Origin of the sequence: Roseofilum sp. SBFL, assembly GCF_017746885.1 — a bacterium.
In the GTDB taxonomy this organism is placed as follows: Bacteria; Cyanobacteriota; Cyanobacteriia; order Cyanobacteriales; family Desertifilaceae; genus Roseofilum.
In genome coordinates this window covers 1-43,372 of the sequence record NZ_JAGHZH010000133.1, presented here as the reverse complement: position 1 = coordinate 43,372, position 43,372 = coordinate 1, and the positions used below count along the sequence as shown (strand labels likewise).

Annotated in this window: 28 protein-coding genes; 14 read left to right on the top strand and 14 right to left on the bottom strand. The window is 44.8% G+C overall.

The window, feature by feature from the left end; all coding sequences use genetic code 11:
- Window positions 1–333: 333 nt before the first annotated feature.
- The 6 genes from J7545_RS14270 to aroA all read right to left on the bottom strand — a co-directional run bounded on the left by J7545_RS14270 (window position 334) and on the right by aroA (window position 9,381).
- Window positions 334–819, bottom strand: a complete 486-nt coding sequence (locus tag J7545_RS14270; protein WP_318698510.1) for an AAA family ATPase — start codon at window positions 817–819, stop codon at window positions 334–336.
- A 47-nt stretch (window positions 820–866) separates the two neighbouring features.
- Entirely contained in the window at window positions 867–2,171 is a 1,305-nt protein-coding gene (locus J7545_RS14265; RefSeq protein WP_318698511.1) for a glucose-1-phosphate adenylyltransferase, read from the bottom strand.
- A 170-nt stretch (window positions 2,172–2,341) separates the two neighbouring features.
- Window positions 2,342–3,229 carry an ABC transporter permease gene (locus J7545_RS14260; RefSeq protein WP_413038656.1) on the bottom strand — a complete coding sequence of 296 codons (888 nt, stop codon included), beginning with the start codon at window positions 3,227–3,229 and terminating at the stop codon, window positions 2,342–2,344.
- A 47-nt stretch (window positions 3,230–3,276) separates the two neighbouring features.
- Window positions 3,277–4,287, bottom strand: coding sequence for an ABC transporter substrate-binding protein (locus tag J7545_RS14255; RefSeq protein ID WP_318698513.1), 1,011 nt, complete (start codon window positions 4,285–4,287; stop codon window positions 3,277–3,279).
- Window positions 4,288–4,364: 77 nt separating this feature from the next.
- Window positions 4,365–7,823: a PAS domain S-box protein gene (locus J7545_RS14250; protein WP_318698514.1), complete on the bottom strand. Its 3,459-nt coding sequence runs from the start codon at window positions 7,821–7,823 to the stop codon at window positions 4,365–4,367.
- Window positions 7,824–8,028: 205 nt separating this feature from the next.
- Window positions 8,029–9,381 (bottom strand): 3-phosphoshikimate 1-carboxyvinyltransferase, encoded by a 1,353-nt coding sequence (gene aroA, locus J7545_RS14245; RefSeq protein WP_318698515.1) that lies wholly within the window; start codon window positions 9,379–9,381, stop codon window positions 8,029–8,031.
- A gap of 120 nt (window positions 9,382–9,501) precedes the next feature.
- Here aroA and J7545_RS14240 point away from each other — a divergent pair, with 120 nt between their 5' ends.
- Both J7545_RS14240 and J7545_RS14235 read left to right on the top strand, forming a co-directional pair.
- Complete coding sequence (locus J7545_RS14240) at window positions 9,502–9,981, top strand: hypothetical protein (RefSeq protein WP_271936785.1); 480 nt, start codon at window positions 9,502–9,504, stop codon at window positions 9,979–9,981.
- A gap of 26 nt (window positions 9,982–10,007) precedes the next feature.
- On the top strand, window positions 10,008–10,340 hold the full coding sequence (locus J7545_RS14235; protein ID WP_318698516.1) for a (2Fe-2S) ferredoxin domain-containing protein: 333 nt from the start codon (window positions 10,008–10,010) through the stop codon (window positions 10,338–10,340).
- Here J7545_RS14235 and J7545_RS14230 read toward each other — a convergent pair.
- On the bottom strand, window positions 10,328–10,675 hold the full coding sequence (locus tag J7545_RS14230; RefSeq protein WP_318698517.1) for a glutathione S-transferase family protein: 348 nt from the start codon (window positions 10,673–10,675) through the stop codon (window positions 10,328–10,330). The genes J7545_RS14235 and J7545_RS14230 overlap by 13 nt on opposite strands.
- Window positions 10,676–10,708: 33 nt before the next feature.
- The gene (locus J7545_RS14225; protein ID WP_318698518.1) at window positions 10,709–11,536 is read right to left on the bottom strand and encodes a metallophosphoesterase; all 828 of its coding nucleotides are present in this window, start codon (window positions 11,534–11,536) and stop codon (window positions 10,709–10,711) included.
- A gap of 340 nt (window positions 11,537–11,876) precedes the next feature.
- Here J7545_RS14225 and J7545_RS14220 point away from each other — a divergent pair, with 340 nt between their 5' ends.
- Window positions 11,877–13,175: a DUF917 family protein gene (locus tag J7545_RS14220; protein ID WP_318698519.1), complete on the top strand. Its 1,299-nt coding sequence runs from the start codon at window positions 11,877–11,879 to the stop codon at window positions 13,173–13,175.
- Between the two features lie 335 nt (window positions 13,176–13,510).
- Window positions 13,511–18,865 carry an AAA family ATPase gene (locus tag J7545_RS14215; protein WP_318719733.1) on the top strand — a complete coding sequence of 1,785 codons (5,355 nt, stop codon included), beginning with the start codon at window positions 13,511–13,513 and terminating at the stop codon, window positions 18,863–18,865.
- A 41-nt stretch (window positions 18,866–18,906) separates the two neighbouring features.
- Here J7545_RS14215 and J7545_RS14210 read toward each other — a convergent pair whose 3' ends face one another.
- A complete protein-coding gene (locus tag J7545_RS14210; RefSeq protein ID WP_271936770.1) occupies window positions 18,907–19,581 on the bottom strand; it encodes a response regulator transcription factor in 675 nt (224 codons plus the stop codon).
- Window positions 19,582–19,717: 136 nt separating this feature from the next.
- Window positions 19,718–20,707 carry a DMT family transporter gene (locus tag J7545_RS14205; protein ID WP_318698521.1) on the bottom strand — a complete coding sequence of 330 codons (990 nt, stop codon included), beginning with the start codon at window positions 20,705–20,707 and terminating at the stop codon, window positions 19,718–19,720.
- 439 nt (window positions 20,708–21,146) lie between these two features.
- Between J7545_RS14205 and J7545_RS14200 the strand changes: the two genes are divergently transcribed.
- Together J7545_RS14200 and J7545_RS14195 are read left to right on the top strand one after the other, a co-directional pair.
- The gene (locus tag J7545_RS14200; protein WP_318698522.1) at window positions 21,147–22,724 is read left to right on the top strand and encodes a serine/threonine phosphatase; all 1,578 of its coding nucleotides are present in this window, start codon (window positions 21,147–21,149) and stop codon (window positions 22,722–22,724) included.
- 41 nt (window positions 22,725–22,765) lie between these two features.
- Window positions 22,766–24,001, top strand: a complete 1,236-nt coding sequence (locus J7545_RS14195; RefSeq protein WP_318698523.1) for a protein kinase domain-containing protein — start codon at window positions 22,766–22,768, stop codon at window positions 23,999–24,001.
- 61 nt (window positions 24,002–24,062) lie between these two features.
- Here J7545_RS14195 and J7545_RS14190 read toward each other — a convergent pair whose 3' ends face one another.
- From J7545_RS14190 to J7545_RS14180, 3 genes are all read right to left on the bottom strand, one after another.
- Window positions 24,063–24,278, bottom strand: coding sequence for a DUF4327 family protein (locus J7545_RS14190; RefSeq protein WP_271936764.1), 216 nt, complete (start codon window positions 24,276–24,278; stop codon window positions 24,063–24,065).
- Between the two features lie 299 nt (window positions 24,279–24,577).
- Window positions 24,578–26,497: a glutamine--fructose-6-phosphate transaminase (isomerizing) gene (glmS, locus tag J7545_RS14185; protein WP_318698524.1), complete on the bottom strand. Its 1,920-nt coding sequence runs from the start codon at window positions 26,495–26,497 to the stop codon at window positions 24,578–24,580.
- 387 nt (window positions 26,498–26,884) lie between these two features.
- Window positions 26,885–28,015: a site-2 protease family protein gene (locus J7545_RS14180; RefSeq protein WP_318698525.1), complete on the bottom strand. Its 1,131-nt coding sequence runs from the start codon at window positions 28,013–28,015 to the stop codon at window positions 26,885–26,887.
- 309 nt (window positions 28,016–28,324) lie between these two features.
- Between J7545_RS14180 and J7545_RS14175 the strand changes: the two genes are divergently transcribed.
- Window positions 28,325–28,840, top strand: coding sequence for a 2TM domain-containing protein (locus J7545_RS14175; RefSeq protein WP_318698526.1), 516 nt, complete (start codon window positions 28,325–28,327; stop codon window positions 28,838–28,840).
- A 38-nt stretch (window positions 28,841–28,878) separates the two neighbouring features.
- Here the strand turns inward: J7545_RS14175 and J7545_RS14170 are convergent, their stop codons facing one another.
- The gene (locus J7545_RS14170; protein ID WP_318698527.1) at window positions 28,879–29,418 is read right to left on the bottom strand and encodes a GIY-YIG nuclease family protein; all 540 of its coding nucleotides are present in this window, start codon (window positions 29,416–29,418) and stop codon (window positions 28,879–28,881) included.
- Window positions 29,419–29,554: 136 nt separating this feature from the next.
- On the opposite strand from J7545_RS14170, the gene J7545_RS14165 reads away from it, so the two are divergent.
- The 7 genes from J7545_RS14165 to J7545_RS14135 all read left to right on the top strand — a co-directional run.
- Complete coding sequence (locus J7545_RS14165; protein WP_318698528.1) at window positions 29,555–30,019, top strand: GUN4 domain-containing protein; 465 nt, start codon at window positions 29,555–29,557, stop codon at window positions 30,017–30,019.
- Between the two features lie 10 nt (window positions 30,020–30,029).
- A complete protein-coding gene (locus J7545_RS14160) occupies window positions 30,030–32,528 on the top strand; it encodes a GH116 family glycosyl hydrolase (protein ID WP_318719732.1) in 2,499 nt (832 codons plus the stop codon).
- A gap of 104 nt (window positions 32,529–32,632) precedes the next feature.
- Window positions 32,633–35,380 carry a zinc-dependent metalloprotease gene (locus J7545_RS14155; RefSeq protein ID WP_318700131.1) on the top strand — a complete coding sequence of 916 codons (2,748 nt, stop codon included), beginning with the start codon at window positions 32,633–32,635 and terminating at the stop codon, window positions 35,378–35,380.
- 483 nt (window positions 35,381–35,863) lie between these two features.
- Window positions 35,864–37,558, top strand: coding sequence for a methyl-accepting chemotaxis protein (locus J7545_RS14150; protein WP_318700132.1), 1,695 nt, complete (start codon window positions 35,864–35,866; stop codon window positions 37,556–37,558).
- Window positions 37,559–37,629: 71 nt separating this feature from the next.
- Entirely contained in the window at window positions 37,630–39,471 is a 1,842-nt protein-coding gene (locus tag J7545_RS14145; RefSeq protein WP_318719730.1) for a serine/threonine-protein kinase, read from the top strand.
- A 17-nt stretch (window positions 39,472–39,488) separates the two neighbouring features.
- On the top strand, window positions 39,489–40,532 hold the full coding sequence (locus J7545_RS14140) for an SGNH/GDSL hydrolase family protein (RefSeq protein ID WP_318700134.1): 1,044 nt from the start codon (window positions 39,489–39,491) through the stop codon (window positions 40,530–40,532).
- 130 nt (window positions 40,533–40,662) lie between these two features.
- Window positions 40,663–43,372 (top strand): Ig-like domain-containing protein (locus tag J7545_RS14135; protein WP_318719729.1); only part of this gene is annotated, 2,710 nt, incomplete at its 3' end.

The following is a 43,372-nucleotide window of genomic DNA, read 5'->3' as shown; positions in this document are numbered from 1 at the left end:
CAACAAAATCGTTGCTTCGGCAGAGCGAGCTACATGTTTCCGAAGTGTTAACTCTCCATCCATCGTCTACTCTACTCTTCAGCTCTTTACCTTCCCTCTTATTCTAGCCCTCTTTCGGCAGAGTGACAAAAGAGGGGTATAACGCTTTGCGCTAGGGAATAGGGTTTTATTAAAGCGATGCCAGAAAATGTATTGTTGTTGTTGTTTTATATCCAGGAATCTGATTTACGCTGACGAAACTTTTCCCTTCTCCTGTACCCTTTTTCATCGAAGAGGGGTATCAAATCCCAAAAATTACACGACACACCAATCTGTGTATCTCCCTCTCAATCATCATAGGGGTTCCCTCCTGGGTTGATAAAAAATCAAATGATTCATCCCCTCACTCAGACTCGGAGGCGCACCCCAGAGCTGGCGGTACATCGTCAAGATTACCTCTTCAGGAACTTGGCGATCGCGCGATCGATTTCTCGCCAAACACTCCTGTAACCGGGTTCTCATCCAAATCCCGGTAATCGAAGAAAACCCCAACTCACGGCCAAGCCGAATCACGTCGTGGCGGTTGGCTCGTTTCGCATTCGTTGCATCATAAATCGTTGGCGCTCCTTCGAGCAGAGCTGATTGAAGCTGCAACCTGACCTGATTCCAGATTAATCCCCAATCCCCTTGAACTGCCGGATTTCCAAACAATTGCCGCCGAATAGCATCAGTAGAAACCAGTCGATAGGTCGGCCAAGCCGCCATCAACTGGTGAGCTAGGGTAGACTTCCCGCTACCTGGAAGACCAATTAATAAAATCAGTCGGCAGGAGTTCGTCATAATCCTTGATTAAAAGAGGATCTCCATTACCCTAAATCTTGAGTGGACTAAATCACTGTACCATCGGGAATAGTGGCATTTTTAATAATTACCACCACTCCACCACGAATTAAAAAGCCTAGCTTTTCAGTCTCTTGATTGTTTCCTTCTTCCACCTGGTCTTTATTAATAATTTTGACATTGCGACCAATGCGAGCATTCTTATCAATAATTGCCCCTCGGATTGTGCTTCCTTCGCCAATTCCCACTGGAACCTTTCCTTTCTGAATCCCGGAGTGGCGTTCAGCAAACGGTTCGTAGAAGTCTGAACCCATCAGCATGGAATCTTGGATAACACAATCAGCTTCTACGCGCGATCTCACACCCAAAACCGAATGATGGATAGTACAATTCTTGAGAATACAGCCTTCTGCAACAATCGATTGAGTCACCTTCGCATCCAACAGTTTAGAGGGAGGTAAGAACCGGGAACGGCTATAAATCGGGGTGGTTTCATTATAGAAACTAAACGGTGGAGTCGGTTGTTCCGTTAGTGCCAGGTTTGCGTCATAAAACGCCTTAATGGTTCCGATATCTTCCCAATAATCATTGAACAGGTAGGCCTGCACTCTGTAATTCTGAGCCGCCGCAAAAGGTAGAACTTCCTTACCAAAATCTTTTTGCGTCGGATTTTCCGTGAGCAGTTTACCCATCAAATCTTTGTTGAAGACATAAATACCCATGGAGGCAATATAGGGCTTTTGTTTCGCTTCTTCTGGAGAAAGACCCAAAATGGTCGTATCCACCGCCATTTTTTTCAGATCATCTCCCTTGGGTTTCTCACTGAAATCAATGATTCGTCCCGTCTCATCGATTTTCATTAACCCAAAATCAGAGGCGCGTTCCTCATCAATAGGAACTACCGACAGGGTAATATCTGCCTGGCTTTCCCGGTGGTAGTTGATGAAGTCCCGATAATCCATACGGTACAGATGATCCCCCGATAGGATCAAATATTCATCAACTTCCCATTCTTGCATTAACCATAGATATTTACGCACGGCATCGGCCGTTCCTTCAAACCAACTGTCACGGTCATTAGCCGTCTGTTGAGCTGCCAGAATTTCTACAAAGCCTTCCGAGAAGCTAGAAAAGCTATAAGCGCGAGTCACATGGCGGTTTAGGGAAGCGGAGTTGAATTGAGTCAGAACATAGATTTTGAAAATCTCGGAGTTGATACAGTTACTGACGGGAATATCAATCAACCGGTATTTACCAGCTAAAGGTACGGCTGGTTTAGCCCGTAGTTTGGTCAAAGGGTACAGTCTGGTTCCTGCACCTCCTCCGAGAATAATCCCTAAGACATTTTTCACGAAAAAACCCTCTTATATCAAAAACCAATAACTTTCCTAGTCCAGTGTCTGACTGAACCGGGCAGTTGGCAAGGGGGATCGCCCAGGAGCTTGAGTTAAGGAACGGTTATGTGAGTAGGGGGAGGATGGGGAGATGGGGAATTGAAGAACTTTGAATTATTGCGATTCCCTTAATTTTTAAGGGTTAATTTTTTAAGGGGGGTTTGGGGTAGGATGAGGGCGATCGCGACTAATAAGGCCGTAACTAGATTTAAGTCTTGGGCCTGAAGTCCCATAAAATTGGCATTCAGGGCAACAGCGATCGCTAAACGATACGCCAGTGCGCCTAAAATGACGCTTAATGTGCCTTGAAAGATGGTTTTCCCAGGGATAAAGGTTTCGCCAATAATCACGGCGGCTAATCCAAGGACAATGGTTCCTACTCCCAGGGTGACATCAGCAAATCCATAAATTTGGGCAAAGAGTGCCCCCGCCAGAGCCACCAGGGCATTACTTAAGGCCATACCCACAATAATCATCATTCCGGGATCGACCCCTTGAGCGCGAGCCATGGTTGAGTTGGCACCAGTTGCCCGCAATGCCAAGCCCCATTGGGTTGCTAAGAGGGCATCTAGGCTAACTTTGAGCAAAATGACAATGATGACCAAAATGATGGGAATGACCACTTGACGGGGCACAGAGAGGCTATTCAGGGGACTAAAGAGGGTGGTTTCCCCCAAAAGGGGAACATTGGGGCGACCCATGATCCGCAGATTGAGGGAATAGAGGGCGATCATGGTGAGAATGCTAGAGAGCAGATTGAGGATCTTGAATTGTACGGTTAGCCAGGCAGTGCAAGCTCCTGAAAGTGCCCCAGCAGCGATCGCCACTGCTGTGGCAATGATAGGATGCATTCCATTCACAATTAAGGTGGCAGCTACAGCACCTCCAAGGGGAAAACTGCCATCGACGGTTAAATCGGGAAAGTCAAGGACACGAAAAGATAGATACACGCCTAAACCGACGAGACTATAGAGTAAACCCAGTTCAATGGCTCCTAAAAGGGCAGTCATAAGCAACAATTAATAATTAACAATTAACAATTATTCCCCATCCCCCCATTCCCCTAATCTACTACCGCATCGGCGCGATCGAGGACTGACGTGGGAAGAGTTACACCCATGGATTCGGCAGCTTTGGGGTTAACATACAGTTTTAGGGTATCGACAGATTCTACAGAGATATTACCAGGGGATTCTCCTTCCAGAATGCGGATAACTTGTTTGCCAGTTTGTCGGCCAACATCATAATAATCAAAGCCTAAGCTGGCGATCGTTCCCCGCTCTACCGAATCAGTATCTCCAGAATAAATACCAATTTTATTATCAATCCCCACTTGAATCACTGATTCTAGAGCCGAAACCACCGTATTATCCGTGGGGACATAAATTACATCGGCTTTCCCAACCAAATTTTGGGCAGCGGTGACTACACCACTGGAATTGGCAACGGTGGCTTCTTCGACGGATAATCCTTTAATTTGGGCTTGGTCTTTGAGTAAATTGACTAAGGAGACGGCGTTGGCTTCTCCAGCATTATAAATTACACCAATCGTCTTCAGATTAGGATTAATTTCTTGCATTAGGGACACATGGCGATCGATCGGAGATAGGTCGCTCACTCCAGTGACTAGACCACCGGGTCGATCGAGTTTTTCCACTAATTTAGCTGCGACTGGATCGGTGACAGCACTGAAAATCACGGGAATATCGGTACTGGCAGCAACGGCGGCTTGGGCGGATGGAGTGGCGATCGCCACAATGACATCCGGTTTTTCTGCTACAAACGCAGATGCAATTTGGGCGGCAGTTGCCGGTGAGCCTTGGGCGCTCTCCCACTTCCAGGTTAGGGTTCCTCCAGCCGTATATCCGGCTGCTTTTAACTCATCCTGTATGCCATCACGGGTAGCATCTAGAGCCGGATGTTCTACAATCTGAGTGACCGCCACAAAGGGCATGGTTTCCGAAGCAGGAGGAGCAGAGGAGTCTTGAGGGGTTTGGGGAGTACATCCCCAGTTCAGGGCAACGAACAGCGTTGTACTGAGTAAACTTGCAAAGGAGTTCCATCGTAGAGTCATAGGAGAATAGGGAATTAAGAAATTAAGGAATTAGGGAATAGGGAAAACCCGGTTTTACCGACTCCCTATTCCCTACTCTAATGGGAAACAGCAGGAATTTGAATCACAAAGGTTGCGCCCTGACCCAATTCAGAAACACAACTAAGTTGTCCTTGATGTTTTTCCACAATAATTTGATAACTAATGGCTAGTCCTAAGCCGGTTCCTTTACCCACAGGTTTAGTCGTAAAGAAGGGGTCAAACAACCGTTGACAAACTTTTTCACCAATTCCTGGCCCATTATCCTTTAGTTTAACTACGGCTTGGTTATTGTCGATCAATTCGGTCGTAATTGTAATTTTGGGTTCAGCTATATTAGACTCTTCCAATGCATCAATGGCATTACTGAACAAGTTCATAAACACTTGATTGAGTTGTCCCGGATAGCAGAAAATTTGGGGTAATTTACCATAATGTTTGATTACTTCTACCCCTGGGCGATCGCCTTTGGCTTTTAATCGATTTTGGAGAATCATTAAGGTGCTATCAATGCCTTCATGGAGATCGACCTTTTTCATTTCTGCTTCATCCAATCGGGAGAAGTTACGCAGAGATAGGACAATTTCCCGAATCCGTTCTGCTCCCACTTGCATCGAGTCTAGGAGTCGGGGTAAATCTTCACTGATAAATTCTAGATCGATCGCTTCAATTTCTTCTTCTATCTGTTCTGGTGGATCGCGAAAGGTTTCCTGATAGAGTTGTAAGAGTCCGAGAATATCAGCCGTATAATCTCTTGCCGGAACTAAATTACCATAAATAAAGTTGACGGGATTATTAATTTCATGGGCAACACCGGCTACCATTTGACCAAGACTCGAGAGTTTTTCGCTTTGAATCAGTTGGGATTGGGTGCGTTGCAGTTGTCTGAGGGTTTCTTCGAGTTCTTTGGCTTTGCGATCGGCGTTTTCCGCCGCTACAGTCGCCTGACGATAGAGTTCAGCTTGGCTAATCGCGATCGCCAACTGATCCGTGACAGTTTGTAATAATTCCACCTCATCCTCCGTCCATCGACGGGGGCCATCAAAATGGGCACAACTGACACATCCTAACTCACCATAAGCCGTTTTAATTGGTAAAAAGAGGATCGCCCGATATCCTCGGCTTTCATAAAGCTGATGAATTCCTGGATCTTCATGACTGAAGATATCATCCACTTGAAGCATTTCTAGATTAAGCAAATTATTCAACAGCGGATCGTCAGCCGCTACAGGAAAACACCCCAATGCGGTTGGTAAAGTTTCCGTTTTTGCTTCTTTGACCACATTCACATATCCATAGGGAGAAAATTCTGGAGTTTGTAGTTCGTCTTCTCCCTGGGACTGATACCAACTAAATAAACACTGATCCACCTGTAACAAATTCTGAATTTCCACCACCGCTATTTCCAAAATCTGGTCAAGATTCAAAGAATTACGGACTTGAGAAGCCAAACGGTTAATCAACTCCTCCCGTTGGGCCATTTCTCGATAGCGAGTCTCACTTTTACGAATAGCTTCTTCAGAGCGCTTACGCTGAGTAATATTCTGTATTAAAGCCATACCCGCCATAATGTATCCGTCATCATTTCTGACCGGTAGGGTCTGGATTGAATAACAGTTTTCCCCCAAAGAAATCTCAAACTGTTCCGTTTCTCCCGCTAACGCATTTTGGTAATGATATTCCATCAACTGACTGACTGATTGAGGAAAGATATCTGCGGGAGTTTCCCCTTCCAATTTTTCTTTAGCTAATCGCAACTGCCCTAATTCTCGGCCTTCTGCCAGGGTAAACCGGAGGTTAAGATCGAACAAGACGACTGCACCATCCGGAAAATTTTGAGCCAAGGTGCGATAGAGTTCCTCGCTTTTTCGCAAGGCCATCTCAGTTTCAAAGCGATAAGTAATATCATTATTAATTTCTAACAGGGCGGCTGGGTTCCCCTGTCTATCTCGCTGAAGCGTCCATCGACTGGCAACGGTTACTGGAGTTCCATCGCGCTTGCTTTGTTGTAATTCTCCTTCCCAATACCCTTGTTCTTGTAAAATGTGGTGAATGGTCGGTAAAGGGATACTAAATTCCGTTTGTAAGAGACTATGAATATTCTGATTAATCGCTTGCTGTTTTGTCCAACCATAGAGTTTATGGGCCCCATGATTCCAATATTTAATCGTTCCTTCTAAGCCCAGGATCATAATGGAATCATTGGCTAAATCCAGCATTTGTACATGCTGGCGTAGGGACTGTTCCACTTGTTGACGTTCTTCAACTTCCGCCGCTAGTTCAGCGGTTCTTTGTTCAACTCGATCTTCTAATGTATCTCGATATTGCTCTAATTTTCCCTCTGATTCTTTGCGACGGGTAATATCACGGGCAACCCAAACCACAGTATCCATATCTAAAGGTGAGACTTTTGCCGCTAACCAAAAAATTTGGTCATTTAGGGTCATCGAGTATTCTACATCAATCGTTTTTTGGGTTTCTAAGGAACGACGAAGATTGGCAAGTAGGCGATGGACATTTTCATCAGGCATGAGATCGTTAATTTTCATGCCATAGAGTTCAAGCCGGTCTTGAGTAAAGAGGTTGCAGTTGGTTGGAGCAATTTCTAGGATGTGACCTTCTCGATCGAGGACGAGGATCAAATCGGTCATGGCTTTAAACAGGGCCCTTAACTGGGTTTCCTGTTGCAGAAGGCTTAGTTCTGCCTGTTTGCGTTCAGTAACTTCAATAAATAGGCCATCTAGGAGCAGTTCATGGGGAGTAAAGTTATAGGGGAGATCGTCTAAAAATTGTTGTTCTAGCGAGTTTTGAGTATCTGGGGGGGAAGTGGAGCAAGCGAGCCATTTAATTTGACCTGATGTGGTAATAATTCGGCCTTCCCAAGACCAAGCCGATTGGTTTTGAATCGCTGTTGTGATAGAAGCTTTGTATTCTGATAAATCGTCAGGATGGATTAATTCCTGAAACAAAAGGGGATGTTGCTCGAGAGCATCTGGATCGAGCTCGCAGATTTTGCTGCAGCCTGGACTAACATAAGTGAATTGGATGGGGTGTTGGGGTTTAAGAAGGAGTTGACAGATAATTCCAGGGACATTAGCTGTAAGTTTGTTAAACCGATTCTCAATTTTCATCCAAGCCGCCTCTGCTCGTTTACGTTTGGTAATATTTTGGGTGAACATGATGAGACCATTAATTTCTCCGGAAGAATTATGCCAGGGTCGAATATCCCATTCGACCCATTGCAGTTTGCCATCTTCTCCGAAAAAATAATGTTCTTCACACCCTTCATAGTTTCCTAATAAGCATTCTGTATGAATGGGTTTCCATTGCTCTGGGCAATGGGGAAAGGTGTCATAGAAGGTGAGGTTGTTTAGGGGGATATCCCTAAGACCATATTCACTCAGCCAGCGATCGCTGGTGAGTAAATAACGCATTTCTTGGTCGAACAAAGCCACAGCGGCAGGGGTTTGTTCAACAAATACTTTGAATAACTCTAGAGTAGAATTTGAACTGTCCATTCGCGAGCAGCGACACATTAGGTTATCCAGAGCTTAACTGAAAAACCCCGTGGTTGAAAATAGCTGATATTCAGGAAATCTCTGGGATGGATTTTAAACTGGGGCTTTAAGGCAACATGAATTAGGGTTACTATAGTGCATTCTATCTTAGGATAGTTGATAGTGAATAGTTGAGAGTTGGCAGACTTGCAATCTTCTTGATCGACTATCCCTCAATTAACAGTCTTTCTAGGGTAGGGGTAAAGCTGGGGTAGGAAATGGCGGCTGCTTGGGCGCGATGAATGGTGGTTTTTCCTTGGGCATTGAGGGCGGCGATCGCCAAACTCATGGCGATCCGATGGTCGGTATGGCTGTCAACTTCAGCCCCTTTAAGGGGGGTAGAGCCAATAATTTCTAAGCCGTCGGGGTGTTCGGTAATGTTAGCTCCCATACGGCTCAGTTCGGAGGCCATAACGGCCAGGCGATCGCTTTCTTTAACTCGTAATTCTGCCGCGTCTTTAATCGCGGTTTTTCCTTCGGCAAAGGCAGCAGCGACCGCTAAGATGGGAATTTCGTCAATTAAGCGGGGAATTAAGTCTCCGCCAAATTCGCATCCGTGCAGACGGCTCGATTTTACTCGTAAATCGGCTACGGGTTCACCCGTCACTATTCTTTGATTGAGAAATTCAATATCGGCTCCCATTTGCTCTAAGACTTCTAATACTCCAGTGCGGGTAGGATTGATACCCACATTTTCAATCATCAGGTCGCTATCAGGAAGGATCGCTCCTGCAACTAACCAAAAGGCTGCCGAACTAATATCTCCAGGAACAATAATCGATTGACCGGATAATTGAGCTGGTCCTACAACAGTAACCGAATGGGTTTGCGGGTCTCTTTTCACCGTTGCGCCAAAGGCGGCTAACATCCGTTCGCTATGGTCTCTAGATAGGGCGGGTTCGGTGACCCTGGTTTCTCCTTCTGCCATCAGTCCTGCCAGGAGAATACAGGATTTGACCTGGGCTGAGGCAATGGGGGAATGGTAATGAATGGGTTGGAGTTGGGTTCCTTGCACAGCTAGAGGGGCAAGGGTGTGGTTTTTGCGTCCCCAAATTTGAGCGCCCATTTGTTTTAGGGGGTTAATCACTCTGGACATAGGGCGCGATCGCAAGGAACCATCTCCCGTTACACTAAACAAGCGGTCTTTATGGGAGGCTAAAATTCCCAACATCAGGCGCATTGTGGTTCCAGAGTTGCCACAATCTAAAATATCAGTTGGCTCCTGTAGTGCTCCGAGTCCTAAACCGTTAACTTTAACTTCTTCGGAGTTAAGTTTTGTAATATTTACGCCCATAGCTCGAAAACAGGCGGCGGTACTCTGGGGGTCTTCTCCAATGAGCAATCCGGCGATCGTTGTTTCTCCTTGGGCTAAACTCCCTAACATCAGCGATCGATGGGAAATCGATTTATCTCCAGGCACTTGAATCTTGCCCTGTAGCGCTACCCCAGTTTTTGGGGGTTGAACGATCAAATCTTCATCAGGGCCAATTAAATTTAAGGTAACGATCGGGGCGGTCATGGAGATAAACTAAAAATAAGTGAAAATTAAGACTCTGTAGCGCAATCATACCCTATGGTGTTACAGGCTGGTAGGGGTTCACTTCTAAATCTGTCAATTGTTGTTCTCTCTTCATGTGATATGCTCAAAAATCACCGCAAACCTGTTAGTCTGTCTTTTTCCTCGACGGATCTTCCTATTTATTCGTTTGTCGAAACTGCCGCTACGTTATACCGTAAAGATCGAGACCGCTTTCATCTGTTACTCAATGAACCAGGACTCTACGACCGTAACCCAGAAATCGATCCAACCATTCCCTTAGCCGGGCCGCCGCGATTATTATGGTTAGAAATTTCTGCTCATCGGGTAGTGATGACGATGCAGGGGAATGGCAAATTGAGTTATCGCCATTTCTGGGAACAAGGCATGTATGGATTATCTCGATATTGGCTCTCTGGAGAATCAGCCCATGAGGTAGGACAGATGCGCTTACGCAATTTTACTCACAGTTTGATTTTAACGGGGTATTCCCAACCTGAACACTTGAGAATTGAGTATGAACTGTGGTGCGAGCGCCTCAATTTAGGTCAATATGTCTTATCCTTGGATATTCATCATTAAATTCATCATTAAAAAGGCAATAGGCAATGGGTAAGGGGTCAGAAAATTCTCCAGAAGAGCTGAATTGTCGGTATGTTTGGCTTTGTCAACATGAATCTTGCACTAGGCAAGGATCGGCTCAAGTTTTAGCTGCTTTTGAAGCCTATGCGAGTGAAACACTTAAAGTAGAAGTTGTTGGGTGTCAAGGGCAGTGTAATCTGGCTCCAACGGTGCGGGTTTTACCCGATGAAACTTGGTATTGTCGGGTAAAACCAGAAGATGTGGCTGAGATTGTTGAATCCCATCTTCTGGGAGGGGAAACGGTACAGAGACTTCTGCACCCTCGTATCCATTGGCAATATCAATATTATAGTGAATAAGGGTGAATTGATAGGGCAATATCAGCCACGCTATAACGATCTTCGACAAAAAAATCATTAACCCTTAAATGATTTTCCATCCCCTCTAACACCGCATATCCTCCCTGGCATTTTTGCGCGATGGCTTCCTGAGACTCCTGTTCTTTTCCTAAAATCGAAATCCAATAGCGAGGTGTGGCAATATAAGGTTCATGGCTGTACTGTTCAAAAAACATCCACTGTAACACCTGTACTTTCTCCCTTGAAATATCGGGATATAGATTACTTCCTTGACTGAGATAGACCAAAATTGTATTCAATTCAAACCAATATTTTTCTGGCTCAATTTCAATCACTGGTATCTGTCCATAAAGTTTGATCGTTTTGACTTAAACTAACGTAATAACCGTTAATTCTGGAGGACAAAATAACCGACCAGGGGGATAAGTTCCCAATCCTCGATTCACATAAAGGCGATTGTGATTAATTTGGTACAACCCAGCAGACCATTCCCAATGCTTAACGACGCGATTGCACTTGCGTTGCAGTAAAGGGATATACTCCCGTAACCACTTAGGTGTTACCTTAATTACTCGATCTTGATAAGCGATTAATGGCCCCAATTGAGGTAACACAATTTGCCCTCCATGGGTATGACCAGATAGCTGTAAATCCACACGCCATTGTTGTAAGACTTCCGCACTATCAGGTTGATGGGACAGCACAATACGCGGTAACTTTGGATCGAGATGATCTAACACTGAAGCTGGATTGAATTCGGGTGACCAAAAATCCGGCAATCCCACCAAAGCTAATCCTTTTCCCAGAGGATAAATGACCTGATTCCACAAGACCTGAATCCCAATTTTAGTTAAGGCTTCAGTAACGATGAATTGAGTGGTCGGATAATAAAGATCGTGGTTCCCCAAAACGGCATAAATCCCTCGCCGAGACTCTAGCCGTTTTAACCGTTTGACTAGAGCATGAATGGGATCGGGTTCATGAATGACAAAATCCCCCGTCAAGACCACCAGATCGGGATTGATGCTATTGCTAGTGCGAATCGCTTCGGTTAACAGTTCCTCAGAAAGTTCCACTCCATCATAATGAAAATCAGATAATTGGGCGATCTTCAGTCCTGGTAACTGTGGGGGCAAGTCCTTGACGGTAACTGTTAGAGTCTCAACGGTTAACGGCCCAGAAAAAAATCTGTGCATAAGCGTTATCAACAATGTCGTGACTCTTCTAGCATAGCTTACAGGGATTTGCACTACAGCGTGTTCTCATCCGCATAGAAGTATTAAAAATATCGTGCTGACGATGTAGGATGGGGCGATCGCATTTTGGTCAATTTCACGCACTCATAAATTGTCACATAGGCGACAATTTACCTGAGTCCTATAGCTCTAAAACGAACCTTAAAACCTTTATTAGAGTACAACAACTTATACCGATTTTAGGTTTAATCTAAATTTAAGCTTTGTTTGCCTAAAAGGGTATTTTTTAGCATAGGATACTGACTAAATCTGCATTGTATTGAAAGGAGGAATTAATTATATGCCAGATTGGACCCTAAATCTAAATCGAGAAGAACTTAAAAACATAGCCAATGGTGCGTGTATCTACGGTTCTGGAGGGGGCGGCGCTGCTACTTTGATAGATCCTCTAATAGAGGTTATTTTGGAAGTAGCCAAACAGAAAAAGGCTACGACACTTGAAGTCGTTGATCTGAATACTCTTAATGATAATGCTGGCATAGCTATACCAGCAGCAGCCGGTTCTCCAGCGTCAGCCGAAGATAGGGATTTTGCCGGAAAACTGACTAAGGAAGCGTTGAAAGCGTTCAATGAGTTGAAAGACAAAGAAGAGCAGCACACTGAGAAGAAAATAACACATGTTTTAGCGGTTGAGGTAGGAGTCATTAACACGCTGATCCCTATCTATGTAGCAGTTGAATCAGGCTTACCCCTCATAGATGGAGCTGGTGGACTGCGTAGCTTCCCGATACTTCCCCTGTCTAGCTTTGCTAGCCAAAATATTCCAGTTTCACCTTTGGTGCTTGCTAGTCCAGAAAAAACTATCACCTATACAATCGAGTCAAGTGACACCACTCCAGGTGCTGAGGCTGCTGCTGCGGAAGCTCCCATGAGAGGTATCCTTAGCACTCCAGATTTTGGCAACATGGCGGGAATCGCCTTCTGGACTATGACTGGCTTAGATGCCAAGAAAGCCACGGTAAGATGTACTCTCACTAAGGCCAAGGAACTCGGTCAAGTACTCCAGGAAGCTAAGGACAGTGGGATCGATCCTGTAGATGCCGTTTTAGGCCAGATGACGGGGAGTAGAAAACTGCTGGAAAAAGGAAGGCTTGATTATTCGGAAAATAGTACCTCTGGAAGCCTAGATTACCTCAAGGTTTTTTTCAAGAAGGTAAAGGCAGAAAATGCAAAAGATACAGAACAGGAAACATACGTCCGAATCTACGCTGTGAACGAAAATCTCATAGCTTGGAATGACCAGAATACTTCTCCAATTGCTATAGGACCAGCTCTTATGTGCTATCTAACCTGCGATGGAGATGTATTTACCAATGCAGATTTGGAGACAATCAAGGACAAGGATATTGCAATCATAGGTGCTCCCCCCCAAAATCTGCAAAAATCGCCGAGTGGTTATATTGAATATGTTATTGATTGCTATTTGAGTATTCTACACGGCATAGGCTATGGAGGGGCGTATGCAGATATTGAGGATCTTCCAGATCCTGAAGGTTCGACTTCTGCAACAATTCGTGGGCTACCACGAAAGCGATTCTCAGAGTACTCTAAACGTCAGGTGATGAGTTGGCGCGGTTAGTCTCGACAATAGGAGAGAAACTAGAAGTAATCATATAAGGTCAGAGAAGCAGACTGCACAGACTCCATAAAGTATCTGTGTAGTTTGTTGTCTTAAACTATGAGACTCCAGGGAAAAACTCAGGATTCATCATCCAAAATCCCTCGATCCGAGATTAGTTAGGCAATCCCTATCGGCATTGAAAAGCTTTGTTGCGCCGTGACAGCTCTGTAAATTCGCCAGTTAAGCTGACTTTTCCCAGTGAATAAATACTGATTAATTCTCGTGTTATAAAAGTAATATAGCGCTTCAGCGCAAAATGCTATAGTACCTTCTGGTTTACCGAAGTTATTTTTATGGTCGCTCTTGTCGGATACGAAGACTTAATTTTAATCCACGATAGCAATAACTCCCAAGTGTATCGCGCCCGTAGAATCAGTGATAATCAACCGGTTATATTAAAATTTCTCAACCGAGAATATCCAACCTCGGAGCAGATTCGACGCTACAAACAAGAATACCAGCTTACTCAGCAGTTAGAATCGTCTGGTATCGTCAAAGCCTATAGCCTCGAAGAATGGCAAAGAAGTGTGGCCATCGTTCTAGAAGACTTTGGGGCAATCTCCCTAAGAAAATGGCTGCAAGAACGGGGGCCAATTTCCCTGGAAGAGTTTTTATTGCTAGCGATCGCGATTACCGAGAGTCTAGGACAAATTCACGCCCAACATATTATTCATAAAGACATTAATCCTGCCAATATTGTTCTCAATCCCAAAACCCAAGTCCTAAAAATCATTGATTTTGGTATAGCTACTCAACTGAGTAGAGAAAATCCAACCCTAAAAAATCCTCATGTCTTGGAAGGTACTCTGGCTTATATTTCCCCGGAGCAAACCGGAAGAATGAATCGCAGTTTAGACTATCGCACGGATTTTTATTCCTTAGGAGTGACTTTCTATGAAATGCTAGCAGGAAGATTGCCCTTTGAAACTGAAGATCCTTTGGAGTTTGTTCACGCTCATATTGCCAAGATGCCGATCGCATTAGGAAATAGGGAGAAAATTCCGCAGATTATTGCGGATATTGTGATGAAATTAATGGCGAAGAATGCAGAGGAGCGCTATCAAAGTGCTGAGGGATTGCAAGCCGATTTAGAAGAATGTCGTCGACAATTAGATGAAACGGGTAACATGACTGTCTTTTCCCTAGCTCGACAGGATTTTGTCGCTCACTTTCAGATTCCCCAAAAGCTCTACGGACGGGAAAAAGAAATCGCAACCCTACTAGCAGCATTTGAAGAAGTCGCCGAGACGGGTAAAGTCGAGCTGATGTTGGTGGCAGGTTATTCGGGAATGGGAAAATCCTCCCTAGTCCAAGAGCTTTATAAAGCGATTACTGCACATCGGGGCTATTTCATTTCCGGGAAATTCGACCAATTTCAGCGAAATATACCCTATTCGGCGATCGTGGCTGCTTTTAGCTCTCTGGTGGGGCAACTACTCGGAGAAAGTGAAGCTTCGTTACAAATCTGGCGAGAAAAATTATTAAAAGCGTTGGGAAATAATGGACAAGTTATTGTCGATGTGATTCCTGAAGTTGAACTGATTATCGGTAAGCAACCTCCTGTTCCTGAGTTAGGAGCAAACGAGACTCAAAATCGCTTTAACCTGGTTTTCGGAAATTTTATCCATGTTTTTTGCGATCGGGAACATCCGCTAACTCTCTTTATAGACGACTTGCAATGGGCAGATTTTGCCACATTGCAACTGATTGAGCGACTATTGCTCGAAGAGCCAACAGAATATCTCTTGCTGTTGGGAGCTTATCGTGATAATGAAGTTTCTGCTGCCCATCCTTTGGCAATGTCCCTGGCAAAACTCCAGCAAAATAAGGGCAAGACGATAGCCGAGATTATTTTAAATCCTTTACCCCTCAACCAAGTTACGGCTTTAATCGGTGATGCCCTACAGCAGAACCCACAAGCGGAGCATTTAGCCCGGTTAGTTTGGCAAAAAACCGGAGGAAATCCTTTCTTTATCAATGAATTTTTACAAGCCTTGTATGACGAAGAGTTGCTACAATTCAACCGGCAAGCGAGAAGCTGGCAATGGGATATGGCAGCGATTGAAGCTAGAGATTTCACCGATAATGTTGTAGAATTGATGGTAGAGAAACTACAAAAATTATCGCCATATAGCCAAGAAATTTTATCCCTTGCTGCTTGTTGGGGAGCAGAATTTGATTTAGACTTTCTAACCTGGGTTGGGGAAAAATCAGCAAGAGAAACTTTTGAGTTGTTAAAAGAAGGCCTCGATCGGGGTTTTATTTTACCTTTATCTGAACTGGATGAACATCTCCTGATCCAGTCTTATAAGTTTGGCCACGATAGAATTCAACAAGCAGCTTATGCTCTGATTCCCGATGATAGAAGAGCAACAACCCATTACCGTATCGGACAAATACTCCTCCAAAAGCTACCGCCAAAAGCAAGAGAAGAAGGCATTTTTGAGCTAGTCAATCAATTAAACTATGGGGCAAAATTAATTAACGAGCAAATAGAGCGAGATCAACTAGCCCACTTAAATCTCATCGCCTGTCGCAAAGCTAAACTCGCTACTGCTTATCAAGCAGCTCGTGAATATGCTAGCACGGGACTATCTTTGCTCGGAGTAAATGCCTGGCAGCAGCATTATGAAATGAGTTTAGCATTTCACAATCTGGCAGCAGAATTGGCGGCGCTATGTGGTGAACTAGATACGATGGAAAAGCTTATTGAGACTGTCATTGAGCAGGCACAATCTTTGCTAGAACGAATCCATATTTACCAGATAAAAATTAAGGCTAATATCTCGCAAGAGAAAGAAACTGAAGCCATTACTATTGCCCAACAAATCTTAGGAGAGTTGGGTATTACATTTCCTGAAATACCCAATCAAGATGATATTAAACAAGAAATTGCAGAAATTGAAACGCTGGTTGGAGATAGGGAAATTGAAGATTTAGTTCACTTGCCGGTTATGAAGGATGCAGAAAAGATTGCTATTGTAGAGATTGCTAACAGTGTCATACCAGCGGCCTTCTCCTGTGGATCTCCTTTGTTACCCTTACTGATTACTCTGTCAGTAAAAATATCTATTCAGTATGGAAATATATCAGCTTCGGGCTTTACTTATGCTCTCTATGGCAGTATCATGTGCAATTTTTCACAAAATGTAGATACGGGAGTAAAGTTTAGTAAGCTAGCACTCCAAGTCGTATCTAAATTGAATGCTAAAGCAGTTAAGTCTTCAGTATTAAATATAACTTCAATTATGGTTTTGCATCGCAAAGCTCATATAAAAGAAACTCTACCACTGTCGGAAGAGGGCTATATAAGTGGGTTGGAATCTGGAGATCGAGAGTTTGCAGGACATTGTGCTGGTGTTGTTTGCTTAAATTCTATTTGGTGCGGTCAGTATCTTCCTACCTTGGAGCAGCAGGCTCGCAACTATTGTAATACATTGGTGCAATTGAAGCAACTGAAAACAGCTAATCATTGTCGAATCTATTGGCAATGCGCCTTAAATTTACTAGGGTTTGCTGATTGTCCTAGTGTTCTGTCTGGGGAGGCTCTTCAAGAAGAAGAATTTCTGACGTTGAACAACGACTTGTCGAGGTTTGGTTTATTCTACCCACATAAACTTATGCTTGGCTATTTGTTTGGTGATATCGAATCAGCTCTAAACCATGCACTTGAGGGCAGGGCTTATTTAGGGACTATTGATGGAGTTGTGGCCATGCCTGGGTTTTATTTCTATGATTCATTGATTGCCATAGCAGCTTGTGGTCTCGGCTTGAAAGAGACATCGGAGATTCTAAAAAGGGTAGAAGAAAACCAAGCCAAACTGCAACAGCACTGGGCACATTATGCTCCGATGAATTATCAACATAAGGTGGATTTAGTTGAGGCGGAAAAATGTCGATTTTTAGGGCGAAAAATAGAAGCGATAGAACTATACAACCAGGCAATATCTGGAGCTAAGACCAACGAATATATCCACGAAGAAGCCCTTGCTAACGAACTAATGGCTAAATTTTATCTGGATTGGGGTCACGAAACTGCAGCCCGCGCTTACATGATGGAGGCTCGTTATTGCTATTCTCGCTGGGGAGCAACAGCGAAGGTAAGGCATTTGGAAGAAAACTATCCCCAATTGTTTCGAGTTTCAGCAGTTACTAGCTCGACAGATGATTCCGATCGCATATCGAACCCTACTCGCTCTAGTTCAAATAATAATTCGGATATGGCAAATTTTTCACCCACAACTAATAACACTGCCATAGAGACAAACCTATCAAAAACGAGTGACAGCAACTTTGGCTCCAGCCTAGATATCGATACAATTTTTAAAGCTAATCGAGTTATTTCTGGACAAATTGTCTTAGATAGATTGCTGGTAGAGTTAATGCATATTATTCTGCAAAATGCGGGGGCACAAACTGGATGTTTGATTATTGTTAATGAAGACAATTTAGTCATTGAAGCATCAGGAAGTGTTGATTCTGAAGAGATTGTAGCCCTTCAGAACCAACCCGTAACAGAATCTAATACGGTTTGTCATGCGATCGTGAACTATGTTGCTAGAACGCAGGAAAGCTTGGTCTTAAATAATGCTTGTTATTCTGGCAATTTTACTCGAGATCCTTATATTAAAACCAATCAATCTCAATCAATTCTCTGTATACCCCTAGTCAATCAGGGTAAATTAATTAGTATGGTTTATCTAGAGAACAACTTAACTACAGGTGCTTTTACGGATGATAGAGTAAATACACTACAGGTTCTTTCAGGACAAGCGGCGATCGCTCTAGAAAATGCATATTTATACCGTAATTTAGAGCAAAAAGTAGAAAAACGAACTGCCGAACTGGCTTTAGCTAACGCAGAAATTCAAACATTAAATGAACAACTAACTTCCGAAAATCTACGCTTGAGTTCAGAAGTGGATGTCGCCAGAAAGATTCAACAGATGGTGTTACCTAAGCAAACTGAATTAGAAGTTGTGGAAAACTTGGATATTGCGGGATTTATGGAGCCTGCGGATGAAGTAGGAGGAGATTATTATGATGTATTAAAGCAAGGCGATCGCATTAAAATTAGTATCGGAGACGTAACCGGTCATGGTTTAGAAAGTGGAGTATTGATGTTAATGGCGCAAACGGTTATTCGCACTCTAGAAAATATCCAGGAAACCCATGCGATTCATTTTTTAGAAATAGTTAATCAAACCTTATATCAAAACTTGGAACGCATGAACTCTGACAAAAATATGAGTTTAGCTATTCTGAACTATGAATGTGGAGTGATTCAGGTTAGTGGTCAACATGAAGAAATTATCCTAGTTCGAGCCGATGGACAACTGGAATTGATCGATACTCTGGATTTAGGGTTCCCTATTGGTTTGGAATTGGAGATTGGTGAATTTGTTGCTCAACAAGAGATCATCTTAAATCGAGATGATATTGTTATCTTATACACAGATGGCATTACAGAAGCGGAAAATATGGAGAATGAACTTTATGGGTTAGAGCGATTAACTCAATTAGCACAACAGTATCGGCAATATTCAGCGATGCAAATTCGCGATCTGATTATTGAAGAAGTCCGCCAGTTTATTGGGCAACAAAAAGTGTTTGATGATATTACTTTGGTGGTATTAAAACAACGGTAAATTTAGAGCCTTACGTTTTACCTACTAGAGAATAAATCAATCTAGTCCCGCAAAACATAGCCGACACCGCGCACCGTCTGAATTAATCGTTTTTCTTCATTAGCTTCTAACTTTAAGCGCAGATAACGAATATAAACTTCAATGATATTGGAGTCGCCCATAAAATCATAGCCCCAAACCTGTTCTAAAATCTGGTCGCGGGTGAGAACTTGGCGGGGATGCATCAGCAAATATTCTAACAAATCAAATTCTTTGGCGGTTAGCTCGATCGCCCGATCGCCGCGCTTGACTTCCCGCGACCTGCGATCTAAACTGAGATCCTCAAAGGCTAAATACTCGCGCTCCGATTTCTGCACTCGGCGAATTTGTACCCGAATCCTGGCCAATAATTCCTCAATATTAAAGGGTTTGACCAGATAATCATCCGCACCCGCATCCAATCCCGCAACGCGATCGCCAACTTCATCCTTAGCAGTCAACAAAATCACTGGGACATTCTCTCCTGTTTGGCGTAAACGGCGACATAAATCAATTCCACTTAACCCTGGTAACATCCAATCTAAAATCACTAAATCGGGTTTCAACTCTCGAATACGAGTTAATCCCGTCAACCCATCCCCCGCAACACTTACCTGGTATCCTTCGTATTGCAGTTCTAACTCCACAAAACGAGCGAGTTTTTCTTCATCTTCAATGACCAGGATATGGGAACTCATGACTGTAGACCTAATATCAATTAAAAATTCAGAAATGATATAACTAGAAACTTAACTCACCATGATACTATCGTCGATCAAGTAGGGGCGAAGATTTTTTCGCCCCTACAGATGGATGGCGATTAACCCAACCATTCTAGGTAGATGACTCTTGACTGAGGATGCGATCGCTATATTGACTCGATTTAGCTAGATAAATTCCCCCTAAAACCGTAGCAAAAGCAATCATATTAATCAACGTTAATCCTTCAGCAAAAACCATCCAAGCAATCATCGCGGCAAAAACCGGATCGAGTAACAGGAAAATTCCCACTAAACCCGAAGACAGACGCTTGAGACTATAGGCTTGTAATCCTTGTCCCACCACTTGACAAATCACCGCTAAGGCAATCACAGAGAGCCATCCCGATACTGTAATCGGAAAGAGTTGGTCTTCAGCCAATAAAACAACCGGCAGGGAGAGAATTGCGCCGACACCACAGCACCACATTAAGATTACCGTAGCGGGAAATTTGTGGCGCAGAGTTTCAATTAACATTAAATTGGCAGCAGAAAAGACAGCCGATAATAGGGCGGCAATATCTCCATTCAGATGTTCAGCGCCAACTTGGAAATCATCGAGTCCCAGAGCAATCGCCCCAATCAGAGCAATGAGTAAGCCCATTAAAAACGGCCGATCGAAGGACTCACGGAAAATGATCCAAGCCCCCAGAGTTGTAAATAAAGGCGTTAGGTTATGTAAAATGGTAGAATTGGCGACACCGGTTAGAGTCAAAGACCAAGCCCAAAAGGCCAAACATCCCCAAAACATCACCCCTGCACTGATTAACAACATCACATCCCGTCGATTGAGCGGTTCAACGTTTGGGTTGGGAGCTAGAGAATCGCTGCTTTTCCAGTGTTCTAGGGCATAAACCACCCCCAAAACGATAAAGGCAATCCAAAACCGGTTGAAAATCGTAGAAAATGGGCCTAGCTCTCGTTCACTCAAGCGAATGAAAATGGCAGCGAAGGATAAAGAAGCGATCGCCAAAAAGACAGCTAATAGGGCAGATACGGTGGAACTGATTTTAGGAATTTTAGGTAAATGGGGTTGAATTGAGGGTAAGGCTCTGGTAACAGACATGATCTTAGCAAGGGTTATCCTTGGAGTAACAGGAGTAGCGGAAGGAGGTTGAGTCAATTTTTTAATCCTCTCCTTCCAATTATCTTAAGATTGCGATCGGATAGCTCAGACATCATTTTTGCAATTTGTTACACAATTAAACGGCTCTTCATTGAATCATCAAACTGAGACAATAAATGACCATGGGAAATCTAACCTGCTATCCTGAAAGGTGCAAGAGATTGTGCGATTGTGTAGCGATGCCTAGCCTCATTGCGCAGCAATGCCCAGCCTTATCGCATTAGCGATGAGTCACAGATCGCCACCGTCCACCCGGTTGTCCAACTCCCCTGATGATTGTTATCTATTCTTAAGCCACTATTCTGGATTCCCAGAATCTCCAGACGTACTAATTAACAATTCTCCCAAATCAAGCTCAAGACTAACCTTAAACAACCCTATGGATATCTCACCCAATGCACAAGTTATTCTTCCAGAACTCGCCCAGATTTATCGAGCGCTAGAATCACAACTCAATGAAATGGATCGCCATCGTGTCCCTTCCCTGCAGGAATCTTGGCTGGAAGACGAAAACAAAACAGTTACGGCGATCGAAGACCGTTCAGACTGGAAAAAAGTGGTCGATCTGTGGAGGGAAGAAAACATGCCCTCAGAGCAAATTATCTTTATGTTCCATGAGATGATCGATCTCTGGGAACAGCTCGAAATCGTCCATTGTTGCCAAAGCCTCCTAGAACTAGACAACCTTCTGCTCGATGAAGATGAAATTCTGTGCCTTAAATGCTTATATCCCGATGGCAACCCAGAAGCAGTCACCCTTAAAGAGTTAGGTAAACTGTGGCAAAAACTCTTTCAACAATCAGATATGACTCAAGTGGGATCGTTACTCACCCTCTTTCAAGACCTGAAAGCGGAAAAAATGACCTCCATTGACCAACTACGCGATCGCCTAGAAGACATTTTAGCCGAAGAACAAGGCCATCCAGACCTAGACAACGATCCCGAAAGCCTTGCCCCCCTCTATTCTGAAGAAGAACTCGATCAGGACAAAACCCAACCTATTGACTACAACGACTATAACCCCGCTGCATTTTCTCCATCTGCCCCTACCCAGTTTCCCAGTTCCACAGGTGCCCCCTTTGAAGATATGCCCACTGTGGTTTTACCGATGCAACTGTTTAGCCTCGATTATGCGGGGGCAACGGATAAGGGGATGCAACGAGACCACAATGAAGATAGTTTTCTGATTCATACCCAACTAGAACGCATTGAAGATAAAACTGGGCGTACTATCCATGCCAAAGGCTTGTATATTCTCTGTGATGGGATGGGTGGACATGCTGGTGGAGAAGAAGCCAGTATGGTTGGAGTGAAAACCCTCAAAGAGTATTTTCAAACCCATTGGTTTGATTTACCCGATTCTGACTCTCGTCTACCTTCGACTGAATGTATTGGAGAAGGCATATTACAGGCTAATCAAGCCATCTATGACATTAATCAATCCCAAAGTCGTACCGGAAGCGGACGAATGGGAACTACCTTGGTTTTGGTCTTAATTCAGGATGTTCATGTGGCTGTTGCCCATGTGGGCGATAGTCGGTTATACATGTTTAGTCGAAAACAGGGGTTAAGCGCACTGACTCAAGACCATGATGTTGCCCAACGGGAAATTAAGCGCGGATTAGAACCTGAATTAGCCTTTGCTCGTCCCGATGCCTATCAGTTAACTCAAGCATTAGGCCCACGCCACAACGATTTTGTCAAACCGGATATTTATTGTTTTGAACTTAATCAAGATAGTCTATTGCTATTAAGCTCCGATGGACTGACGGATAATGATTTAGTAGAAAAGCATGTAGGGACGCATATTGAACCCCTGATGAGTTCTCGTGTCAATCTGGAGCGAGGAGTGAGTGATTTAATAGATTTGGCTAACGAACATAATGGTCATGACAATATTACGGTGGTTCTAGTTCGGGCCAAGGTGCGCCCTAATTTAGGAGGATTAAGCCGTTAAGTCAATATTGAATTGTTCTGTACTGTTTGAGATACGTCAAGATGATACAAGGGACGATCGCCCTCACTCTATTAGATCCGAAGAAAGGAGAGCCGCTGCAAACCTGGGAATTTCCTCCTCAAGGGAAAGTTCGTATTGGCCGGGCCCAGGATAATGAAGTGGTGCTTTCTAATGATTTGGTGTCTCGGTATCATTTGGAGTTAGAACCCATTCCCCATCAGACGGATGAGGCGATCGCCTGGAGAGTCACTAACCGAGGCACAAATGGCACGCTAGTGAACCATCAAGCCATCTCCCAAATGATCGTCGAGAGTAAAAGTCTGATCCAGTTAGCTGCTGGGGGGCCAATTTTAGAGCTTACCTTTGTAAATCAGATGATTGCTCTCCCTCCAACGACATCAGGATGCACCCATGAAGGCAATGCTCCGAATAATTTGTTTTGTATCCATTGTGGTCAACCCTTGCACGTTGAAAAACAAGTGCGGGATTATCGGATTTTGCGAATTTTAGGTCAAGGGGGTATGGGAACAACCTATTTGGCCTATCCTCCTCCATCGAAAAAAAATTCATCTCCGTTAATCGTGCTTAAGGAAATGAATTCTGATTTAGCCCGCATTGCTAAGGCTAGGGAGTTGTTTGACCGGGAAGCTCGCACCCTGAAGGGGTTAAACCATCCCGGAATTCCTCGCTTTTTTGATTCGTTTATTGAGGAGGGTAAAAAGTATTTGGCAATGGAGTTAATCCATGGTGAGGATTTAGAGCGCTTGCTCTATCAGCAGGGGCCGTTTTCTGCACCAGTTGCCATTGAGTTGATGATTCAAACCTGCCAGATTTTGAGTTACTTGCACAGCCAATCACCCCCGATTGTGCATCGGGATATCAAACCGGCGAATCTATTGCTACGTCGCTTAGATCGTCAGATTGTGGTGATTGACTTTGGAGCAGTTAAGGAGATTGGAACGCCCTTGGGAACTCGGATTGGAGCAGAGGGCTATAGTGCCCCCGAACAGGATCGAGGACAACCAGTAACCCAATCGGATTTATATGCGATCGGTCCAACTCTGGTGTTTTTACTGACTGGAGAGCAGCCGCTTAAGTATTATAAACGCCGCCGGGTTCTCTCCTATCGTTTAGATTTGCAGTCCGTGGAAGCGATCGCTCCACCTCTGCGGGACGTGATTGAAAAGACGACAGCTCCTAAACCCCGCGATCGATTCCCCAATGCTGAACGATTAGCGCAAGCTTTAGATTCTGCACTTTCAGCCATTACGGGATAAAGGAGTTTTGGGGTTTGAGACCTATTTTTTTGATAATTGGTTCTTTACCCCTAGCATGGCATTAGTCTTCCCATTCTTCTACGGCCAGGAGTTCACTAACTGGGTCTTGCATAGAGAAGTCATAGGCTTTCAATTCTTTTTTCCAATATTTCCACTGATCGCCATACAAAAATGCCATTTTCCAAATGCCATCTGTCGGTTTCAGGATATTGGAATCCACCAATGATTTCACTTTGGTTTGCAGTTTAAACATTGGGTGAACAACCTGTTGTTTCATACAACCTTGATTCATATTTGAAGTTTGTCAAATCTTTTCTATGTGTACTTTCCTAGTAGCGAGTTAGGTTTCTCGTGAGGATTCTGCAGAATTAGAGAACAAGAACAGCTAGGAATTATTTTTCTTGTTACTTCCTCACAATAGCATAACACTCTAGGAAAGGGAAGACTTGCATAGAAAAGTTTTTTTTATCCGTGAGGCAATAGGCAATAGGTAATAGGTAACAGGAAATAGGGAATAGGTAATCGGCTATCCCCGTGTCCCCATGTCCCCGTGTCCCCGCGTCTCCCCTCATCCGCCTACTCTACGGTCACGGACTTAGCCAGATTGCGAGGTTGATCGACATCGAGACCTCTAAGGGCAGCAATATGATAAGCCAGTAACTGGAGAGGAATCACTGTAACCAAAGGAGAGAGAAACTCATCGACCGTGGGAATGGCTAAGATTTGGTTGAAAATATCCTGAGCTTCGAGGGAGTTTTTAGGAGTCACTCCAATTAGGCGAGCATCTCTGGCTTTGGCTTCTTGGGCATTGGAGAGCACTTTTTCATAGAGATCTCCAGGAGTTGCGATCGCCACAACCGGCACTTTTGCATCTAACAGGGCAATGGGGCCGTGTTTCATTTCGCCAGCCGGATAGCCTTCCGCATGAATATAACTGATTTCTTTGAGCTTCAATGCCCCTTCTAAGGCAATAGGAAAATTGATTCCCCGACCCAAAAAGATAAAATCGCTCGTTTCATTAAACTGATGGGCCAACTCACCAATATAACGATCCTGCTCTTCAATCAACCTCTCAATCAGCGCTGGCAATTCCCGTAACTTCTTGATAATACTCTCGATAACCTCCGGTTTCAGGGACTGGCGGCGATCGGCTAAATCCAACGCCAAAGCATAAAACGCCATCACCTGAGCGCTAAACGTTTTCGTTGCTGCCACTCCCACCTCTAAATTGGCATGGGTATTAATAATATAAGGAATTAACCGACCCAACGAACTTTCCGGCCGATTTGTAATGCCCAGCATTCGAGGTTGATAGGTACTTAAAGGGTGGGCCTTGCGCCGCTCCTGTTCCATCCCTAAAGCTGCCAGAGTATCGGCCGTTTCTCCCGACTGAGTAACCCCAATGGTTAACGTATTGGCTGTTAAAGGAGGGGGAGAGTAGCGAAACTCCGAGGCATATTGAACACAAGTTGGAATACCCGCCCACTGCTCCAGTAAATGCTTTCCAACTAGCGCCGCGTGCCAACTGGTTCCACAAGCCACAATATAAATTTGCTCTAAGTTTTCATACAAGCTCTTAGGCAAATTGAGTTGCACCAGTCCCTGGGAGGAGACAGACGGGGAAGACTGGCTAGAACGGCTTTTGTCCTGGGGTTGGAGATACCATTCCGGGTCAAAATAGGCATCGAGTTGGGTTCGTAGAACCGTTGGTTGCTCATAAATTTCTTTGAGCATAAAGTGGCGAAATCCTTGTTTTTCTGCGCTGCTGGGATTCCAGTTCAGGGTTTGGGGGTATTTAACCCGTCGCTCTCCCCGAAAATCATAAACTTCAACTCCCAAGGGAGTCAGACGAGCCATTTCCCCGTTATCTAAGGGCAAAATAATATGGGTATGGGAAACCAGAGCAGGAGTATCCGAGGCGCAGAAAAATTCCCCTTGACCAAATCCAATCACCAGGGGAGCTTGTTGGCGGACTACAATCAGTTCATCGGGGAATTGAGTCGAAATGACAGCAATGGCAAACGCCCCCTCTAACCGGTTCACTGTTTGCCTGACTGCTTCTAGGAAGGAACTGGGATGACTCGATAAATAGTCAGAAATCAGATGGGGAATCACCTCAGTGTCTGTATCGGAAACAAACTCATGACCCTTCGCCTTCAGTTCTTCTCGCAGTTCCCGATAATTTTCCACAATTCCATTTTGCACCACCGCCACCGTTTCCTGTGTATTGGTATGGGGATGGGCATTATACTCCTCCGGTTTACCATGGGTTGCCCATCGAGTATGGCCAATTCCCACCCGTGCCTTGTCTTCAACCCCCCTGAGCTTATCGCGCAAATTATACAACTTTCCTTTAGCTTTGATGGCGTGTAGTTCGCCTTCAGAAATCATAGCAACGCCTGCCGAATCATAACCTCGATATTCCAGCTTCTCTAATCCAGAAAGGAGAATATCCTTCGCTTCTTGAGTACCAATGTAGCCAACAATTCCACACATTGAATCGATTACTCCGGGTTGTATGAATGACGCAACTGGGGGGTTTGTAGACGGAGAACTGGGCTACCCCGTTCCCCTTAGCTGTTTATGCTAACAGTTTATTCAGATTATCATCGCCCTCCTCCGATCGCGATGATAATCTGGGTTGGCTGGATTTGAGTTTTTCTCGGTTACGCCGATGTTTAATCCCCTTTTGGGCCATTTTCCAAGCGCCGAAAGAACAAATACAACTGGCGAGTAAAGCAATGAGAAAGGGATGGGGCAGGTTGGCTCAAGGAGTGAAAGGTTAAAGTTCCTGACGGTATCCACATTGAATTCTTGCCGGATTGGGTACAATATCTGTAGGGGCGCATTTTTTCGCCCCTACAGATATTACTGGTTAATTGATTAGGCTTGCTGTTGAACCAAGCGGGCGATTTCTGTCTTATCCAGTAAGCCGACTAAACTACCATTCTCGCGAACCACTGGTAGTTCAGAGAGTTGTTTTTCTTGCAAGAGTTTCACAACTTCTAAGAGGTTTTGATTGGATTGGATCGTTTCTGAAGTAGGAGTCGGTTTAACTAAGGATTCAACCGTGGTTTCAGGCCATTCAGAGGTGGAAACCGATCGCATATCATCAATGGAGATTGTCCCTAACAGAAGACCTTCAGCATCAATGACTAGGAACTTTTTCCATTGCTTTTGACCAATGACATAGTTATTGGCAAACTCGCGCAAGGAGAGATTAGACACAACGATGGGACTTTCGGTATAAACTGCATCTTCTGCTTTCAGGTGAGTGAGAATATCTTGCAGGGTTGCTGACTGCGCCGAGCGACCCGCATTTTGCAACAGGAACCAACCAATCAAGAGTGTCCAAATACTACCAGCAATGGGTACACCGAACAGAACCATTTGAATATTAAACAGGGAGAGTCCGCCGATCGCCACCCCAAACCAACCGATCGCCTGTCCCATCCGACTGGCGAACACCACACCTCGGTTTGGGTTGCCAGTGATTTTCCACACTAGAGCCTTAAGGATATTGCCCCCATCCAATGGTAAACCAGGAATGAGGTTAAAAAAGGCTAAAACTAGGTTAATGTAGGCGATAAGCTCAATAATGGCGGCTATGGGGCCACTCAGGGGAGCATATATAGCGATACCTGTAAACAGGCCAAAGAGAATTAAGCTCACCGCAGGACCTGCGATCGCCACCCAAAAGGCTTCAGCAGGGGTTTTCGATTCTTTTTCTAAACTCGCTAGTCCCCCAAAGAGAAATAAAGTAATCGAATTCACCCCAATCCCCTGACGGATAGCAACCAAACTATGGCCAAGTTCGTGGGCTAAAACAGAAGAAAAGAGTAGCAGAGCAGCGCCTAATCCTAAAATCCAAGGTAGAGCTAAACCGAGTTGGGGAAAAGTAGCACTGAGGTTGGTTCCATAGTTCAACGTCACTAAACCGAGAACCAGAAACCAGGAGGGATTAATATAAAAGGGAATGCCAAAAAGACTGCCCACACGAATATTGCCGTTCATAAGACACCTCTGATTTTGAGATTGCATCACATAAGGGGAGGGGTGCGCCTCGCTCTCTCTATTGTAATCGTCGGCTAATTGAGGGTTAAGGACGTTTTGGGGGGATTATCCGTCCTTGAACAGTTCGGCTTAAAGGTTTAGAATCTGCCTATTCTCTTGCTCTCAATCCTAGAGTTAACACTTCCCCCTCCCCTTGTCTGGATCGGTTAAACTTCGGCATAATAGATGGGGGCAAACGTTATCCTACCTTCACTCTCACTCCCCCTCCCCTGGTCAATGATTGGATTCTGATTCTCCTATAACTTTAAGATGATGTCTGGTTCTTCGTCGCCTATCTCTCGTTCCTATCGCCAAGAGGATCTTCAACAGATTTTGCAGTTGGCGATCGCTCGCCAAAATCATTTAGAAGAGTTTTCCTATGAACAGTTGGTGGAAATTGCCACAGAACTAGAAATTTCCCCTGAACAGTTAAAAGCTGCCGAGCAAGAGTGGCTAGATAAACAAGGCAAGCTGAAACATCGTAAAGAATTTGATATCCAGCGTTATCAAACCTTAAAGAAAGATGCTGGTAAATATATTATTGCTAATAGTTTTCTCGTCCTCATTAATTTAGTCAGTGTTGGCACGTTGTCCTGGTCGATCTATGTAGTTTTGACCTGGGGACTACTCCTAGGTCTAAAAACCTGGAATACTTACCAGATGACTGATGTTGAATATGAGCAAGAGTTTCAGAAATGGTATAATCGAAATCAAATTAAGGAGGTAGCCCAGAAAACTTGGGAGAAAGTCAGTCAAGTTCTTTGGAAGTCTAGCGAAAGGGAATAGGCAATAGGAAAAATAGTTTTCCCATTCCCCGTCCTATCTTACTTCAAGTCCAATAATCCTTTTTCTTTTAACTTCGGATTAAACCGAAACGAATCTTGAATTTTCCGAGACTCTAAACGCTCTAAGATTTCCTCTTGAACTCGGCGAGCTACCGTTTTTAAAAGCTTGATTTGCCCTAATTCATCACTGGTTTCATAACTTGCCTTTTCTTCATCTGTCATGGACACCTTAGCATCGATGGGATCGGTCCATTGACTGAACTGTGTATCATTGCCCAAGGGAATTGAGCCATTTTCAGTAATCCAAGCTTCTTTGATTTGTTCTAATTGGCTGCGGTTCGGTTTGTCAATCACATAGGCTTTAACCCAATAACATCCTTGAGGTTGTCGCACCATATGTTGTTTTAGGCTTAGATAGATATCCCGTGAATAATGAACCAGTTGTAATGTTTTATTTTCGTTAAAAATAGCATAAACTCCAATTTTTTTAGAGAATTGTTCGGGGAATTGTCCTCGATCGTCAAGGTAGGGGATATAATCCAAGTTTTTTAGGAGGCAGGTTTCCAACGGAGAAGACATAAATTAGTGCCAGATGATCGTGTCAAGTTTCTTGATTTATATCATAGTGAGTTCACTGAGAACAAGGGTAGTGTATTGAGAAAAAGAGCCTAAAAGCGCTATCATGAATTAAGGGAGCAATGAAGAAAAAATACCCATGAAAACCGTAATTCCTCATGAGTCAACTTATCAGACGCTAGAAGATCTGCTGGTAGTACAACAGTGGAAAGAAGCAGATGAAGAAACCGGCCGGATATTATTAGAGTTAAGCGATCGCGCCTCAGAAGGCTACATCAACAAGTCCCATGCTCTGGCTATCCCTACCTCCGATCTCCAATGGCTCGATCGCCTGTGGAGAGAACATAGCTACAATCATTTTGGGTTTTCGATCCAACAGCAAATCTGGAACCTCAGCTATCAGAACTATGCTGAATTTGGCCAGAGAGTGGGGTGGAGATCGCAAGAAATCTGGTTAGATTACGATCGATTAACCTTTAGCCTTCAGGCTCCCTTGGGGCACCTACCCGTCGCCAAACTCCTGATTCCTGTGGGGGATCATCCCTGTTTCTCCTTTGTCCTCGGCACCTGGAGAATTGCCCTACTATCGCGCCGAGACTTGTAGAATAAACCCTATGACCAATCAACCCTTTCAACCCCAGATTCCTTCCTGTGCATGGCAACGCCCCCTCGGTTTAGGGTGGGACAACCCTTACACCGTGCGTTATGCTTCCAATTTAGATGATGGCCCTTGGCATGGAATGCCCCTGGGTGGCTTAGGTGCAGGATGCATCGGGCGATCGCCCAGGGGAGACTTTAACCTCTGGCATATTGATGGGGGAGAACATATCTTCAAAACCTTACCCGCGTGTCAATTTAGTGTCTTTGAAGAAACCGCAGACGGACGCAGCAAAACCTATGCCCTCAGTACCCAACCCCCCACAGATGGAACTCTGAGCAGTTGGCAGTGGTATCCTCCCACCAGCGCCATCCAACAAACGGGAACCTACAGTGCCCTTTATCCCCAAAGCTGGTATCACTACGAAGGGGTCTATCAGTCCCATCTGCTGTGCGAACAGTTTTCACCCATCATTCCCCACAATTATCAAGAAACGAGCTATCCCTTAGCTATCTTTGAATGGACAGCCCACAACCCCACGGATCAGCCCCTCACCCTCAGCATTATGCTTACCTGGGAAAATACGGTGGGTTGGTTTACCAATGCCATTAAAACCCCTGAAATTACGGTTCGGGATGATGGATCGCCAGTTTACGAGTATCAACCCCAATGGGGCGAAAGTACGGATAACTATAATCGATGGATCGAAAATAACTTTCGGGTGGGATGCTTAATGAGTCGCCTGAGTACCCATGAGATCCCCGAAGAAGGGGAAGGGCAATGGGCGATCGCCACGATCGCCAATCCAGCCGTCGAAGTCTTTTACCATACCCGTTGGGACCCTACCAGTAGTGGAGATGCGGTTTGGTCTCCCTTTGCTACCGATGGGTCTTTGTCCGACTCAGAAGACGAAACCCCAGCCGCATCCGGGGAACGTCTCGCCTGTGCGATCGCCGTCCGCTTTACCCTCAGACCCGGACGGACTCGCAAAATTCCCTTTATCCTCGCTTGGGACTTTCCCGTTACCCAATTTGGCTATACGCAAGCGGGAAGTGACTTTTCTGGACAATTACCATCAACTGGCGAAGAAACTGTGGGTCAACCGATCGGCTACTATCGTCGTTATACAGACTTTTTCGGGCGCAACGGTAAAAATGCCTGGTCAATGGTACGCACGGCACTCAAACATTCAGATACTTGGAAAGAGGCGATCGCGGATTGGCGCAAACCCATTTTAGGCGATTCGGGATTTCCCGAACCCCTGAAAATGGCTCTGTTTAATGAACTTTACCTACTCGCCGACGGTGGAACCCTGTGGACAGCAGGCATGGAAAATGACCCCATCGGTCAATTTGGGGTACTCGAATGTTTAGATTATCGCTGGTATGAAAGTTTAGACGTGCGGCTCTATGGCGGTTTTGCCTTAACCCGATTGTGGCCGAAACTTGAAAAAGCCGTGATGTTAGCCTTTGCTCGCGCCATTCCCCAAGGGGATAATACCCCGAGAATTATCGGTTATAATCAAGCGCAAGCCGTGCGCAAAATTGCCAGTGCTACCCCCCACGATCTAGGCGCTCCCAACGAACATCCCTGGGATAAAACGAATTACACCAGCTATCAAGACTGCAACCTATGGAAAGATTTAGGATGCGATTTTGTCTTGCAAGTCTATCGATATTTTCTGTGGACAGGAGCAGAGGATCTAGAATTTTTGCAAGAGTGCTGGTTCGCTCTTGTGGAAACCCTGGATTATCTAAAAACCTTTGATCAAGATGGCGATGGCATCCCCGAAAACTCAGGAGCGCCCGATCAAACCTTTGATGATTGGCAGCTTAAGGGCATCAGTGCCTATTGTGGAGGCTTATGGTTAGCAGCTTTAGAAGGGGCGATCGCGATCGGTCAACACCTGCAAAACGCTCAAGACTCCCCAGATCCCAACCTCCAAGCTCAAATTGAACAATGGTCAACCTGGTTAGACCAGTCTAAACCTCTGTATCAAAAAACGCTCTGGAATGGAGCATATTATAACTTGGATAGCCAAAGCAGATCGCAAGTTGTCATGGCCGATCAGCTCTGCGGTCAATTTTATGCCCAGTTATTAAACTTACCGCCCATTGTGCCCGCTGACTGCACTATAACCACCCTACAAACCATCTATCACACCTGTTTCACCCAATTTAATCAGATCCAAAACCCAGATCGAGCAGCTCTAGGTGTAGCCAATGGTGTTAACCTCGATGGCTCGCCAGAAAACCCCAAGGCGACCCATCCCCTAGAAATCTGGACAGGAATTAACTTCGGATTAGCCGCATTTATGTTACAACAGGGAATGAAAGCCGAAGCCTTTACTATTGCGGAAGCTGTGGTCAATCAAATTTATACCCATGGGCTACAATTTCGCACCCCAGAAGCCATTACCGCAGCCAGAACCTTCCGCGCTAGTCATTATTTGCGGGCTATGGCCATTTGGGGACTCTACCAAGTTTGGGTAATGGGTCATCAACAGACTTCTTGATCCCCCCTTACCCCCCTGAAAAAGAGGATGAGGAAATAGGGAGATGGGAGGATAGGGGATCTAATCATGGAATCAAAACTAACGCTTAACTGTTGGATTGGGGTATGAAAAGACTATATCTAATTGCCGGTTTAATTCTGGGATTTCTAGCGGTCACGATCTTGCCCAGTTGGGGCACATTTGTCGATCGGTCGGTTACACCAGTCGTACAGGTTTCCCAGACTATCGAAGATCGGATCAAATCCGAAGAAGCATCAGAGTCTAAAGCACCTAAATCCTTCGATCAGGTGATTGAAGGAACTCAGAAACAGGACGGTTTATTTCCCCTCTACAAGACCGAAAAAAATAAGCATCTCTATTTAGAAATTGCCCCCGAACAACTGAACCGAAATTTCTTATGCGTGATGACCCTATCGAGTGGTATTGGCGAAGGATTTTTATTAAATGGAATGCCCATAGGGGAGATTTTATTCCAGTTTCGAGAAGTGCAAGACCGGGTGCAATTTGTGGTTCCCCAAACCAATTTTCGCACGAATCCGGGCGATCCTTTGGCGCGATCGCTCCAGGACGGCTTTAGCGATTCGGTACTGTATTCCTTAGAAATTAAAAGTGTTCATCCAGAACGGAAATCCCTACTGATTGATGTCAGCAATCTAGTCATGGGAGAAGGGGATCTCAGTGGCTTATCCACGTTTTTACCCTATCTGCTCGATGGCACCTATTCAGTAGCTCCAGATAGTTCTTATATTACAGAAGTCGAGAATTTTCCCGAAAATCTGGAAATTGAAGCCCTCTATGGCTTTCGAGGGGGGGGCTTCGGGTTATCCAGCCTGCCGGATAGCCGCGCTTTCAATTTAGCCGTGCATTATAGTTTTTCCCCATTGCCAACCCATGACTATCAGCCTCGGTTAGCCGATGAGCGCGTGGGTTATTTTTTAACTGCCTATAAGGACTTTGGCAATAGCGATCGCCGCGATCCCTTTGTGCGCTACATTAATCGTTGGAATATCCAGCCAGGAAAACCCTTAGTCTTTTGGATTGAAAATACCGTTCCCCTCGAATATCGCCAGGTGGTCAAAGAAGGGATTTTGATGTGGAATGAAGCCTTCGCCAAAGCCGGATTACCCCAGGCGATCGAAGTCCGACAAATGCCCGATCAAGCGGACTGGACTCCAGCCGATATTCGCTACAATGTGGTGCGCTGGTCAAGTTCCTTTGAACCCAGTTTTTATGGGATTGGTCCTTCCCGCACGAATCCCCTGACTGGACAAATTTTAGATGCAGATATTTTGATTGATGCTAATGTCGTGCGCTTAATCAAAGGACAATATCAAACCTTAGTCAATCCTGACGCAGGAAGAGGACAACAACAGAATTTACTGCAACGGTTTTGCCAAGATACCCTAGAACAAAGTTACTTACGGGGGGTTGATCTTTCGGAAGAATCGGAAGAGAAAAAAGATCTCCTCTCTGGGTTTCCCTTAGCCAAATCTCTCTTAGATCGGGATGTTTGCTTTGCGAAAGAGTTTAACCGGCAATTGGCGATCGGGTCAACCTCCCTTTCTTTAATGCACAATGTGTTGCCCAGTAGCCCAGAAATGGAGAATTATGTACAACAATTTATCCGCTTTTTAGTCGCCCATGAAGTCGGTCATACCCTAGGATTACGGCATAATTTCCATGGCAGTACCCTCCTGAGTCCAGAAGAATTACAAAACCCAGAGATTACCCGTACTCTGGGAATGGTGGGGTCGGTGATGGATTATGTATCCCCGAATTTAGCGCCCCCAGGAAAACCGCAAGGAGATTATTTCCCCACTAAATTAGGGCCTTATGATATTTGGGCAATTGAATATGGATATAAACCTCTAAATGCGATTTCTCCAGAAGCAGAATTGCGAGAATTGCGCCAAATTGCTCAACGGGCGGCAGAACCAGAATTAGCCTATGGTACGGATGAGGATTTTATCAGTGGTCTTGACCCAGCGGTGAATATTTTCGATCTCAGTAGCGATCCTCTGACCTATGCCCAATGGCAATTTGAAAATGCCCAAGCCATGTGGTCTCGGTTAAATCGGCGATCGCCTGCTCCGGGAGAGAGTTTTAGTGAAATGCGGGATTTATTTGATGCTGTGTTTTTCTACTATTTCCGCAATGCGATGAATTTAACCCTCTATGTGGGGGGGCAATCGTTTAATCGCCATTATGCGGGCGATCCGAATGGTAGTTTGCCTTTTCAACCCCTGTCGGCCGAGAAGCAACGAGCAGCCTTAGAATCGATCAATGAAAATGTGTTTTCCGCAAAAGCTTTTGAGTTTTCACCCCAGTTGCTGAACCAATTAGCGCCCTCTCGTTGGTCTCATTGGGGGGCATTCCCGGATTTGTTTGAGTTGGATTATCCAATTAGCGATCGCCTCCTCTTCTTACAGACGGTTGTTTTGCGAAATCTCCTGTCTCCCACCCGTCTTTCCCGTCTGCAAGATCTAGAGTTAAAAACTGATTCCACAGAAGAAGTCTTGAAATTACCGGAACTCTTCACCACCCTGCAAGAGAGCATTTGGACAGAAGTCATTGATGGAGATATCGCCAACCTCTCCAGTATCCGTCGCGCTCTACAACGGGAATATGTGTCCGTCTTAAGCAAGATGAGCTTACGACAAGTTAGAGTTCCTGAAGATGCCGTTACCCTAGCTTGGTATAACTTACGGGAATTAGAAGATCGGATTGATAACACCTTGCGCCGACGGGGCAGAGGCTTAGAACCTTATACTAAGGCTCACTTAGAAAAAACCCGCGATCGCATTGCCAAGGTTCTTGATGCTCCCCTAGAGTCCAAGTCAACGGTGAAATAATAGCTCTGGGCTTTAGTTCTATCGAGTCTGCTCGATACGTTGTTATCCTCAGATACCCCTATCGAGCGATCTCGATCGCTATCCCTATCCTAGTTAATCACCCTGAAGATCCCTGAGTGTCACGCCAGCTCAGAGAAACCCATCACGGCTAGGAACAGGCTTCCGGGAAATACTCAAACTATAGAGTTCAACCTAATCCCATGCCTGCTGAAGCCATGCGCTATAACTTGTATTGCTTCGAGTCTAAGGCTTCACGTTGTACTCCTCAAGAAGAAAGAAGCACTATATTAATTAAAAAATTTAAGGGTATTATTGGTATAATCATAAAACCCATTTTATTTTCAGGTTGTCATAAACAAGAAATAATTATCTTACAATTGTTCAATATAGACAAAATTATTCTTGCCTGTATGGTTCGATGACTATTAATTGTCAAATACCGTATTTTAAAAGGAATATTCAATTGAAGAAGAAAAACATACTATGTCATCAATCTATCATAGTAAACCTAAAGTTCCTAGTCAGATTGCCTGGATAGTCGTCCTGATCTGTATCCTCCCTTTTAGCTTAAATCTCTTAGGACTTGACTTTGGAACACCTGGCCAATCTTTCGATCTCCAAGATGCTCTAAATTGGGAAAACAGTCAAGTCGTTGATGCCATGCACTATGCCTTAGCCGGCAGCTTTGTACATACCATTTTAGAATGGAGTGCTTGTTGTGTGGCACTTCTAATTGTTCTGTTAAGTTTTCTCAATTATAGTATCAAAGGCAATCCAATTACTCCCACATTAGGAATTGCTTTATTCTTTGCCGGAGTTATGGATGCTTTTCATACTTTAGCCTCCGATCGATTGATTAATACTGTTGCCGATCCTGAAAATTTAATCCCCTTTACTTGGGCGATTTGTCGTTTATTCCATGCCCTAATTATGATCGGTGGAGTTTTGATTCTTCTCATGAATACTTCCATCGATTCATCGGCTAAAAAAAACTCTAAAAAACGATTTAGACTTATTTTTTCAGTCAGTATCGTATTTGGATTTGTTGCCTATGGTATTATTTACTTTTCCGCCACCAGCCACCATCTTCCAGAAACAATGTTTCCCAATTCGCTAATTACGCGTCCCTGGGATGTGATTCCTTTGCTGTTATTTCTGTTGAGTGGCTGGGTGTTATATCCCATGTTTTACCGAAAGGAACCCAGTATTTTTGCCGATTCATTAATCATTAGTGTAATTCCCAATGTCGCTACGCAAGTTTATATGGCCTTTGGCTCAACTGCTTTATTTGACAATAATTTTAATATTGCCCATTTCTTGAAAGTTATTGCCTATCTTGTTCCTTTAACTGGACTGTGCTTAGAGTACATAGAAACCTATCAAACCAAAACTCGGTATTTATCTGAAGATCTCAAAAACAGTATTAATTTATTAAAAGTTTTGGCAAGTCAAGTGCTAGAATCAACCCAAGTTACTCAGCTTATTCGAGATTCTAGTCGCCAGCTCAAAGGCATGATTGACAACCAAGTGGTTGGCAGTCAGAAGGTGGGGAAAAATACTGAGATTATAGCGGAAATGTCTGACATCTTATTGGATAAGATTGAAAGTTTTGAAACCACATTTACTGCTCTTAATCACTCAGTTGATATTCTATCGGGGCAATTAAAAAAAATTGATAATAACTCTAGAAGTGTCAATCAGATTGTTAACAGGATAACAGGAATCGCCACACAAACTAAGATGTTATCTCTGAACGCTTCGATTGAAGCAGCTAGAACAAATACCCGTGAAAGCAGTCAAGAATTTACGGTGATTGCGAGAGAGATTAGTCATTTAGCAACAGAAGCTGCCATGATTGCTAAAACGATTCAGCCGATTGTGAAAGAGATGCAAAGTTCTGTAAAAAATGGTGTGGATCAAATGAAAAGTTTCACGAAAGAGTATATGGAGGAATTGGGGCCAGAAATTGAGTCCATGCGCGACAATATTCAACGGCAAAAAGAAGGAGCGAATCAGATTACTGAAGCGGTAAGTAAACTCAATTCGGATTCTGAACATACAGCGGCTTATCTCAGAGAAACATTTGAACAAACCAATTTTGCTTTACAGAACCTTGAGCAAGCCGTAGAAGATTTGCAATTAGAAATCAATCGATTTTCCGGTGCAAAAGAGGATTGATGGGGAAATATAATAAAATAAAACAATTGCGATCGCCAGATCCAATTGAGTTGTGAGTGGAAACATCTGTTATGTCATCACCCTTGGGCTTGATTCTACAACATCGCTATCGGTTAGTTAAACTTCTGGGTCAAGGAGGGTTTGGTTGTACCTACTTGGCGGAAGATTTGGGGCGCTTTAATGAACTGTGCGCCATTAAGGAGTTTGTCCCGAGTGCCAGAAATCCTCAAGGACTTCAGAAAGCTGAGGAGTTATTTCAACGGGAAGCAACGATTCTCTACAAACTGCAACATGCCCAAGTTCCCCAGTTTCGCGCCAATTTTGAGGAAGAGGGACGCTTGTTTTTAGTGCAAGATTATGTGGAGGGGAAATCCTATCAGACTCTGCTCGATGAGCGCACAGCACAGGGGCACGTGTTTGCGGAAGATGAAGTCAAGACGTTTCTGGCTCAAGTGTTGCCGGTTTTGGGATATCTCCATTCTCAAGGGGTAATCCATCGCGATATTGCCCCGGATAATATGATGTGGCGACAACGGGATGGGTTGCCGGTGTTGATTGATTTTGGTGTAGGAAAAGAACTGGCGACACAGTTATGCAGTGAAACGGGAACTTTGCCAACAACGGTGGGTAAGGTGGGATATGCTCCCAGGGAACAACTTCAGATGGGTTTAGCGTATCCGAGTAGTGATTTTTATGCTCTAGGGGTGACGGTGTTGGTGCTGTTGACGGGGAAGGAACCAGGGGAATTGTTCGATCCGCAAACCCTGAGTTGGAAGCTGCCGAGTTCTTCCATCAGTCCCCAGTTTACCCAGATTTTGGAGCGCCTGTTAGCGGAACAACCGGGAGATCGCTTCCCAAGTGCCGATCGCATTTTACACGTGCTTGGTGGTGCAACCGTTCTCCCTCGTTTTTCGGAGCAAAAAAACCAAGCACTTACCCCTCAATATACTCAATCTCAATATCAAAGTTCTATACGTTCTTCAGGTGCCGAGCCTATGTCTGCTTCCAAAATAGCAATGATTGGGGCGATCGTGGCCTTAGTTGCAGGGATTACGTCTTGGATGGTGGTGAGTGCTTGGTTGCGTCAGGATAGGGTGGAAACGGTTAATCCTGGGGTAGAATCTCCTGCATCGTCTCCATCTCCCTTTCCTTCACCGTCTGTATCTCCTTCACCGTTTCTATCCCCTTCCCCTTCACCGACTCCCCTTCAAACCCCTAACCCTCCTGGCTTACCCACCACGTATCAGGAACGGTTAACGGTTGAACCGGGGGAAGTGACAAGGGTGGAAGGATCGCTCAAAGCCAATGAAGTCCAGTATTATCTGATTTCTGCCCAGGAAGAGGATCGGTTTTCGATGTTTATTACTGGGGATGGAGTGTTGATGACGCTGTTGACTCCCGAAGGAGAGGCGATTGGCGATCGCTCCACGGATATTTCCCTCTGGGAAGGAGAGTTTCCTATTTCTGGGGAATATGCCATCATTGTTAGTCCCTTGCGAGGCTTACAGGAAACAGATTATCAACTGGAAATTGAACAGTTGAATGTTCCCGTTGAACCGACTCCAGAACCAGAGCTAACCCCGGAACCCACTCTTGAACCAGAACTGGAAATTAACAGCAAAACGATTCAGTTTGCACCGGGAACCACAGGAATAGAAATCAACTCTCAGAGCAATCGCCAGCAAATTCAGCGATATTTACTCAGGGTAAGAAAAGATCAGATCATGCAAGTCAAGGTAATTGAAGGTAATGTAACCCTGAATATCCGCTATCCTACAGGAGAACTGATTCCAGAAGCCTATGATTTACTCTACTGGGAATCTCAAGTTCCCGAAAGTGGAGAGTATATCATTGATGTCCTAGCTACCGAGTCCACAGACTTTAGCTTAGATATTAGTGTGACGGATCAATAAATCCTGTTTTTTATCGCATGAGATTAAAAAAAGCAAGCCAAACGTTCGCTAAAATCGGCTTAATTCTCTTGATCTCCCTAGGATTAACAGAAATTGTCTTTCGAGTCTACAACTACTTGCATCCCAGTTTCATTTTTCATGATAGCTCCTACAATCGCTTTCGCGGCAAACCCTTAGCACCTGAATATAACTTTCGCTTGAATTCTCAGGGATTCAAAGATGTGGAGTTTCAAGTTGAAAAAGCGCCAAACACCTTCCGCATTCTGGGCATAGGAGACTCTTTTGCTTATGGTGTTGTTCCCTATAACTACAACTATTATACTCGCTTGGAAGAGAAACTCAAACAACGAGACGATCGTGTAGAAATCATTAATATGGGGATTCCTAACCTTTCCCCAAAAGATTATCTGGCTCTGCTGGTGACTGAAGGACTAGCCTTAAATCCAGATCGAGTCATCCTGAGCTTCTTTATCGGTAATGATTTTGATGATTCAAAACGCAGTATTGAATCCTATTCTTATGTGTTCTCATTTTGGAAATTCCTCATCGATCTTCAGAACAGTTATGAAGGAAAAGTCATTCATGGCAACCTAGAGTATCAGGACGATCTCCCCACACTCACGGATGAGAAATATTTACAAATTGAAATCGGTAGAAGTGATTTATTTAGGGTGGAGAATTCAGAACTAGAATCGAGAGTCCGGGGAGCCATGACTTATTTAAGAGAAATCAAAGAGTTGTGCGATCGCCAGAATATTGAGCTGCTTGTGATTCTGATTCCTGATGAACTGCAAGTCAACCCAAATCTGCAAGCAAAAGTAATTGATGAACTGGGAATGAACCTAGAGGATTTGGACTTTAGCTTACCCAATCAATACTTACAAGAAGAACTGACTGAATCAGAGATTGATTTCCTCGATCTCTTCCCTTATTTTCAAGGATATTCAGAATTTGAACAACTCTACAAACCCAATGATAGCCATTGGAATATTGCCGGTAATGAACTCGCGGCTGAACTTATTTTCCAATACTTACAACGCACGCCAGAAAAACTAGATTGATAGCACTTCATATTGTTATCAGGTACAGGGTTCATCTAGGATGAGAATGAGAGGGTGTTGAGTCAACACCATACCCATTACAAAATCGATTATTAAGTGTAACTTAGTACAAAGGAATCAAGAGATACAAATGTCTGGAACAGTCAATAACGATATTCTTGAAGGCACTTCGCTAATTGATACCCTCCAGGGTTTATCTGGAAGTGATAGTATTCATGCTTGGTCTGGAGACGACTCCCTCAATGGCAATCAAGACAATGACACGCTTTTCTCTGGAGCCGATAATGATACGGCTCGCGGTGGTCAAAATGATGACTGGATTTATGGAGAAACGGGAGACGATCGCCTCTATGGAGACTTAGGGAATGACTTCCTATCGGGAAACCAAGGAGCCGACTTCCTCAACGGCAACCGAGGGAATGATACGGTCTATGGAGGTCAAGGAGATGACACGATTCACGGAGGACAAGAAAACGATCGCCTCTACGGAGACCGAGGCAACGACGTTCTCTATGGAGACTTAGGCTCGGATACCGTCACAGGAGGAACAGGAGCCGATATCTTTGTCCTCGGCATAGAGACGGGGGGAGCGCTCCTGAGTGATGCCGATTGGATTACCGATTTTAATCAGAATCAAGATTATATCGGACTAACTGATGGACAAACGTTTGCCAACTTAGTGTTTCTGGCGGGAAGCGGAGAATTAACCGGTTCGACCATCATTAGAGACCGCACCACAGGAGACTATTTAGCGATTGTTCAAGGGGTGAGTACAGAGGGATTGACAAGCGATCGCTTTACGAGTATTTTGGGGGCGATCGCTACGCCAACTCCAACACCGGCACCAGCTCCCACCCCAACACCGGCACCAACGCCTACACTAGCTCCCACCCCAATACCAGCACCAACACCAACGCCTACAAATGCAGAACCCACCGATATTGCCATCAGTGCCAATACGGTAGATGAGAATAGCGTCAGTGATACGGTAGTGGCTGACCTATCGACGACTGACCCCGATACAGGAGATAGCCATACCTACAGTCTCACGGATGATGCTGGGGGACGCTTTAAGATTGCCGGTAGCGAACTGCAAGTGGCTGATGGTAGTTTACTTGACTTCGAGAGTGCCACCAGTCATGACATTACAGTGCGGACAACCGATAGTGGTGGGTTGACTTTTGAGAAGACTTTCACCATTAATCTCAACGGAGTGAATGAAACTCCTACGGATATTGCCCTGAGTGCCAATACAATAGATGAGAATAGCGCTAATGGTACGGCAGTAGGCGACCTATCTACCACTGACCCCGATAGTGGAGATACTCATAGCTACACTCTCACCAATGATGCTGGGGGACGGTTCCAGATTTTGGGGAATCAAATCCAAGTGGCTGATGGTACTTTGCTCGACTTCGAGAGCGCTACCAGTCATGACATTACAGTGCGGACAACCGATAGTGGTGGGTTGGCTTTTGAGAAGACTTTTATTATTAATCTCAATGATGCCAATGAAAATCAAGCTCCTACCGATATTGCCCTCAGTGCCAGCAGTGTAGATGAGAATAGCGCCAGTGATACGGTAGTGGGTAACTTATCCACTACAGACCCCGATAGTGGGGATACTCATAGCTACACTCTGACCGATGATGCTGGGGGACGCTTTAAGATTGTTGGTAGCGAGCTGCAAGTGGCTGATGGCACTCTGTTGGACTTCGAGAGTGCTACGAGTCATGACATTACGGTGCGGACAACCGATAGTGGTGGTTTGACCTTTGATGAGACCTTCACCATTACTCTCAATGGACTCAATGAAACGCCGACCGATATTGCTTTAAGTGCCAATACGGTCGATGAGAATAGTGCCGATGATACGGTAGTGGCCAACCTCTCAACGACTGACCCCGATAGCGGGGATACTCATAGCTATACTCTGACCGATGATGCGGGGGGACGCTTTAAGATTGTCGGTAACGAGCTGCAAGTGGCTGATGGCACTCTGTTGGACTTCGAGAGTGCTACGAGTCATGACATTACGGTGCAGACAACCGATAGTGGTGGTTTGACTTTTGATGAGACCTTCACCATTACTCTCAATGACGTTAATGAGCCGCCAGTGGCCACTGATGACACGGTAGCTGACTCGGTATTGCTCAGTTCTACTCTGGAGATTGATACGGCCGACCTCCTGGCGAACGATACTGACCCAGAGATGGATACCCTGACGATTACGGGAGTCTCCAATGCCAGCAATGGTACGGTGTCGTTAAATGGAACCACGATTACCTTCCGAGCGGATGCCAACTTTAGCGGTACGGCGACGTTTGACTACACGGTGGACGATGGCAATGGAGGGAGCGATACGGGGACTGCCAGCGTTACGGTAGTTTCGCAAGTGGAGTTGAGTGCCATTACGAACCAGACCAGTATACCAGTGGGAACGGGGGGTTTTGCGATGGACGGCGAGGCAGGAGGTGACCGCTCTGGTCGTCCCGTATCGTCAGCAGGAGACGTGAATGGGGATGGCTTGGACGACCTCATTGTTGGGGCATATGGTGCCTCCCCCAATGGTGATGATTCGGGTCGCTCCTACGTGGTGTTTGGCAAAACTGATGGCACTAAAGTCAACTTGAGCGACATTACCAATGGCACGGGAGGTTTTACTCTCAATGGCGAAGCAGGAGGTGACGAGTCCGGTCGTTCGGTATCGGCGGCGGGAGATGTGAATGGAGATGGCTTGGACGACCTCATTGTTGGGGCACGTTTTGCCTCCCCCAATGGTGATGATTCGGGTCGCTCTTATGTGGTGTTTGGCAAAAGCGATGGCACTACAGTCAACT

Coding starts and splice junctions, on each gene's coding strand:
- J7545_RS14270 (WP_318698510.1), bottom strand. CDS start 819: ATGACGAACTCCTGCCGACTGATTTTATTAATTGGTCTTCCAGGTAGC.
- J7545_RS14255 (WP_318698513.1), bottom strand. CDS start 4,287: ATGACTCTACGATGGAACTCCTTTGCAAGTTTACTCAGTACAACGCTG.
- J7545_RS14250 (WP_318698514.1), bottom strand. CDS start 7,823: ATGGACAGTTCAAATTCTACTCTAGAGTTATTCAAAGTATTTGTTGAA.
- aroA (WP_318698515.1), bottom strand. CDS start 9,381: ATGACCGCCCCGATCGTTACCTTAAATTTAATTGGCCCTGATGAAGAT.
- J7545_RS14240 (WP_271936785.1), top strand. CDS start 9,502: ATGCTCAAAAATCACCGCAAACCTGTTAGTCTGTCTTTTTCCTCGACG.
- J7545_RS14235 (WP_318698516.1), top strand. CDS start 10,008: ATGGGTAAGGGGTCAGAAAATTCTCCAGAAGAGCTGAATTGTCGGTAT.
- J7545_RS14225 (WP_318698518.1), bottom strand. CDS start 11,536: ATGCACAGATTTTTTTCTGGGCCGTTAACCGTTGAGACTCTAACAGTT.
- J7545_RS14220 (WP_318698519.1), top strand. CDS start 11,877: ATGCCAGATTGGACCCTAAATCTAAATCGAGAAGAACTTAAAAACATA.
- J7545_RS14215 (WP_318719733.1), top strand. CDS start 13,511: ATGGTCGCTCTTGTCGGATACGAAGACTTAATTTTAATCCACGATAGC.
- J7545_RS14210 (WP_271936770.1), bottom strand. CDS start 19,581: ATGAGTTCCCATATCCTGGTCATTGAAGATGAAGAAAAACTCGCTCGT.
- J7545_RS14205 (WP_318698521.1), bottom strand. CDS start 20,707: ATGTCTGTTACCAGAGCCTTACCCTCAATTCAACCCCATTTACCTAAA.
- J7545_RS14200 (WP_318698522.1), top strand. CDS start 21,147: ATGGATATCTCACCCAATGCACAAGTTATTCTTCCAGAACTCGCCCAG.
- J7545_RS14195 (WP_318698523.1), top strand. CDS start 22,766: ATGATACAAGGGACGATCGCCCTCACTCTATTAGATCCGAAGAAAGGA.
- J7545_RS14190 (WP_271936764.1), bottom strand. CDS start 24,278: ATGAAACAACAGGTTGTTCACCCAATGTTTAAACTGCAAACCAAAGTG.
- glmS (WP_318698524.1), bottom strand. CDS start 26,497: ATGTGTGGAATTGTTGGCTACATTGGTACTCAAGAAGCGAAGGATATT.
- J7545_RS14180 (WP_318698525.1), bottom strand. CDS start 28,015: ATGAACGGCAATATTCGTGTGGGCAGTCTTTTTGGCATTCCCTTTTAT.
- J7545_RS14175 (WP_318698526.1), top strand. CDS start 28,325: ATGATGTCTGGTTCTTCGTCGCCTATCTCTCGTTCCTATCGCCAAGAG.
- J7545_RS14170 (WP_318698527.1), bottom strand. CDS start 29,418: ATGTCTTCTCCGTTGGAAACCTGCCTCCTAAAAAACTTGGATTATATC.
- J7545_RS14165 (WP_318698528.1), top strand. CDS start 29,555: ATGAAAACCGTAATTCCTCATGAGTCAACTTATCAGACGCTAGAAGAT.
- J7545_RS14160 (WP_318719732.1), top strand. CDS start 30,030: ATGACCAATCAACCCTTTCAACCCCAGATTCCTTCCTGTGCATGGCAA.
- J7545_RS14155 (WP_318700131.1), top strand. CDS start 32,633: ATGAAAAGACTATATCTAATTGCCGGTTTAATTCTGGGATTTCTAGCG.
- J7545_RS14150 (WP_318700132.1), top strand. CDS start 35,864: ATGTCATCAATCTATCATAGTAAACCTAAAGTTCCTAGTCAGATTGCC.
- J7545_RS14145 (WP_318719730.1), top strand. CDS start 37,630: ATGTCATCACCCTTGGGCTTGATTCTACAACATCGCTATCGGTTAGTT.
- J7545_RS14140 (WP_318700134.1), top strand. CDS start 39,489: ATGAGATTAAAAAAAGCAAGCCAAACGTTCGCTAAAATCGGCTTAATT.